Raw genomic sequence first — 48,820 nt, 5'->3', positions numbered from 1 at the left:
GGCGGGATGTCGGGACGCCGGGCGCCGGGCACGCCGAGCGCCGGGGACGCCCGGACGCCGACGCGCGGGCTACTCGGCGTCGGGCCAGAGCGGCTCGTCGTCGGGTGCCGGCTCGCCGAGCGGCACGACGAGGATCGGCCGCGGCTGGCGGTGCGCGAGGCGCGCGGCGACCGACCCCGTGAAGAACTCGCGGATGGACTCGCCGAAGCCGCGCCGCCGCGTGCCGATGACGATGAGGCGCGCGTCGGACTGCTCCGCGAGGTGCTTGATGGCCATGGCGGGATCGCCGACCAGCTGCCGCACCGACCACTCGAGCCCGCTCGCGGCCAGGTGCTCCTCCGCCGTCTTGCGCACCTGGGCGAGCTGGGCCTCGCCGGAGGCGATGTCGAGGTCGATGGGGGCGGAGTGCACGTACCCGTCCGGGTCCTCGTACGTGACGAAGCGGGTCACGTCGACGTGGACGACGATGAGCGGTGCGCCGAAGAGCTTGGCGTAGCGGGCCCCCTCCTTCAGGACCCGCGAGGGCTGGTCGGGGATGACTCCCACGATCACCGCACGGGCGGGCACCGGCGTGGCCGCCCCGGCATCCGTCGTCGTGTCCTCAGCCATGTCCGCACCGACCTCTCTCGTCCACCCGAGCCACGATCGCCCACAGGCGCCGTGGTATCCTGAATGCTATTCTGACCGGCCTCGAGCCGGATTGTGAACGCGACGGGCCTGCCGCATAGCCCGCGACTCGGAAATGAGGGGGTCTCGCATGGGGCGTGGCCGTCAAAAGGCGAAGCACACCAAGATTGCTCGCGAACTCAAGTACGACACCTTCAACGTGAATCTTTCCGCGCTGGAGAAGGAACTCGGCCACCCCGACGACGAGCAGTACGTCGACAAGTGGGCCGACGAGTACGAGGACGAGAAGGCCTGAGGCCGTCCCCTCGACCGCGCCGCCGTTCGGCGGCGGTCATTGCCATGCGCCGTGGCGGCGCTCCCACTCGTCCTCGATCGTCCGCGGCCGGACGGCGCTGATCGCGGCCGGGATCACGGCCGCGACGACGACCGCCAGCAGGATGAGCGACCCCGTCCAGTCACCGGTGGCATCGTGCAGGATGCCGACGGCGAGCGGCACCGTCGCCGCGATGGCGTAGCCGACGCTCTGGACGAAGCCGCTCAGCGCGACGGTCCCCTCGTGCGTCCGCGTGCGCAGGCTGATCATGACGAGCGACAGCGGGAAGAGCAGAGGCGCGACCCCGAGCAGGGCGGCCCACGCCCACGGGGCGGCGGCCGGCGCGAAGAGCAGGCCCGCGAGCCCGCCGAGGCCGGCCAGCACCGCGATCGTGAACAGCGCCGGCAGCGCGCGGTAACGGGTGACGAGCACCGGCACGAGGAGGGAGGCCGGCAACCCCATGACAGCGAACAGCGACAGCATCCCTCCGGCTTCCGCCGGCGTCACCCCGGCGAGATCGATGAGCATCGTCGGCAGCCACGCGAAGCTCGTGTAGGCCACGCACGAGGACACCAGGAAGATGACGGTCAGCGCCCACGCCAGCGGCAGCCGCCACAGACGCCGGAAGACGCCCGGCGCGGCCGACGCGAGGTCCGGCGCCGCCGAACCCCCGCGGTCCCGCAGGAGCATCGTCATCCAGGGGATGATCGCGAGGAGGGCGAACACGCTCCACAGCGCGAGCGAGAAGCGCCACCCCGCCGCGTCTGCCACCGGCACGGCGAACAGCGGCGGCAGGAACGTCGAGAACGACATCGTGGTCGTGTACACCGTCGTCATGAGCCCGATGCGGTCGGGGAAGTGCTTGTTCACGAGCGGCGGCAGCAGGATGTTGCCCATCCCGACGCCGGCGAAGATCAGCGCCGTGCTGAGCACGAGTGCCGTGGCGTCACCGGCGAGGCCGCGCGCGACCAGGCCGATCGTCACGACGGCGAGCGCGAGCACGCTCGTCCGCTCCAGCCCCCAGCGCCGCTCGATCTGGGGGGTGAGGATGCCGAAGAGCGCGAAGCAGACCGGCGGCGCCGTGCCGATGAGCCCGATCGCCCAGGCCGGAACGGAGATGTCGGCCTGGATCTGGTCGACCACCGGCGAGAGCGAGGCGACCGCCGAGCGCAGCGAGAACGCGAACAGCGCGATGCCGAGGAGCGCCAGCGTTCGGCCCTGCCAGACGGGACGGGTCGTCATCGTGTCGGTCACCGGTCAAGCCTAGGTGCGTCCGGGCGACTCACCATCCGTCGCCGTAGAGGTCAGGACTCCTGCGATCCCTCGACCCAGGCGAGGTACTCGTCGCTCACGGTGCCCGTGACATAGCGGCCGTCGAAGCAGCTCATGTCGAGGTCTTCGACGTCCGGCGAGCCCTCCAGGATGGCCGCCTTCAGGTCGTCGATCTCCTGGTAGACGAGGTAGTCGCAGCCGAGCTCCTCGGCGATCTCCGGGATCGTCCGGTCGTGCGCGACGAGCTCCTGGCGCGAGGGCATGTTGATGCCGTAGACGTGCGGGTAGCGGACCGGCGGGGCGGCGGAGGCGAACGTCACCGACTTCGCACCGGCATCCCGCGCCATCTGGATGATCTCCTTCGACGTCGTGCCGCGCACGATGGAATCGTCGATGAGCAGCACGTTCTTGCCCTTGAACTCGCTCGACATGGCGTTCAGCTTCTGCCGCACGCTCTTCTTCCGCACCGCCTGGCCGGGCATGATGAACGTCCGCCCGATGTAGCGGTTCTTGTAGAAGCCCTCGCGGTACTCCAGTCCGAGCTTGCGCGCCACCTGCATCGCGGCGGGGCGGGACGAGTCGGGGATCGGCATGACGACGTCGATGGCGCCCTTCGGCGTGTACTTCGCGATCGTGTCGGCCAGGCGCTCACCCATCCGCAGCCGCGCCTCGTACACCGAGATGCCGTTCATCTCGCTGTCCGGCCGGGCGAGGTACACGTACTCGAACGAGCACGGCGCCAGGCGCGGGTTCGCGGCGCACTGCTGAGTGTGCAGGCGCCCCTCAAGGTCGATGAAGACCGCTTCGCCGGGGGCGACGTCGCGGACGACCTCGAAGCCGCCGTTCTCCAGCACGAGCGACTCGGATGCCACGATCCACTCGTAGCGGCCGTTCGCGGCCTTGCGGGTGCCGAGGATGAGCGGCCGGATGCCGAACGGATCGCGGAAGGCGAGGAGCCCGTACCCGGCGATGAGGGCGATGGACGCGTACGATCCCTCGACCCGCTCGTGTACGCGACCGACGGCACGGAAGATCTGCTCGGGGTCGAGCTCGAGACCCGAGATCGAGGACTGCAGCTCGTTGGCGAGGACGTTGACGAGCAGTTCGGTGTCGGAGCTCGTGTTGAGGTGCCGCCGGTCGTTGCGGAACAGCTCGTCGGTCAGCTCGCGCGTGTTGGTGAGGTTGCCGTTGTGCACGAGAACGATGCCGTACGGGGCGTTGACGTAGAAGGGCTGCGCCTCCTCCTCGCTGGATGCCGTCCCCTTCGTGGCGTACCGCACGTGGCCGAGGCCGATCGTGCCGAGGAGGGAACGCATGTCGCGGGTGCGGAAGGCCTCCCGGACCATTCCCCGCGCCTTGGCGAGGTGGAACACGCCGCTCGGCTCGGCCGTCGCGATGCCCGTGGAGTCCTGCCCACGGTGCTGGAGGAGCAGCAGGGAGTCGTAGACATCCTGGTTGACGTGTCCCTGGCCGACGACACCGACGATTCCGCACATATTGCTACTTGGCCATTCCGTGTTGCTCAGTCTGATTCTGAATAGCTGCCGACGAGGCGCACGGCACCGCCGTCGACACCCTTCGCCCCCTGCTCGTACTCGCCGTCGGGTCGCGTCGCGGTCGAGACCTCGCCGACCTGCCACGCGGCGATGCCGTCGGCGGACAGCGCCGCGACCGCGGCCTCCGCCTGATCGGCGGCGACGACCGCGAGGAACCCGACGCCGAGATTCCAGGTGCCTTCGGTCTGCTCCAGCGACAGGTCGCCGAGATCGGCGAGCACGCGGAAGACGGGCGAGGGGGACCAGGTCGACCGGTCCACGTCGACCCAGGCCTCCTGCGGCAGCACGCGCGCGAGGTTGGCCGCGATGCCGCCGCCGGTGACGTGGCTGAGCGAGTGGATGCCGCCGCCGAGCGCGTCGATCGCGCGGAGCAGGGGCGCCGTGTACAGGCGCGTGGGCTCGAGGAGCTGCTCGCCCCACGTGCGGCCGAAGTCGGCGGCGTTGTCGCCGTAGCCGATGCCGGCCCGGGCGACGATGTGGCGCACGAGCGAGTAGCCGTTGGAGTGCAGACCGCTGGAGGCCAGGGCCAGCACGACGTCGCCGTGCTGCACGTGCTCGGCGCCGAGCACCCGGTCGGCCTCGACGATGCCGGTCGCCGCGCCGGCCACGTCGTAGTCGTTGATGCCCAGGAGGCCGGGGTGCTCCGCCGTCTCCCCGCCGACGAGCGCGGTGCCGGTCGCGGCGCAGCCGTCGGCGATGCCGCGCACGATGTCGGCGATGCGCTGCGGGAACACCTTCCCGCAGGCGATGTAGTCGGTCATGAAGAGGGGCTTGGCGCCCACCACGACGATGTCGTCGACGACCATGCCGACGAGGTCCTGGCCGATCGTGTCGTGCTTGTCGATGGCCTGCGCGATCGCGACCTTCGTGCCGACGCCGTCGGTGCTCGTCGCCAGCAGCGGGCGACGGTAGCCGGTGAGCGCGGAGGCGTCGAAGAGACCGGCGAAGCCACCCACTCCGCCGAGGACTTCGGGCCCGTGGGTGCGCCGGACAGCCGACTTCATCAGCTCGACGGCGAGGTCTCCCGCCGCGGTGTCGACGCCGGCTTCGGTATAGGGATTGTGGGGAGTGGAGGCCACGCGTTCAGCCTACCGGCCCCCCGGCCGCCGCCGCGCCGTCGGCCCGGTCCGCACCGGCCCCGCCGCCATAGGATGTGGGCATGAACGCCGGAGGGCCGGAGTGGGTCGTGCGCGAGGAAGCCGGGCTGCCCGTCCTCGTGATGCTCTACCTGCGCCAGGTGCTCGGCATCCGCTCACCGGAGGAGCTGCCGCACCTGCGCGGCATCCCGAGCGGCCTGCCGCGGACGGAGGAGGCGCAGGCCGTCCTCGAGCGCCAGTGGCGGGCCGTCTGGGCGATGACGGTGGAGCCGCAGGCGCACCCGTCGCCCGTGCCCCTCGATCTGGTCGACGGGTTCGACATGCTCATCGCGCTGCCCACGCAGGGGTATGACGAGCTGCGATCGGCCATCGCGCCCTTCGGTGAGGATGCCGTCGACTACGCGCGGCACGCGCACGACCGGTACCGCGCGACGGCGCATGTCGGGACGGGGACGTCGTACCGCGCCTACGCGAGCGCCATCGCCCAGCACGAGCGGCACGTGGGCCGCCGGGCGCACTCGTTCGAGCTGAACGTGCAGGTGCTGCCCCTGGCTCAGCGCGGCGTGTGGTGGATCGGGTCGCTGACGATCGCGGTGACCGACAGTCTGCGCGGGGATGTCGTCGCGTTCGACGCGGCGATCGGCCCCGTCATCGCCGACATCGCGTAGCCGTCACTCCTCGTCGAGGACGTGCTGGTGGTCGATCAGCACGTCGCGGGTGCGTCGACTGAGCCGCCGGTCCAGGATGAGCGCGACGGTGATGCCGACCGCCATCCCGATGGGGATGCACGCGAGCGCGACGAAGCCGAACACCTGTCCGGTCGAGTAGGTGACGCCCGCGTCGCTCGTGTCGGCCGTGCCGTCGAACGCGAAGGTGAGGATGAGGGCCAGGAGCAGGCCGAGAGCGGCGCCCACGGCGAGGAAGACCCCGTACCGGGGGCTGCGGCGCAGCCGCGCCGTCTCGATATGCTCCGGGGCGGGATCGGTCATGGCATCCATTGTCCCACCGTGCGGGCGGGCGGGCGCGCGGGTGCCCCGCGCCGGCGGCGACGCGGGGCGACCCTCGAGGCGGCCGGAGCTCAGACGGTGCCGTCGGGTTCGGCGCCGGCCGCGCGACGACGCCGGGCGACGACGACGGCGACGACCGCGACCAGCAGGACCAGGCCACCGAGCGTCCACGGCCACACCGGTGCCGCGCTCTCGTCGGCGTCGGCCTGCGCGGGGGCAGCCGCCGCCGCGGCCGCGCCGCCGTCGTCGGTCGCGGGCACGGCCGCGACCGTGCAGTCGGCGGGGACCGGGATCCGGGCGGTGATCGGGTCGAGCTCTTCGCCCGCGCCGTAGGTGCCGAACGCGGCGGCGCCGGCCTCGGTGAGGGTGGCGGGCACGCCGCTCAAAGCCAGCACCCCCTCTTCGACGGTGAGCTCGCCCAGGGGGAACTCCGCGAAGCGGACGTCCTTCTCGGAGGCCTCCACGCCGGACTGGGTCGCGCCGGAGACGTCGACGACGAGGTAGCCCACGTCTCCCGCGAGCTCGAGGCGGACGTCGCTCAGCAGGGTGTCGAGCACACCCTCGTGGCCGGTGAACTCGATTCCGCCGCCGTAGCTCACGAGGCCCGTGCGCGCGTCGAGGTCGAGCGTGCCGGAGCCGCTGGTCCAGACGAAGTCGGGGTACTCGTAGGCGACGTCGGTCAGCTGCCAGCCGCCACCGGCGATGCCCTCCAGGTAGGTGCGGAACGACTCCTCGAAGCCCCAGTTCAGCGACGCGCCCTCGGCGAGGGAGGCCCCGAGCGTGGTCGCCTGCACCGCCCGGTCGAGCGTGAAGACGATGCCCCGGTCGATCGAGCCCTGGAAGGTGAGGGTGTGCGTGCCGGCCTCGAGGGTCGCGGGAAGGCTGCCGGCCCACGTGGCGACGCCGTCGGCATCCGCCGTCACGGTGCCGAGGAGGATCGGTGTGGAGTAGACCACGATGGCGATGCCGGTCTCGTTCGGCCGGAAGCCGGGCACGCGGATCGTGACCTGGCCGCCCGCCTGGAGCGCGTCGAGGGTCTCATCGTCGACGTCGATGCCGGTCGTGGCCGGAGGCGTCGCGGGCAGCGCGGCAGGCTTCGCGGCGGATGCCGTCGCGATCGTGCCGGTCGACCCGCCCGGCGCGGAGGCCGGCGCGCCGATCGTGAAAGTCACGGGGTTGAGCGACGTGGCGTATCCGCTGAGCACCTGCGAGAGTCCCGCGCCGGTCAGCGCCGCCGGCGCCGCCGTGTAGGTGACGGCGCCGCCGTCGACGGTCTTCGCGGCCGCACGCAGGTCGAGGGTCGCGAACGCGACCTGGGAGCCGCCGGCGGTGACGTAGAGCGTCGCGGCGGTGGCGGAGGTGACGCGGATCTGGGGTTCGCGATCGTCACGTCGAGCACGCCGTGGTGCCCCGTGAAGCGCACGGCTCCCGCATAGGAGACGGTCCCGAGGCCCGTCTTCGCGTCGTACGTGCTCCCGGCCGCCTGACCGAACTGGAACTGGCCGCCGGAGCGGGTCGACCCACCCGAGACGGTGATGGCGCCGCCGGCGATCGGGCCGGTCACGTATTCGGCGAACGAGGACGAGATCGCCCAGCGGAGGGATCCGCCGCGCACCGTCGCTGCCGGGGCCTCGGCGGTCGCACCGAGGTGGTGACCCTGCTCCTGACCGGCATCGCGATCAACGCCATCGGCGGCGCAGGGCTCGCCTTCTTCACCTTCCTCGGCACCAACGCGACGCGCGAGCAGATCGTCTTCTGGCAGCTCGGATCGCTCAACGGCGCGCTGTGGCCGAGCCTCGGCCTGGTCGCGCCCCTCGTCGCGATCGGTATCGTCGTCGCCCTCGTCGTCGCGCGTTCGCTCGACCTCTTCGCGCTCGGCGAGCGCACGGCGCGGCACCTCGGGGTGCGCGTCGAGCGGCTCCGCATCGTCGTCATCGTCACCGTCGCCCTCCTCGTGTGCGCGGCGGTCGCCTTCGCCGGCATCATCGCGTTCGTCGGGCTCGTCATCCCGCACCTGCTGCGGATGACGATCGGGCCCGCGCACCTGCCCCTCGTCATCTCCTCCGCCCTCGGCGGCGCCCTGCTCATCGCGGTCGCCGACCTCATCGCGCGGACGGCGGTGCCGCTGGCCGACATGCCGATCGGCATGATCACCTCGCTCGTCGGCGGGCCGTTCTTCCTCTGGCTGCTCGCGCACGCGGTGCCGGTCGGGGGGCTGGGCGTGACGGCGCGGCTCGTGGCGACAGGCGTCACCGTGCGCCCCGAACCGGGCGGTCCGGCGATCCTGCAGGACGCGTCGATCCAGGTGCGCGCCGGCGAGGTCCACGCCCTGATCGGGCCGAACGGCGCCGGGAAGTCCACGCTGTTCGCCGTGCTGGCCGGCGACGTGGTGCCCGAGTCGGGCACCATCACCCTCGACGGGGCGGCACTGCGCGGCATCCCGCCCCGCGAACTCGCCCGCCGGCGAGCGGTCCTGCTGCAGCAGAACGCGGTGTCGTTCCCGTTCACGGTCGAGCAGGTGGTGCGGATGGGCCGTGCGCCCTGGGCGCGCACCCCCGCGGAGGACGATGACGACGCCGCCGTCGCCGCCGCGATGGCAGCGACCGAGGTGACGCCGCTCGCGGCACGGTCGGTGTCGTTCCTCTCCGGCGGCGAGCGTGCACGCGTCGCGCTGGCGCGGGTGCTCGCGCAGGGCGTCGACGTGCTGCTGCTCGACGAGCCGACCGCCGCGCTGGACCTCAAGCACCAGGAGGACGTGCTGCGCCTCGCGCGCGACCGGGCACGGGAGGGCGCGGCTGTGGCGATCGTGCTGCACGATCTCGGCGCCGCCCTCGCGTATGCCGACACCGCGACGCTGCTCTCCCGCGGACGGGTCGTCGCGAGCGGAGCCCCGTCCGACGTGCTCACCCCGGCCTCGATCGAGGAGGTCTACGGGCAGGCGGTGGACGTGTTCCCGCACCCCGTGACCGGAGTGCCGCTCGTCGTCGCGCGGCGCTGACCCGCCCGGCCGGCTAGGGCCGGAGCGGAAGCAGCCCGGCGAGGTCGGCCCGCGTGCCGGACGCGCGGATCCGGCCGGCCGCGACGGCATCCCCCCACGACTCGGTTCCGGTGGCGAGGGCGATCCACGTCGCGGGGTCGGTCTCGACGACGTTGGGCGGGGTGCCGCGGGTATGACGCGGACCCTCGACGGCCTGCACGGCCCCGAACGGCGGAACCCGCACCTCGACGGAGTTGCCCGGCGCCTTCTCCGCGAGCAGCTGCAGGAGGTAGCGGACGGCCGTCGCGAGGTCGGTGCGGGCGGGCGACGCGGCCGCGGCGACCGCGGCGAGCGCGGAGCGGCCGTCGTCGGTGGAGATCCGGCGGGGCATGCCGACCACGGTACCCGTGCCGCGCCGCACCGGCCTCGGTAGGGTGGCATGGTGAGAATCCTGGTCCTCGGTTCGGGCGCGCGCGAGCACGCCATCATCCTGGCGCTGCGCGCCGAGGACGCGGGACACGAGGTGTTCGCGGCCCCCGCCAACGCCGGCATCGCCGCCGACGCAGCACTCGTGCCCGCCCTCGACATCACCGCCCCCGGCGCCGTGACGGAGTACGCGGACGAGGAGCGCATCGACCTCGTCATCGTCGGCCCCGAGGCGCCGCTCGTCGCGGGCGTCGCCGACGCGCTGCGGCAGCGCGGCATCCCGGTGTTCGGGCCCGGCAAGGCCGCCGCGCAGCTGGAGGGCTCGAAGGCCTTCGCGAAGCGGATCATGGAAGCAGCGGGCGTCCCGACCGGCCGCGCGGTCCGCGCGCACACCCGCGCCGAGGTCGAAGCGGCACTGGACGAGTACGGCGCCCCGCACGTCGTGAAGGCCGACGGCCTCGCCGCCGGCAAGGGTGTCGTCGTCACGGACGACCGCGCCGCGGCGCTCGCGCACGCCGATGCGTACCTCCCGAGCGGCCCGATCCTCATCGAGGAGTTCCTCTCCGGCCCCGAGGTCTCGCTCTTCTTCGTCTCCGACGGCGACACGGTGCGGGCGCTCAGCCCCGCGCAGGACTTCAAGCGCGCGTACGACGGCGACGCCGGCCCCAACACCGGCGGCATGGGCGCCTACTCGCCGCTGCCGTGGCTCGCCGGGGCTTTCGGCGGCGAGGAGGAGTTCGTCGCGGAGGTCACCCGCACCGTCGCGGAGCCCGTCATCCGCCAGCTGGATGCCGAAGGCACGCCGTTCATCGGGCTGCTCTACGCGGGGCTCATCCTCACCGAGCACGGCATCAAGGTCATCGAGTTCAACGCCCGCTTCGGCGACCCGGAGACGCAGGTCGTGCTGGCCCGCCTCGCGACGCCCCTGTCGAGCCTGCTCATGGCTGCAGCCAGCGGCCACCTCGAGGACGAGCCGGCACCGCAGTTCGCCGAGGCCGCCGCGGTCACCGTCGTCCTCGCGAGCGAGGGGTACCCGGAGGCGCCTGTCACGGGGCGTCCGCTGCACGGGCTGGAGGCCGCCGCGGCCGTGGAGGGCGTCCACCTCGCACACGCCGCGACCGCCGAGGAGGACGGCAGGCTGGTCGCGACCGGCGGGCGGGTGCTCAACGTCGTCGCGCTCGGCAACACCTTCTTCGAGGCGCGGGACCGCGCCTACCGCGCACTGGCGGAGATCACCCTCGAAGGGTCGCACCACCGCACCGACATCGCAGCGCAGGTCGCGGAGTAGCTCCCGCCCGCCGCCCGCAGCGCTCCCGGCGCCGCCCCAAATGTGAACCATCGGCAACCGGCGCGTGCGGAACCGGTGGGCGGTATCCGTTGCCGCCGGGTGCGACCTCGGGGCATGCTGGACGAACCCGTCCGGCGACCCCGTCCGCCGCGTCCGGCACGGCGGCGTGCGCGTGCAGACCGAGACGCATCAGGACCGCGGCGGTGAGGAGCAACTGATGGGCGATCGGGTCGGGATCATCGGCGGCGGCATCGTCGGCATCGCCCTCGCCCGGGCGCTCGGCGCCCGCGGCGCCGAGGTGACCGTCCTCGAGAAGGAGGGGCGGCTCGCGGCCCACCAGACGGGACACAACTCCGGCGTCGTGCATGCCGGCCTGTATTACAAGCCGGGTTCGCTCAAGGCCATCCTGTGCGCGTCGGGACGGGCCTCCATGCGGGAGTTCTGCCAGGAGAAGGGGCTCCCCTTCCGCGACATCGGCAAGCTCGTCGTCGCGGTCGACGAGTCGGAGATCCCGGCGCTGAACGAGATCGAGCGCCGCTCGATCGAGAACACCGTCCCGGGCCTGCGCCGCATCGACGACGTCGCCGAGCTCCGCGAGATCGAGCCGCACGTCGCCGGCGTCGCCGCCGTGCACTCCCCGAAGACCGCCGTCGTCGACTACGCCTCCATCACGGATGCCATGGCGCAGGACGTCCGCGCCACCGGCGGCGACATCCGCCTCGGCCACGAGGTCACCGGCATGAAGCTCGAGAACGGAAAGGTCCGCGTGACCACGCCGATCTCTGAGCACGTCTTCGACCGGGTCATCGTGTGCGCGGGCCTGCAGTCCGACGTCGTCGCGAGGTTCATCGGCGCCGACCCGTCGCCGAAGATCCTGCCGTTCCGCGGGGAGTACTGGGAGCTCGCACCGGAGCGGACCGACCTCGTGAAGGGCATGATCTATCCCGTGCCCGACCCGCGGTTCCCGTTCCTCGGGGTGCACTTCACGCGCGGCGTCTACGACAACGTGCACGTCGGCCCGAACGCCGTCCCCGCGCTCGCCCGCGAGGGGTACAACTGGCTGCAGATCTCTGTGAAGGACACGTTCCAGTCCCTCGCGTGGCCGGGCGCCTGGCCACTCGCCAAAGAGCATTGGAAGATGGGCGTCGACGAGATCTCGTCCTCCCTCATCAAGCCCCTCTGGTACCGCAAGGCGAAGCGGTTCGTCCCCGAGCTGAAGATGAGCGACCTCACCCACAAGCACGGCGCGGGCGTCCGGGCGCAGGCCTGGGGTCGCGCCGGTGAGCTGCTCGACGACTTCGCCGTCGACCGCGTCGGCCCCGTCACGCTCCTCCGGAACGCCCCGTCGCCGGCGGCCACGAGCTCGATCGCCATCGCGGACTACGTCCTGGAGCATTACTTCGACACGACTCCCACGTCCTGAGGCTCGTCGCCGCGCGCGGACGGAGGTTCAGGTTACGGACCGTGCACAGCGCTGCGCGCGTCCGTGGTCGTGGGGTGGTTTGCTTGGGGTGGGGTTTCTGCCCGCCCCACCCCCGAACAAGGAGCCCCCATGACGGATGCCGCCCCCGCACGCCGACCGCAGCGACCGGCCGAGGACCCGGCCTCCCCGTTCTACCGGGCAGGCGGGCGCAATCGGTTCACCGCACGCGACGCCGTCGTCACGGCGGTGTCCCGGCCGGTCGACGAGTTCGTGCGGGTGACGCTGTCCGGGCCTGATTTCCACGACTTCACCAGTTCCGGCCCGAGCGACCACGTCCGGGTCTTCTTCCCCGATCCGGTCTCGGGCGAGCTCGTCGCGCCCACTGCTGTCGGTCGGGACGAGGACGGCATCGTCCGGCCCGATCGCCCCGTCATCTCCCGGGACTTCACGCCGCTGCATCCGCGGGAGGACTCCTCCGGCGCGCGTTTCGTCGACATCGATCTGCTGCTGCACGCCGACCCGGGGCCGGCCGCGGCGTGGGCGGAGCGCGCGCAGGTCGGTGACCGCCTCGTCGTCGTCGGTCCGCGCGGCTCGAAAGCGGCACCGCAGGCCGCACCCCGCGTCCTCTGCGTCGTGGACGGCACGGCGCTGCCTGCCGCCGGGCGCTTCCTCGCCGAGGTGCCGGCCGAGACCGAGGTCGAGATCATCGCCGACATCGCCGGGGACCTGGAGTGGGTGCGCGCCTATCTCGCGCAGGAGGGCGGCCGCACGGCATCCGTCACGGCGGCAGGAGACGACCTCGTCGCCGCCGTGCAGGAGGCCGGGATCGACGCCGGGACCTATCTGTTCGCCGCCGCCGAGGCGGGGCGCCTCGTGCCGCTGCGTCGATACCTTCGCCGGGAGCTCGCGCTCCCGCGCGCGCAGTACGCACTCAGCGGGTACTGGAAGGCCGGGCTCGCGGGCTTCGACCACCACGCGCCCATCGACCCGGACGACCCGGAGGACTGAGCGGGACGACCGGCGGGGGTGTAGCCGCCGGGCGGGCCCGGTTCAGCGGGTCAGGTGGGCCGGGCGGCGGAGGAAGACCACCGCGACGGCGCCGACGAGGAGCGCGGCGGCCGGCAGCAGGGTCGCCTGCGCCATCGCCGTGGAGAAGCCGTCCGCGACGAAGTCCGGCAGCGTGCCGGAGCCGAAGCCGATCTCCGCGTCGCCCGCGCCCGGGAGGTTCGCCTCGAGGCGCCCCTGCATGAGCGCCGCGATGGACGCCGATCCGAGCACGGAGCCGACCGTGCGCATCGTGTTGTAGACGCCGGATGCCGCCCCCGCCTGCCGGGGGTCGAGGTTGCGGGTCGCAGTGGTCGCCAGCGGACCCCAGATGCCCGCCTGCCCGGCGCCCAGCAGGAACGACGGCAGCAGGAACATCCAGATCTCGGTCTCGGTGTTCATCAGCAGCGCGTACCAGACCAGGGCGGCCGCGGCGAGGAGGAGACCGGGCAGGAGGATGAGGCGCGGGTCGACGCGGTCGAGGACCCGCCCGGCCAGGGGGGAGAGGACGCCCGCGGCGACCGCCATCGGCACGAGCAGAAGCGCGGCATCCGTCGGCGTCAACCCGCGGGCGAGCTGCAGGAAGAACATCAGCGGCAGCGCCATGCCGGATGCCATGAAGCCCACCGTCACGATGCCGATGCCGGAGACCGAGAAGTTGCGCTCCCGGAAGAGCGACATCGGCACGAGCGGCTCGCTGCGGGTGCGGAACTGCTGCCAGACGAACCCGCCGAGCACGACGACACCGCCCAGGATGAGCGACCACACCCAGGGCGCCCAGTCGTAGTGCTCCCCCTCCTGCAGGCCGAAGACGATGAGGAAGAGCGCGACGGCGCTCAGGATGACGCCCACGATGTCGAAGCGGTGCGCGTGGGTCTCGAGCTCGGGCACGAGGATCCAGGCGAGGACGAAGCCGACGATGCCGACCGGGATGTTGACGAAGAAGATCCACTCCCAGCCGAGGCCGTCGACGAGGAAGCCGCCGGCCAGCGGGCCCACGAGCATCGCGACGCCGGAGGTCGCTCCCCACAGGCCCATCGCCGCGCCGCGGCGCTCGGGCGGGAACGTGCGCGTGATGACGGCCATCGTCTGCGGCGTCATCATGGCGGCGCCGAGGCCCTGCACGGCGCGCATGCCGATCAGCATCCCGAGCGACGTGGACAGGCCGCAGCCGAGCGAGGCGAGCGTGAAGACGGCGAGACCCACGAGGTAGACGCGGCGCGGGCCGAAGCGATCGCCGAGCCGGCCGGTGATCAGGAGCGGCACGGCGTAGGCGAGGAGGTAGGCCGAGGTCACCCACACGACGTTGTCGAGGTTGCCGGTGTCGGGGTCGAGCGCCGCCTTGATCGCGGGGTTCGCCACCGACACGATCGTCGTGTCGACGAGGATCATGAAGAACCCGATGACGAGCGCCCACAGGGCGGGCCAGGGGTTGCGGGTGGCTGCGGCCGGTGTCGCGACCGTGGGGCGGCGGGTGTCTGCGTCGGTCATGCGAGCACGCTTTCTCGGTAGGCGGTGAGGCGTTCCCGCGTGGTGGGGGGAAGTTCGTGGATTCCCCAGGCGGTGCCGGGGTCGGCGAGACGGGTGAGGAGCGTGTCGAGCCACGCGAGGTCGGCGTCGAGGAGGGCGGTCTCGCGCTCGAGCTCGACGAGGAACTGGAAGGGGACGCCGCGGTCTTCCGCGGCGGTCACGCCGCTACGCAGGTCCTGCCGGTGGGCGGCGAGTGCGTCCCGCCGGAGGGTCAGGAGCCGCGCGACCTCCTCGCGGGGCAGGACGTGGGCCTCGGCGAGCGCGACGCGGTGCTCCATGAGGTTGTCGATGCGCGGCAGCTCACGGCGGAGCCAGGTCGTCTCCGCGCTGCGTCCGGTATCCGTGAGCGAGTAGGTCGTGCGCTCGGGGCGGCCGCCCTGCCGGTCGACGCCGACCGGGACGATGAGGCCGTCCCGCTCAAGACGACCGACCACGTGGTAGAACGTGCCGTTGGCGATGCTGACGAGCCGGTCGTCGCGCCGCTCGCGGATCAGACGCCGCATCTCGTACGGGTGCATGTCGCCTTCGCGCAGCAGGCCCAGGATGACGACGGCCAGCGGTGTGAGCGTCACTGTCGGCCCTCCCGCCTCGCTTAGTCCAGATGGACTATACCGCCTGTCTGCGACGGGGCTATCGTGCGGGCATGACGGATGCCGTGGCGCGTGCCCTCTTCGATCCGATCGCGGACGCGTACCTGGCGCGCGACGGGTCGACATCGGGCCCATGTTCGGCAGCGAGGGGCTGCGGATCCGGGGCAAGGTGTTCGCCTTCGTCGGGCATCGCGGGGACCTCATCGCCAAGCTGCCGGAGGAACGCGTGACCGAACTGGAGGCGTCGGGGCAGGCGGAGCGCATGGTCATGCGCGAGCGGATGCTGCGCGAGTGGGTGATCGTCGGCGTGGAGCGCGGGGAGCTGTGGTGGCCGATCGTCGACGAGGCGTTCGCGTTCGTGGACGCGATCACGCCGTAGGGGGTCTTCCCCAACACCCACGGCCCAGCATCTCTCCACAGGTCGGCGATCGCATCCTCTGAGTGTCGTAGGTATGTTCTACTCTCGGAGACATGGAAGACACTCTCACCGGCATCGCGGAGGCGCTCGCGGCGCTGGCCGCTGCGGGCGGGGGTCGCGCGCCGGAGGTGCTCACGCCGGGCGAGCTGATCGCCGTCAACGACGCCTTCGGAGCGCTCAAACGCCATGTCGATGCGGCGTTCGCGCCCGTCGCCGCCGAGATCGCGCGCCAGTCTCGCGCCGAGCTGGGGCGCGACTCGCTGGCCCGCGTCCAGGGCTTCCGCACTCCGGCGACGCTCATCGCGGCGACGACGGGGACGACGGTGGGTGATGCCATCCGGATCGTGCAGGTCGGCGAGGCCACGGCGCCCCGTCGCGCGCTGACCGGCGAGGCGCTCCCGGCCAAGCACCCGCACGTCGCCGCCGCGCTGCACGCCGGCGTCATCGGCGTCCCCGCATCATCGGCCATCGTGACGCTGCTCGACCGCGTCGCCGTCCGCGCCGATGCCGACGCGCTGGCCGAGATGGAGGAGCGACTGGTCGCCGCAGCGCCGGGTCTGCGACCCGACCAGCTGCAGAAGCTCCTGGTGCGCGCCGAGGCGATCCTCGATCCCGACGGCGTCGAACCGCGCGAAGCCGAAGTGCGTGCCGACCGGTCGCTGCTCATCCAAGAGCGGGACGGCATGGTGCTCCTGACCGCCCGCCTCGACCCGGAGACGGCGGCACCGGTCAAGGCCGCCATCGAGGGGCTCGTGACCGCGGCCATCCGCCGCAACGAGCAGGCCGACGATGCGGAGGCCGACCAGCGATCCGTGCGTCAGATGCAGGCCGACGCGCTCGGCGACCTCTGCCGGCACGCGCTCGGCTGCACGCAGCTGCCGACGCTGCCCACGACGACGGTCGTCGTGCGGATGAATCTTGAGACACTCCTCGATGGCGTGGGAACGGCCACCGTCGACGGCATCGACCAGCCCCTCTCGGCGGCGGCCGTGCGGCGGATGGCGGCCGATTCCGAAGTCATCCCGTGCGTCCTCGGCGCTGACGGTGAGATCCTCGACTGGGGACGCGCCAAGCGCCTCTTCACCCCGGCGCAGAAACTGGCCCTCGGCGAGCGCGACGGCGGCTGCGCGTCGTGCGGCGCTCCCCCGGCCCGCTGCATCGTGCACCACATCCGGTGGTGGGCCCGAGACCGCGGGCCCACCGATCTCCGCAACGGCATCCTGCTCTGCACCGCGTGCCACCACCGCATCCACGACGACGGGTGGGAGATCCGGGTCGACGGCACGGGCGTCGCGGCGCGGGTGTGGTTCGTCCCGCCGCCGTGGCTGGATCCCGCCCGACGGCCACGGCTCGGCGGTCGGGCGCGGTACGACCTCGTCAGCTGAGGCGCGGGGGGGAGAGCTCTGTCCGGGGACCGTGTCGGAGCCGGGGCGCTGGCTCAGGGATGCGGGCCGCCCGGTCCGCCGCCGGGCGCGCCGCCCGCCGTCGGGGCGGTGCGGGTGTCGACGCGGACGGACAGCGCCGCCGTGTAGCCGGCGCGGGGGTCGCCCGCGACGGTCGCCAGCTGCAGGGCGGCGGAATCCTCGCCGAAGACGTTGTCGGACGCCAGGGAGATCCCACTGAGGTTGCGCGCGGAGCCGGCGTAGCCGCTGCCGGCGTAGACGGCGTCGAGCATCTCCTGCGGGAACGCGAGCTGCGAGGTCGCGAGGGCGCTCGTCGAGTCGGTGATCGAGGCGACGTCCGGATAGACCTCGAAGTGGATGTGCGTCCAGCGGCCGGTGTAGCAGCCCGGCACGATCGAGCGGAAGGTGACCGTGCCGTCCGCCCCGGCCACCTGCACGCCCCGGAGGTACGTCTCGTCCTGCACCCCGTCGGAGTACATCGAGTACCGGCCCTCCGCGTCGCAGTGCCACGCGTACACCGCCACCCCCGCGAAGGGCCGGTCGCCGTTCGCGGTGTCGGTGATCGCGAGGGTGAAGCTGAGCGGCACGCCTGCGGCCGTGGCCCCTCCGCCCAGGCTCGAGGTGATGTCGCTGCGGACGATGCCGGTGCGCTCGAGCACATCCGGTCCGTTCGAGCCGTCGCCCGGGTACGGGCCGGCCGTCTCGTCGGGGATCTCCCCCGCGGGTAGCGCGGCGTCAGGCTCCGCGGTGGCGGACGGGGTCGCGGACGGGGCCTCGGAGGGCGTCGCCGCGGGTGTGCGGGTCGCCGCCGGTCCGGCGCCGGTCGCAGACGGGGCGCAGGCGGCGAGGGTCACCGCACCGAGCCCGATCCCGACGAGACTCAGGATGCCGCGTCGACTCACGAGCGTGCCGAGATCGAATGCCGCGCCCTGGTCCACGACCTCCTCGTCGGCGCGGTGCAGGAGACGGCCCTCGAAAGCGGGGCCGTCCGGGGTCTGGTCGGGTTCCGGGATCATGATCCGAGTCTTCTCCGCGCGATCATCGGCATCCTTTCCCTCGGCTATGAATCGGCCATGACTCGAGGGGGTCTCGGCACAGTCGATAATGGGCAGGTGACCGATGCCGCCCTCCCCCTGCCCGGTTGGACCCATGCGTACTCCGGGAAGGTCCGCGACCTCTACCGGCCGGAGGACGGCAGCGAGGACCGCATGCTCGTCGTCGCGAGCGATCGCGTCAGCGCGTTCGACGTCGTCCTCGAACCCGGCATCCCCGGCAAGGGCACGTTGCTGACGACCCTCAGCCTGTGGTGGTTCGACCAGCTCTCCGGCGCCGACGGCGGCATCCGCATCCCCAACCACCTCGCCGCCTCCCACGAGCTCACCCTCGGCGCCGACGGCATCGCGAACACCGCGGACGACGTACAGCGCCTCATCCCGGACGCCGTCGCGGGCCGTGCCATGGTCGTCAAGGCGCTCGCGATGCAGCCCGTCGAGTGCGTCGTCCGCGGCTACCTCACCGGCTCCGGCTGGGCGGAGTACCAGGAGAGCGGCACCGTGTGCGGCATCCCGCTGCCGGAGGGGCTCGCCAACGGCGACCGCCTGCCGGAGCCGATCTTCACGCCCGCCTACAAGGCGCCGATGGGCCAGCACGACGAGAACATCTCGTACGAGCAGACCGCCGAGCTGGTCGGCGCCGACCTCGCCGCGCAGCTGCGCGACGCATCGCTGGAGATCTACGCGCGGGCCGCGGCGATCGCCGAGGCCCGCGGGCTCATCCTCGCGGACACGAAGTTCGAGTTCGGCCTCGACGCCGAGGGCGTCCTCACGCTCGCCGACGAAGTGCTGACGAGCGACTCCTCGCGCTACTGGGATGCCGAGACCTGGCGCAGCGGTGCGACGCCCGCCGACCGGATGGCCAGCTTCGACAAGCAGATCGTCCGGGACTGGCTCGCCGCGAACTGGGACAAGACCGGCACCGCCCCCACCCTTCCGGCCGAGATCGTCGAGCAGACGAGCGCCAAGTACCGCGAACTCCTCGCGCGCCTCACCGCCGCCTGATCCGGCCCGCACGCCGCCCCGCACGATGTGGCGGCTCCCAGGGAACTCCCAGAGTAGGGTGACAGCAGCATCCCCCACCCGATTCCGAGGAGCACCCCCATGCCCATCTGGACCCTTCACGGCGACGGCACGCACGTCGCCCCCGGCGCCGTCGTCAAGCCCGGCGAGCGTCTGAGCTGGCCCGGCACCATCGCCGTCGGCGCGCAGCACGTCGTCGCCATGTTCGGCGCGACCTTCCTCGTGCCGCTGCTGACCGGCTTTCCCGTCTCGACGACCCTGCTGTTCTCGGGAGTCGGCACGCTCCTGTTCCTCCTCATCACGCAGAACCGCCTGCCCAGCTACCTGGGATCGTCGTTCGCGTTCATCGCCCCCATCACGGCGCTCAACGACGGCTCGCCACTGGAGACGCCGGAGCAGATCGGGCAGGCGCTCGTCGGCGTCGTCATCGCCGGCGTCCTGCTGGCCGTCGTCGGCTTCGTCGTGCAGGCGTTCGGCACCGGCTGGATCGAGAAGCTCATGCCGCCGGTCGTCGCCGGCGCCATCGTCGCCCTCATCGGCTTCAACCTCGCGCCCGCCGCGTGGAACAACTTCCAGACGCAGCCGCTGCTCGGCACGATCACGCTCGCGGCGACCATCCTCTTCAGCGTCCTCTTCCGCGGCTTCCTCGGGCGCATCTCGATCTTCCTCGGCGTCGTCGTCGGCTACATCGTGGCGCTCTTCCTCGGCGAGGTCGATTTCACCGCGGTGAACGAGGCCGCCTGGCTGGGCTTGCCGCAGTTCCACCTCCCGGCCTTCGGCGACGGCGTCGCGTGGGGCCTCGTCCCGATGTTCCTCCCGGTCGTGCTGGTGCTCGTGGCGGAGAACGTCGGACACGTCCGCGGTGTCGCGACCATGGCGGCCGACCCGTCGGTCAACAAGCAGACCGGGCGCGCGCTCATCGCCGACGGACTCGCGACGACCCTCGCGGGCGGCTTCGGCGGTTCGGCGACCACGACCTACGGCGAGAACATCGGCGTCATGGCCGCGACCCGCATCTACTCGACCGCCGTCTACTGGGTCGCCGGTGCCATCGCGATCGTCCTGGCGTTCTCGCCGAAGATCGGTGCGGTCCTCTTCACCGTCCCCGGCGGCGTCATCGGCGGCGTCACGACGGCGCTGTACGGCCTCATCGGCGTCATCGGCATCAAGATCTGGGTCGACAATCAGGTCGACTTCTCCCGCCCGGTGAACCAGTACACCGTCGCGGTGTCCTTCGTGCTCGCGATCGCGGGCTACTCGATGAACTGGGGCGCGCTGACCTTCGGCGGCATCGTCCTCGGCACCGTCGCGGCGCTCGTCATCTACCACGTCGGCAACGCGATCGCGCGGGCGCGCAAGACCGGCGCCGACGACGGCGGACCCATCGTCCCCATCGGCCAGCTCGGCGGCGACCCGCAGTAGCCCGCGCACACCCGGATGCCGGGGGCCGTCGTTCACACGAGCGCGGCCCCCGGCATCCCGTCGTTCACCGCCGCAAGCGCAGCAAACTGCAGGATGCCGTGTGACGGATGGGGCGCATGAGCCTCCCCCGCCCCACGGGTCACACCCGGTCCTGCCGTTTGCGCGGCAAGCGGGTCCCGACGACGGGCCGCGACGGGCGCCGGACCGAGCGTCAGGCCGAGTCGCGGACGACGAGCTCGGTCTCGAGGATCGTGACGTGCGGCGGGGTGCCGCCGGCCAGGAGCGACAGCAGGACGTCGGCCATCCGCTCGCCCTGTGCGTGCGAGGGCTGGCGCATCGTCGTGAGGTTCGGGCGCACGCTCGTCGCGACCGGGGAGTCGTCGAAGCCGATGATCGCCACGTCGTCCGGCACACGCCGTCCCGCGCGGGCGAGCGAGGCGAGCGCCCCGCGGGCCATGAGGTCGCTCGCGATGAACAGCGCGTCGAACTCCGCGCCGGAGGCGAGGATCCGCTGCATCGCCGCGCCGCCCCCGTCGGCCGTGAAGTTGCCGTCCTCCACGGCGACCTCTTCGAGCCCGGCGTCGCCGAGCGCCTCCCGGAACCCCGCGAGGCGGTCGATGCCGGCGGGCATCGTGAGGGGACCCGTGATCGTCGCGATCTTCCGATGGCCCTTGGCGATCAGGTACTCCGTCGCGGCGCGCGCGCCGGCGAGGTTGTCGACGTCGACGTAGTAGTCGCGCTCCCGCTCGCGCACCGGCCGGCCGCCGTAGACGACCGGGACGGCCGCGGCGATCCGGTCGATGAAGGTGTCGCTCGTATGATGCGACACCACGATCGCGCCGTCGACGGCGCCGCTGCGCACGTACGCCGTCGTCTTGTCGCGCGGATCGTCGCTCGCGATGATGAGGTTGAGGACGTAGTCCGACCGGCTCAACCGGGTGTTGATCCCCGACACGATGGCGGCGAAGAACGGGTCCCCGAAGAAACGGGTGGTGTCCTCGGGCACGACGAGGGCCAGGGCCATCGTCGCGCGACTCGCGAGCGAGCGCGCCGCGCGGTTGGGCACGTAGTTCAGCTCGGCGATGGCCCGCTGCACGGCCGCGAGCGCGGCGGGGCTCACGGCGGTCGACCCGTTGACCACGCGCGACACCGTCGACCGGGAGACGCCGGCGACGGCGGCGACTTCCTCGATGGTGGCGGCTGCGCGCGAGGTCTCGATGGTCACGGCGCTTCTCTACCTCAGTACGGGGACGTCGATCGCCCGGGCGGCGATGACCCGACGATACTCCAGCGCGCTGTCCTTGAGGGTGCGCTCCTGGGTGTCGTAGTCGACACGGATGATGCCGAAGCGCTTCTCGTACCCCCACGCCCACTCGTAGTTGTCGAGCAGCGACCAGTAGAAGTAGCCGCGGACGTCCACGCCGGCGGCGGCGGCATCCGCCACGGCACCGAGGTGTCCGCGCAGGAAGGCGACGCGGTCGGCATCGTGCACACGACGCTCGCCGTCCTCCGTCACGAGCTCGTCGTCGTAGGCGGCGCCGTTCTCGGTGACGTACAGCGCGGTCCCGGCCGGCGCGGCGTACTCCGTCGACACCCGCTGCAGCAGCTCGGTGAGCCCGGCGGGCTGCACCTCCCAGTTCATCGACGTGCGCGGGAGGCCCCGCTCGTGCCAGTGGATGCCCTCGTGCGAGGGGAACGGCGACTCGGCGCGACGGTCGGTGGGCGCATCGCCGGGCGCCGGCGGGTTCGGGTCGGGCCGGCCGCCGACGAATTCGCCGTGGTAGTAGTTGACGCCCAGCGCGTCGAGCGGCTGCGCGATCGTGGCGAGGTCGCCGTCCCGCGTCGCCGCGTCCAGCGCGTCGATGGCGCCGGCATCCACCCCGCGGATGTCCTCGACGGTGTCGGCCGGGTACGCCCCGCGGAAGATCGGGTCGAGGAACCAGCGGTTGAACTGGCCGTCGATGCGGCGGGCGGCGTCGAGGTCGGCGGCATCCTGCGGGTTCGCCGGCTCGGCGACCGTGAGGTTCAGCGTGATGCCGAGGCTCAGCGACGCATCGCGCGCGCGCAGCTCGCGCACGGCCTGACCATGGCCGAGCAGCAGGTGATGCGCGGCGAGCACGCCGTCGGTCACGCTGTAGCGGCCGGGCGCGTGGATGCCGGCGGTGTAGCTGAGGAACGACGAGCACCAGGGCTCGTTGAGCGTCGTCCAGTTCGCCACGCGGTCACCCAGTGCATCGTGCACGTCGAGCGCGTATTCGGTGAACCGGTCGGCCGTCTCGCGCACGGTCCAGCCGCCGCGTGCTTCGAGCGCCTGCGGGAGGTCCCAGTGGTACAGGGTCAGCCACGGCAAGATGTCGGCGTCCCGCAGCTCGTCCACGAGGCGCTTGTAGAAGTCGAGTCCCTTCGGGTTGAGCGCGCCGCCATCGGGGCGCACCCGCGCCCACGACACGCTGAACCGGTAGGTGTCCAGGCCCAGATCCTTCATGATCGCGACATCGCCCGGGTACCGGTGATAGTGGTCGCAGGCGACATCGCCGTTGTCGCCGTTGATGACGGCGCCGGGGATGCGGCTGAACTCATCCCAGATCGAGGCGCGCCGGCCGTCCTCGAACGCGGCACCCTCGATCTGGTACGCGGCGGTTGCCGCGCCGAAGAGGAAGCCCGCCGGGAACGCGCGCGAAGTATCGGTCATGTGTGTGGTGCCTTTCGTGAGCGGTCGGGGCGTCAGCCCTTGACCGCGCCTTGCATGATGCCGCTGACGAGCTGCTTGCCCGCGAAGATGAACAACAGCAGGAGGGGGATCGTCGCGAGGACGACGCCCGCCAGCACGACGGAGTAGTCGACGAAGTAGTTCGACTGCAGCAGCGACAGCGCGACGGGCAGCGTGGGGTTCTGCCGGTCGAGCACGATGAACGGCCAGAAGAAATTGTTCCACGACCCGACGAAGGTGAAGAGGAACAGCATGGCCGCCGCGGGACGGGCGGCGGTGACACCGACGGTCCAGAACGTGCGGATCATGGATGCGCCGTCGACGCGGGCCGCCTCGATGAGCTCATCCGGCACGGACTGGCGCAGGTACTGCGTCATCCAGAACACCCCGAACGCGCTCGTGAGCGCCGGGATGATGATCGCGCCGATCTGGCCCGTCCAGCCCAGCTCGCTGAAGAGGATGTACAGCGGCACGACGCCGAGCTGCTGCGGCACCGCCATCGTGGCGACGACGAAGACGAGCAGTGCGGGGCCGCCGTGGAACCGGAGCTTCGCGAACGCCCAGCCGGCCAGGGTCGAGGTGATGACGACGGCGGCGGCGATGAGGAACGAGCTGTAGATCGAGTTCCACAGCGCCGGCCAGAAGTTCACGGCCGGGTTGTTCATGACCGCCGCGGCGTTCTCGAAGAAATTGCCACCCGGAATCCACGGGAAGGGCTTGCGCAGCGTCGTGGCGTCGCCTGAGCCGATGATGAACGACCAGTACAGCGGGAAGATCGCCGAGAGGAAGACGACGGCGAGCGTCGCGTACGCCCAGAAGCCGGGGCGCGACCCGCGGATGCGGATGCCCTTGCCGGCGCGGCGGGCCTTCTTCGCGTTCGGGATGTTCTCCTCGACGACCGCGAGGGAGGCGGGGGTGGTGCCGATGGTGCTCATCGCTGGGCCTCCTTGACCTTCTTCTTCGCCTCGCGGGCGGACTTCTTCTGCTGCGCCTTGCTGATCCCGCCGCGGAGCCCCTCGTCACGCACGAGCGAGCGGGTGATGAGCAGGTTGATGAGGCCGATGCCGAGGATGATGATGAACAGGATCCACGCCATGGCGGCGGCCCGGCCGAAGTTCCACTGTCCCCAGCCGATGTCGTAGAGGTACAGCGTGATGGTGAGCCACTGCTGCGCGGCTCCGCCCCGACCGAACTGGTCGAACACGCGGGGCTCGTCGAAGATCTGCAGGCCGCCGATCGTCGAGGTGATGATCACGAAGATGAGGGTCGGCTTGAGCGAGGGCATCGTGATGCTGAAGAACTGGCGGATCGGACCTGCGCCGTCGACGGTCGCGGCCTCGTAGAAGTCGCGGTTCACCGCCTGCATGGCCGCCAGAAGGATGAGGGCGTTGTAGCCCATCCAGCGGTAGTTGACCATCGTCGCGATCGCGACGTGGCTCCAGAACGGGTCCTTGTGCCACGGGATGGCGGGGATGCCGATCGTCTGCAGCCAGCTGTTGATGAGGCCGGACTGGTCGGCGAACATCGCGTTGAAGATGAGGCCGACGGCGACCGGTGCCACGACGAACGGCACGAGGACGCTCATCCGCCAGAACGTCTTGGCGCGGATGTTGCGGTCCAGCACGGCCGCGACGAAGATCGCGAGGATCAGCTGCGGGACGCTGGAGAGCAGGAAGATGCTGAACGTGTTGCGCAGCGCCGTCCAGAAGTGGGGCTGGCTCAGGATCCAGATGTACTGGTCGAAGCCGATGAACTCACCGGAGTTGCGGACGAGGTCCCAGTCCATGAAGGAGATGACCGCCGTGTACGCGATCGGGAAGAGCCCGACGACCGCGAACATGATGAAGAACGGCGAGATGTAGAGGTACGGCGAGAACTTCAGGTCCCACTTGCTGAGCTTCTGCGAGAACGAGATCACGCGCGGCTGGCGCGGGGGTGTGGGTGCGGCCTCGGCGCGCGTCGCCGGTCGCGAATCGGTAGCGGTCACGATCGCCCTTCGGGTTCGGGTGGGATGCCCGGGGGTGCGGGCCTGACGGCCCGCACCCCCGGAGGGAGAGGGGGAGCTCAGAAGGCTCCGACCTCGTTCACCCAGGTGTCCCAGCTGGTCTCCTTGTCCTCGAGGCCGTCGAAGACACGGGTGACCGCGTTCTGCAGGGCGTCGTGGAACTGGAAGTACTTCTCGCCCTTGTAGGTGGCGACCTTGACCGCGTTGGCGCGGTTGATGCCGATCTCACCGGTGGGGGCGTCGTTGAAGTACGGGTTGGTGAAGCCGGTCAGCTCGGCGCTCTCCTGCGCTTCGATCTGGCTGGGGAACGTACCCGCGTTGACGAAGGCCTTCGCCTGGGTCTCGGGAGCCGTCAGCCAGTCGGCCAGCTTCTGCGCCGCGGCGACGTTCTCGCCGTTGGCCGGGACGACGAGGTACGAGCCGCCCCAGTTGCCGCCGCCCTCGGGGAAGACGTCGGCGACGTCCCAGCCGGTGATGTCGGGGGCCTCACCGGAGATGATGCCGTGCATCCACGGCGGGCACAGCATCGCGGCGAAGTCGCCGTTGGCCATGGCGGCGTACCAGTCGTCGCTCCACTGTCCGGCGTACGCCGAGATCGGGATGGCCTTGTCCACGACGGTGTCGTAGGCGGCGCGGATGTCGTCGTTCTCGGTCGCGACAATGGTGCCGTCGGGCTCCTCGTACGCGATCTCGAGCTGGTTCACGAGGCCCTGCAGCGCGGAGTTGGCCGAGTCGATGAACGGCTTGCCGGTCTTCTCGACGTAGTCGGCGCCGACCTCGAAGAAGTCGTCCCACGTGGTGAACAGGCCGGCGACCTCTTCACGGTCGGTGGGCAGACCGGCCGCACCGAACAGGTCGGAGCGGTAGCAGATGGCCTGCGGCCCCACGTCGGTGCCGTACGCCACGAGGTTGCCGTCGGCGTCGGTCGCGGCGGCTTCCTTCCAGTCCAGCCAGCGGCCCTTGAGGTCGTCGGGAACCGGAGCGACGAGGTCCGAGTACTGCATCATCTCGGTGAACCAGTCGACCTCGACGGCCTCGACGTCGGCGAGGCCGCTCTTGCCGAGCTTCTGGAAGAAGTTCGCGCGGGCGTCGTTGGAGGTCGCCGCCTTGTTGTGGACGACCTTGATGCCGGTCTCCTCCTCGAACTCCGCCAGGAGCTCGGGTGTGTAGCCGAAGTCGTTGAAGGTGGCGAGCGTGAGCTCGACCCCTTCGAAGTCGCCGTCGCTGCCGCTGGTCGGGGCGGGGGTGCTGCCGCCGCCGGCGCAGCCCGCGAGGACGATCGCCGACGTGGTCGCGAAGCCGGCCACGAGGCCGATGCGTCGCAGTGCGCGTGATTTCACGTGTCACTCCTTTGTGGATGTGGGTGATGCTGGGTGCGTCGGGTCGCATTCCCGTCCCAGGATGGGAGCGCTCTCACCGATTGATGGACACGTTATGGGATCGCTCCCACGCTCGTCAAGGGAGCGCTCCCACACTCAGGTCACGGTTCGGTCACAAGCCGACGGGGCTCGCCGCACGAGCGGCCCCGTAGACTGGACGGCGCACCCCATCCCGCGACTCCTGGAGCCTCGAATGCCCACCATCGTCGTCGACGTCATGCCCAAGGCCGAGCTGCTGGACCCGCAGGGGAAGGCCGTCGCCGGCGCACTGGCGCGGCTGGGGGTCGACGGCTTCTCCGGTGTCCGCATCGGCAAGCGGTTCGAGCTGACCGTCGAGCGCGCCGATGACGCGACGCTCGAGACGGTCAAGAAGCTCGCGGACGAGATCCTCTCCAACGCCGTCATCGAGGACGTCGTGGGCATCGAGGTCGTCGAGTGACCGCACGCATCGGGGTCATCACGTTCCCCGGCTCCCTCGACGACGGCGACGCGCAGCGCGCCATCCGTCTCGCCGGCGCCGAGCCCGTCGCCCTGTGGCACGGCTCGCACGACCTCGAGGGCGTCGACGCCCTCGTCCTCCCCGGCGGCTTCAGCTACGGCGACTACCTGCGCGCCGGCGCGATCGCCGCGCTCGCGCCGATCATGGCCGAGGTGAAGGATGCCGCCGCCGCCGGCATGCCGATCCTCGGCATCTGCAACGGCTTCCAGATGCTCGTCGAGGCTCACCTGCTGCCGGGCGGGCTCATCCGCAACGCGCATCAGCAGTTCATCCGTCGCGACCAGCGCCTGCGCGTCGAGAACGCCTCGACGGCCTGGACGTCGCAGTTCGAGGTCGGGCAGGAGATCACCATTCCGCTGAAGAACGCCGACGGCGGCTACATCTGCTCCGCGGAGACGCTCGCCCGGATCGAGGGCGAGGGGCTCGTGGCGTTCCGCTACGTCGGGGTCAACCCGAACGGCTCGCTCGACGACATCGCCGGCCTGACCAACCCCCGCGGCAACGTGGTCGGCCTCATGCCGCACCCCGAGCACGCCGTGGAGCCGGGCTTCGGCCCCGACACCGCCGCCGCGATGCGTTCCGGCGTCGACGGTCTCGCGTTCTTCACCTCGGCGGTTGCGGCCGTCGTGGGCGCCGCGGCCTGACCCGCGCCGCGCGATACACGCACGGATGCCGCGCGCCGCGGCATCGGCCGGTCAGACGGTGCCCGCGGGTGGCCACACGCCGATGATCACCGACATCACCAGCACGAGCACCAGCTCGTAGGAGATGTTGAGGATCGTCAGCTGCGAGGGGCGCCCGGCGAAGACGTCGTGCGTGATGAAGCGACCGGCCGTGAAGCCGGCCCACAGCGTCAGCCCGGTCACGATCGCGGAGCCGAAGTAGGTGCCGCCGTAGAAGTGCCAGGCGATGGCGACCGACCCGGCGAGCACCCACGCGAGCAGGAACGCGAGGACGATCGAGACCAGGATCGGCAGCCACGACTGCGCCGAGGTCTCGGGATCGGCGACCTGCCCCCACTTCTTCCACCGGTCGCCGAACACGCGAGGCGTGTACCAGACCGACCCGATGACGATGGCGGCCACCGTCGCCAGCAGCACCGCCCAGTAGTTGATCTCCGGAATCATGCGCACCTCCTGGGGCGAGGATACTGGGCGCGCCCGTCGCACGGGCGGGTAGCGTCGAGGTCATGAGTCTCGTCGTCTCCGTCCCCCGCCCCGAACTCGCCCGCGACCTCGAGCCGCTCCCGGACGGCGTCGAGGTGATCGTATGGGCGATGGATGCCGCAGCCCCGCGCGACCGCATCGACCTGGTCGTACCGCCCTACATGTCCGGCGGCAACGGGCTGTCGCTGCTGGCGGGGGTGACGACCCGACTCGTGCAGGGCCAGTCCATCGGCTACGAGGGCACCGCGGAGAAGCTCCCGCCCGGGATCGTCTTCGCCAACGCCGCGACTGTGCACGAGACCTCCACCGCCGAGCTGGCGGTGGGGCTGACCCTCGCCGCGCAGCGGCACCTCGACGCGTTCGCCGTCGACACCCGCGCGGGGGTGTGGCATCCTCGCTACGCCCAGAGCCTCGCGGACCGGCGGGTGCTGCTGCTCGGCTACGGCGGCGTCGGCAAGGCGGTCGCCGCACGGCTGGCGCCCTTCGAGGTGGACCTCGTGCCGGTGGCGTCGCGGGCGCGCGGCGAGGACGGCATCCGCGTGCACGGCATCGACGAGCTGCCGGAACTGCTGCCGACGGCGGAGATCGTCGTGCTGACCCTTCCCGGCGGAGATGCGACGCGGCACATCATCGGAGACGCCGAGCTCGCCGCCCTCCCCGACGGCGCGCTGATCGTCAACGTCGGGCGCGGACCGCTCGTGGACACCGACGCGCTCGTGCGGCACGTGCGGGAGGGGCGCATCCGCGCGGCGCTCGATGTCACCGACCCCGAACCGCTGCCGGAGGGGCACCCGCTCTGGGGGCTTCCGGGCGTGCTCATCGCGCCGCACGTCGGCGGAGCCTCCAGCGCCATGCACCCGCGCATCGCGGCGCTTGTGAAGCGCCAGATCGCGCACCTGCTCGCCGACGAGGAGCCGGAGAACATCGTCATCCGCACCTGAGGCCCGCGCGGGCGCGGTGCTCGGGAGAGAGCGGGGTGCGCGGTGCGCGGGAGCGAGCGGGCACAATTCAGTCTGCTCTGGTGCTCGTGGCGCCCCAGCGGGCTCAGACCAGCCGGATCCGGCGCGAGGAGACTGAGTTGGGGACCAGGCCGCCCGCGCACCGGCCCGCGCGACCCGCCTGTGGTCCCGGCCGGAGCGGGGCTACAGGCGCTCGGCAATGGCGGCGGCGGCGGTCAGCCACGCGTCGCGGGTGTCTCCCGACAGCGCATCGAAGTCGATCGGCCCGCCGTCGACGAGCGCCGCGTCGAACGGCACGTGCACCACGGCGGAGGTCACCTGCGCGAAGTGGCGCTCCAGGCGCTCGGCGAGCTTGCGGTCGGGCTTCGCCGACGGCGCGGCGAGGATCGTGACCGCGTCGTCGATCTTCGCGTCGAAGCCCTTCTCGCGCAGCCCGTCGAGCAGCCACGCGGCGCTCGCGGCGGTGTCCTCGCGCACGGTCGAGACGATGACGAGCTGGTCGGCCGCCGCGACCGCGGCCACCCAGTTCGACGCGCGCATGTTGTTGCCGGTGTCGATGATCAGCAAACGGTAGTAGCGCGAGAGCACACCGTGCAACCGGTCGAAGGCGGCGGCGTCGACGGTGGAGGATGCCGCGGCATCCTCAATAGTCGATCTCGGGAATCATCGTCGCCTCCTGGATGCGTCGGGTCTTGGTGGTGGCGCTACACGGCGGCGGGCTCATCCGGCCGCCCGTGCCGCTATGGGCGCGCGGATGCGGCGGGAAGGGACGGATGCCGCGGGGTCGGCGCGCCGCGCGCGGGGCTCATCCGGCCGTTGGCGCCGCTACGGGCGCGCGAATGCGGCGGGAAGGGACGGATGCCGCGGGGGCGGCGCGTCGACGTCGCGGCCGTGCCACAGGTCGCCGCACTCGACGAGGGCGGCACCGTGCGCGCGCAGGTATCCGCCCGCGCCGCGGTCGCCGGCCAGCTCGGCGGCGAGCGCGCTCCAGTGCGCCCGCCCGATGAGCGCGGGGTGGCCCACCTCGCCGCCGTAGGCCGCCTGCCGCAGCGTCTCGGCGGATGCATCCGCCGAGACGCGGATGCACGCGGATGCCGGCAGCTCGGGCACATCCACGGGGACCACGAGTGCGGCCGTCGCGGCGGTCTCCGCCGCGACGGCGAGTCCCGCCCGCACCGAGGCCGACAACCCGTCGGACCAGTCCACCGCGACGACGATCGTCGCGGCGGCGGGGACGAGCGCGGTCGCCTCGTCGTGTCGGGCGCCGAGCACGACGAGCACGGGCGCGCATCCGGCATCCGTCAGCGTCTCGACGGCAGAAGCGATCCACCCTCGCCCGTCGGCATCCGTCGCGAGCGCCTTCGGGTGGCCGTACCGCGTGCCCGCGCCGGCGGCGAGCACGATGCCGACGACGCTCATGAGCGGGCGGGGACGTCGGGCATCCAGGCGCACTCGATCGAGGGCACCGACGAAGGCACCGCGGCAGGAACCTGGGTAGCCGCATCAGAACCCGAACCCGCCCCCGGCCCGACCGCAGCGTGCACAGGCCCGGACAGCCCCGACAACCGGGCCCCCGTGCCACCGTGCCGGTCGGCGACGATCTCCGCGAGGATCGACAGGGCCGTCTCCTCGGGGCTGCGTCCGCCCAGATCCAGTCCGATCGGCGAGCGCACGCGCATCCGCGCGGCCAGCGGCACCTCGGCGTCACCGAGGCGCCGCATGCGGTCGTCGTGGGTCCGGCGACTGCCCATCGCCCCGATGTATCCGGCCGGCGACGCGAGCGCCGCGCGCAGCGCGGGGACATCGATCTTGGGGTCGTGCGTCAAGACGCAGACGGCGGTTCCGGCATCCAGCCGCTCCCCCGCGAGGTACCGGTCGGGCCAGTCGACGACGACTTCGGCACCCGGGAATCGGGCCTCGGTCGCGAACACCTCGCGCGGATCGACGACGGTCACCCGCATCCCCATCGCGGCGCCCAGCCGCGCGAGCGCGACGGCGAACTCGACCGCGCCGACGACGATCAACCGCGCCGGAACCCCGACCCGCAGCGAGACGACACCCGGCACCGCCGCGGGCGCTGCGGCGTCCGACGACACGACTCGCCCGACGCCGAGTTCCGGCCCCGCGGTCACGAGCGCGAACCCCGTCGGGATCGCGGCGGCCTCGCGCGCCGCGAGCAGCTGCAGATCGGCCGCGGCGGCACTCCCCGGGGGCACGGCCCGCACGAGGACATCGATCGTCCCGCCGCATGTCAGCCCGACGGCGAACGCGTCGGCGTCGCTGTACGCGAACCGGTCGACGTGAGGTGCGGCACCGGCCAGTACCTCGAGGCAGCGCTCGTAGACGGCGCCCTCGACGCATCCGCCGGACACCGTGCCGAACACCTCGCCGCTCGCCGAGACGACCATGCTCGCGCCGATCTCGCGCGGCGCACTGCCGCCGACGCCGACAACCGTCGCGATCGCGAACGCCTGCTCCGCACCCGCCCAACGGGCGGCGACAGGCAGGATCTCACGCATGCCATTCACGGTATGCGCCCCGGATTGCGGCCGTGTTGCGGCCATGAAACACCCGCGAAACGGGGGCCTGCTTCACTCGATCGGGCGCGACAGCGAGCTAGGGCCGCGATCCGGAGAGCAGGGCAACATGGACATCACGTCGGTGCAGGCGTACCGCGTCGCCCGTTCTCGGGAGGATCTGCAGCTTGCCCCCGGCGAGGCTCTCCTCGCCGGGGGCACCTGGATCATGAGCGAGCCGCAGCCCGCCACGACCGGCCTCGTCGATCTCACCGGGCTCGCCTGGCCCGACCTCGAGGAGACCCCCGAGGGCCTGCGCGTCGCAGCGACGTGCACGATCGCGAACCTCGTCGCGTGGGCCGCGACAGCTCCCGCGCACTGGCCCGCCGCGCAGCTCGTGCCGGCGGCCGCGAACGCCCTGTTGGCATCGTTCAAGATCTGGAACACCGCGACCGTGGGCGGCAACATCTGCCGCGCGTTCGCCGCGGGAGCGATGGTGTCGCTGAGCGTCGCACTCGACGCCGTCGCTGTCATCTGGACAAAAGACGACGAACGGCGGATGCCCGTGGCCGATCTCGTGACGGGCAACGGCACCACGAACCTCGGCCGAGGCGACGTGCTGCGCGCCGTTGAGATCCCCACGCACGCGCTCGCCTCGCGCGCCCTGCTGCGCAAGATCGCCCTCGCCGAGCACGGCCGCTCCGGCGCTGTCGTGACGGGCCGCGTCGACCCCGACGGCACGACCGTCTTCACCGTGACCGCTGCCACGGCGACGCCGACGGTGCTGCGATTCGCGCTGCTGCCGACCGAGACGGAACTGGCGGATGCCGTGGCATCCGCTCCCGGCTATTACACCGACCCCCTGGGTGCCGCCGACTGGCGGCGGGCGGTCAGCGTCGAGCTCGCGTCACGCATCCGGGCGGAGCTCGCATGATCTTCGACGTCGACGGCGAGCCGGTCGAGGCCGACCCACGCGCGGGCCAGTGCCTGCGGACCCTCCTGCGCGAGACGGGCCACACCGAGGTGAAGAAGGGCTGCGACGCGGGCGACTGCGGCGCGTGCTCGGTGCTGCTCGACGGGGTGCCCGTGCACTCGTGCCTGATCCCCGCCGTGCGCGTCGAGGGCCACGCCGTCACGACCGCCGCGGGCCTCGCGCCCGCCGATGAGCTGCATCCCGTGCAGGAGGCGATCGCCGACGGCTTCGGCTTCCAGTGCGGATTCTGCACGCCCGGCATGACCGTGACCGCCTCGACGCTGTGCGGCGATGATCTCGACGACCTCGACCGCCGCATGAAGGGCAACCTCTGCCGCTGCACGGGCTACCGCCCCATCCGCGAGGCGATCCGCGCGTCGGTGCTCGGCGAGGTGCGCGAGACGGGGCCGCGAGCCGAATCCGCGACGACGGCACCGGCCACGGCGGCCCTGCAGCACGTCGGCACCTCCGCCCGCCCCGAGGCCGCGCGCCGCATCGTGCAGGGCCGCGAGCCGTTCACGTTCGATCTGCCGCCGGATCACCCCGCGACGGATGCGCTCGTGCTGCGCGTCGTCGCGAGCCCGCACGCGCACGCGCGCGTCACCGCGATCGACACCACCGCCGCGCGCGCCGTTGCCGGCGTCGTCGCCGTCTTCACGCACGAGGACGTCCCGCAGGTGCGCTACTCGTCGGGTCGCCACGAGCACCGCACCGACGACCCCGACGACACCCGCATGCTCGACGACGTCGTGCGCTACATCGGCCAGCGCGTCGTCGCGGTCGTCGCCGAGACGGCCGAAGCGGCGGATGCCGCGTGCCGCCTCGTCGACATCACCTACGACGTGCTCCCGGCCGTCTTCGACCCCGACGAGGCGCGGATGCCCGGCGCGCCGCTCATCCACCCCGATCGCACGCCGGACGACCGCGTCGACGAGGCGCACCGCAACGTCATCGCGAGCGTGCACGCGGGGCCCGACGTGGCATCCGCCCTCGCCGCAAGCGCCGTGACCGTCACCGGCACGTGGCAGACCTCGCGCGTGACGCACGCGCAGCTCGAGACGCACGGCTCGGTCGGCTGGCTCGACGACGAGGGGCGCCTGGTCATCCGCTCGTCGACGCAGGTACCGTTCCTTGCGCGCGACGAGATCGCGCGACTGTTCGACCTCGAGCGCGACCGCGTGCGTGTACATGCGGCCAGGCTCGGCGGCGGTTTCGGCGGCAAGCAGGAGATCTTCACGGAAGACCTCGTCGCCCTCGCGGTGCTGCGCACCCGGCGCCCTGTCGCGTACGAGTTCACCCGCACCGACGAGTTCTTGCGTGCCGCGGTGCGGCACCCGATGCGCGTCACGGTGACGCTCGGGGCGGATGCGGATGGCACGCTCACCGCGATGCAGATCGACCTGCTGAGCGACACCGGCGCCTACGGCAACCACTCGCGCGGCGTCATGTTCCACTCGCTCGCCGAGTCGACGACGATCTACCGGGTGCCGCTGAAGCGCGTCGACGCCGAGGTCGTCTACACGAACAACATCCCGTCCGGTGCGTTCCGCGGGTACGGCCTCGGGCAGGTTGTGCTCGGCGTCGAATCGGCGATGGACATGCTCGCTGAGCGGCTCGGGATCGACCCGTTCGACCTGCGGCGGATCAATGCGATCCGGTCGGGTGACGACCCCGGGCACGACGACCTCGTGTGGGGCAGCTACGGGTTCGACCAGTGCCTCGACCTCGCGCAGGACGCCCTGGCGCGCGGCAACGGCGCGACCGCCCCCGACGGCTGGCTCGTCGGCGAGGGGATGGCGGCCGCGATGATCGCGACGATGGCCCCGTTCGGCCACATCGCGCACACGACCGCGACCCTGCGCGCCGACGGCACGTACCTGCTGCGGGCCGGCACGGCCGAGTTCGGCAACGGCACGACGACGGTCCTGCGTCAGATCGGGGCGACCGATCTCGCCGCCGACTTCGACCGCATCGAGCTGTGGCACGCCGACACGGATGCCGTCGCGCACGACACCGGCGCGTTCGCGTCGGCCGGCATCACGGTCGCGGGCAAGGCCCTGCATGCCGCGTGCCTGACGCTCGCGCGGCGGATGCGCGCGCGCGCAGCGGCGCTGACCGGCACCGACGCGGCATCCGCTTCGCTCACCTCGACGGGAGTCGAGACGATCGCCGGGCTCGTCGGCTTCGCCGAGCTGTGCGCCGACGGTGAGCTCACCGCCGACGGCAGCGAGCTCGGCGAGCAGCGCTCGCTCGCGTTCAACGTGCACGCCGTGCGCGTCGCCGTCGACCCGACGACCGGCACGGTGCGCATCCTGCAGTCGATCCAGTCGGCGGATGCCGGGTTCGTCATGAACCCCGCGCAGTGCCGCGGCCAGATCGAGGGCGGCGTCGCGCAGGGCATCGGCAGCGCGCTGTACGAAGAGGTCATGGTCTCGCCCGAGGGCAAGGTCACGACGCCCGTCTTCCGCACGTATCGCGTGCCGCAGTTCGCCGACGTGCCCGAGACCGAGGTGTACTTCGCCGACACGAGCGACGACCTGGGCCCGTTCGGCGCGAAGTCGATGAGCGAGTCGCCGTACAACCCCGTGGCACCCGCGATCGGCAACGCGATCGCGCGCGCCCTGGGCATCCGGCCCTTCGCGCAGCCCTTCAGCCGCGACCGGGTGTGGCGTCTCGCACACTCGTCACATCCCGGAAACACCACCGAACGGACGCCCGAAACGTAAGCGACCTAGGGTCACGAGAGCACCAACAGCACTCAAGGAGACCCGATGCCCGCATCTCACACCATCCGCCGCCGCGGCGGAATCGTCCTCGCGCTGGCGGCCGCCGCCGCGCTCGCCCTGTCCGCCTGCTCGTCGACGGCCGCCCCCTCGGCGTCCTCCTCGGGCGACGCGGGCGCTTCCGCCGACTTCGGCGAGATCAGCGTGCAGTACTCGTGGATCAAGAACGAGGAGTTCGCCGGCGAGTTCTACGCCTATGACAACGGCTACTACGACGAGGCCGGCTTCTCGAACGTCGTCGGCGTCGCCGGCCCCGACACCGGCGTGGCGAAGCTGCTCTCCGGCTCGGTCCAGTTCGCCCTCACCGACGCTGCCTCGGTCGGCGCTGCGGTGGCCGAGCAGGATGCCCCGCTGAAGATCATCGCGACGACGTTCCAGAAGAACCCGTTCACGATCCTGTCGCTGAAGGACGGCGCGAACATCGCGACGCCCGAGGACCTCATCGGCAAGAAGATCGGCGTGCAGGACTCGAACGCCTCGGTCTTCAAGGCCCTGCTCGCCGCCAACGGCATCACCGAGGACCAGCTCACGATCGTCCCGGTCGACTTCGACCCGACTCCGCTGATGAACGGCGACGTCGACGGCTTCATGGCATACCTGACCAATGAGGCCATCACGGTCGAGATGGCCGGTTATGAGGTCACGAACCTCGCCTACGCCGAGAACGGCCTGCCCTACGTGGCGGAGTCGTACGCCGTGACCGACGACTACCTCGCGAACAACAAGGACCTCATCAAGGCGTTCCTGATCGCCGAGATCAAGGGCTGGACGGACACCTTCACACAGCCCATCGACGACACCGTCGCGCTCGTGACGAAGTACTACAACGAGTCGGCCTCTGCCGGTGACCTCACCTTCGGAGACCTCGACCCCGACAAGGTCGCGGCCGGCGTCGAGGCCCAGGCGAAGCTGATCTCGACGGACGAGACCGAGGCGAACGGTCTGTTCACGATCTCGGACGACCTGAAGACGCAGACCCTCGCGTCGCTCGCCGCCTCGGGCTGGGACCTCACGGCCGACCAGTTGTTCGACACGACGATCATCGACGAGATCTACGCCGAGAACCCCGACCTGAAGTCGTACCTCCCGTAACAACATGACCATGGCAGAAACCCTGGATGCCGGTGCTCTCGCGGGCACCGGCATCCAGATCTCCGGAGTATCGAAGTCGTTCACCTTGCGCGGGGGCAGGTCGCTGCAGGCGCTGCAGAACACCGACCTGCACACCGAGAAGGGGTCATTCCTGGCCCTGCTCGGGCCGTCCGGGTGCGGCAAATCCACGATCCTGCGCATCCTCGCAGCTCTCGACCACCCGTCCGACGGCATGGCGCTCGTCGACGGCGAGACGCCCGACCAGCTTCGCGCGAAGAGCGAGCTGGGCATCGCCTTCCAAGACCACGCGCTGCTGCCCTGGCGCAGCATCCGCAAGAACATCGAGCTGCCGTTCGAGGTCGCCGGTCGCCCCGTCGACAAGGCCTACGTCGACGAGCTCATCGACCTCGTGGGCCTGCGTGATTTCGCGAACGCGAAGCCCGCGCAGCTGTCGGGCGGCATGCGCCAGCGCGCCTCGATCGCGCGCGCCCTCGTGCTCAAGCCCTCTGTGCTCCTTCTCGACGAGCCGTTCGGCGCGCTCGACGACATGACCCGCCAGAACCTCAACCTTGAGTTGCTGCGCATCTGGACCGAGAAGCCCGCGACGACGCTGCTGGTCACCCACGGCATCAGCGAAGCCATCTTCCTCGCCGACCGCGTCGCCGTCATGTCGCCGCGTCCCGGGCGGGTCAAGGAGATCATCGAGGTCGACCTGCCGCGCCCACGAACCCCCGAGATGATGCGCACGCCCGAGTTCCACGCGCTCGTGGACCGGGCATCCGAACTGCTGTTCGGTGCGGACGGGCACGCCGAAGCGGAGGCGTGAGGTGACCAAGGCTCACATACCCGGCTGGCTCGCCGCGACGCTCGGAGGCGTCGGGCTGGTCCTCGCGTGGTGGCTGTTCTCGCTGCTCGCGTTCCAGCAGCAGGAGGGCACGACCTTCACGCCCGTTCCCTCGCCGTACGCCGTGTTCGAATGGCTGTTCATCCAGGGCAACATCGCCGGCGCGTGGAGCGTTTTCCAGCCGACGATCACGGCCGCCGCGATCGGGTATCTGTGGGGCAACGGCATCGCACTCGTGCTCGCGACATCCGTGCTCGTCTTCCCCCGCACCGAGACCGTCATCACCCAGATCGCGGTCGTCACCTACTGCCTGCCGGTCGTCGCGGTCGGCGGCATCTCGGTCGTCGTGCTCGGCGGCGCGAAGAACCCCGGCGACCCATCGGCGACGGCGATCTTCCTCGCCGCGCTCGTGTGCGTGTTCACGACGGTCGTCGGCGCGATCCTCGGCTTCAAGTCCGCCGACAAGGCATCCCTCGACGTCGTCCGCGTCTACGGCGGCGGCGCCTGGACGCAGTTGCGCAAGGTGCGGCTGATCGCGGCGCTGCCCGCGATCCTCAACGCCCTGCAGATCGCCGTGCCGACCGCGTTCCTCGGCGCCGTGCTGGGCGAATACCTCGGCTCAATCACCGCAGGAGTCGGGCCCACACTCATCCGCCTGCAGGGGCAACTCGACTCGGCCGGCGTGTGGTCGGTGTTCCTGCTGTGCGCCGTGTTCGCCCTCGCCGCGTACGGCCTGTTCGGCCTCGTGATCAAGCTCGTCACTCCCTGGGTCGCAGGCGCCGCGGGTGTGGCTGGGAAGGCGGCCTGATGTCTCCGCGTGCAACTCTCGATCCGGTCACCGCCGGAGGAGCCACCGTCCAGCTGGCCGTGGCAGCGGATGCCGCGGCGCAGGCGCGCCTGCGCGCCGAGCGCCGGCGCGCACTGCGCAAGACGGTGCTGCGCTCGCTCGGTAACGCCGGGATCACGATCATCGTGCTGCTTCTGCTGTGGCAGGCGGTCGTCAGTCTCACCGGCATCTCGCCGTACATCGCGAAGGGTCCGCTGGACGTGTGGGAGTTCCTCTTCACGTCGCCGAATGCCGAGGCGAACCGCGCACAGCTGTTCCCGCTCGTCGGGCAGACGCTCGTGGACTCGTCGCTCGGGTTCGTCGTCGGCATGATCGTCGCGATCGTGCTGGCGGTGGCGTTCAGCCTGTCGAAGGCGGTCGAGGCGGGCGTCATGCCGCTCGTGCTGCTGCTGCGGACGATCCCCCTCGTGTCGATCGCGCCGGTGATCATCCTCATGACGGGGCGCGGCACCACGGCATCCGTCGCCGTCATCGGCACCATCGTCGTGCTCTTCCCCGCTCTCGCCAACGTGCTCTTCGGGCTGAGCCGGGCGAGCCGGCAGAGTCTCGACGTCGTGCACGTGTTCGGCGGCGGACGCCTCACGGCGCTGCGCAAGGTCAACCTGCCCGGGGCGCTGCCGTCGATCTTCGCGGCGGCGCGCGTGTCGGTGCCGGGGGCGGTGACCGGTGCTCTGCTGGCCGAGTGGCTGTCGACGGGCGCCGGCATCGGCGGGTCGATCCTTAAGTTCAACGCGCAGGCTCAGTTCGCGCAGCTGTGGTCGTCGATCGCGCTCATCACGCTCATCACGCTGTTGCTCTACAACCTCGTGCAGATCGTCGAGAACATCGTCCTGACCCGCATGGGCATGTCCCGCTGACCGCCTGACGGTCGCAGACCATGTCCCACTTATCGCAGACCATGTCCCAAAAGAGGTTGGGTTTGGCGCGCTGAACCAGCGATTTTTGGGACATGGTTCTGCGGGCGGATGCTGCGGGGCGGGGCTGGAAGCCGCGCGGCGGACGGATGCCGCGCCGCGGGCCACTCAGTGGGGGTGGCCGCGCAGCGGGATGACGGATGCCGGCAGCTCGTGCACCTTCGCCGACGCCTCGGCGGCCAGCGGGTTGGTCGACACCCCATTCTCGCTCACGAGGCGGCCGCCGACGTAGACGGCCTTGAGGTTGCGGGGACTCATCGCGAGCACGTACGAGCGGACGGGATGCCACAGCGGCCCGACATCCGGCATCCGCGGGTCGACGACGACGAAGTCGGCGAACTTGCCCACCTCGAGCGATCCGACGCGGTCGTCGACGCCCATGATCTCGGCTCCGCCGAGAGTGTGCAGGCGCAGCATGAGCTCGGGCATCATCGACAAAGGATCCTTCGTGCGTGCCCGCTGCATGTAGATGCCCATGCGCATGTTCTGCCACGGGTCACTCACGTCGGTGCACGCCTGATCATCGAGCCCGACACCTACCTTCATGCCCATCTCGAGCATTTCGGGTACCAGCGCGACGCCCGATGCGAGGCGACCGTTGGATGCCGGCTGCCACGACATCGACGCACCGCCTGAGACCGACTCGGCGATGATCTCGGGGGTCGTCTGGATGAAATGGCCGAACATGAGCCCGAGGCCGAGGGCCCCGGCATCCCGATACAGCGCGAACTTGGACTGCTGGTGCTCGACCGCCTCGGGCGACTCGAGGAAGTGCGCCTGGTTCGTCACGCCGTAGCGACGCATCGCCTCGACCTCGAACTCGGCGGCCTCAGGATGCGGCGACCACTGCACCTGGCCCATGATCGACGAGCCGAGGGCGAAGTCGGCGTCCATCGCTCGGGTGTGCGCGACCTCGGCGGCGAAGCGGTCGAAAACCTCGTCGGAGCTGCCGACCGTGACGTCCATGCCCGAGGCATCCACGAAGCGGATGCCCGCATCGAGCGTCCCGTCAGCCTGCCGGTAGTGGTACTCGAGTCCGCGGATGCCCGCGGTGCCCGTGCGCTTGCCGTCGACCATCGACTCCCACGCCTGCAGCGGGTCGGTGAAGTTGTACGCCGTCGTGACGCCGTTGGACAGGAAGTCGAGCGACCCGTGCAGCGTCGACCAGTACAGCTGCTCGGGCGTCATGTGCGCGGTCGTGCCGAGCATCGCGTCGCACCAGCCGTAGAGCGTGTCGGCGACGCCGAGGCCGCGCAGGCCGCTCGTGAACAGGTGCGAATGGCTCGAGACGAAGCCGGGCGCGACGAAGGCGCCCGCGACGTCGAGGGTCTCGTCGGCCGCGGCATCCGGCGTCCCCGACCCGATCGCGGCGATGCGGCCGTCTTCGATCAGCATCCAGCCGTCTTCGATGTACCCGGGGTCGGCGGTGCCGGCGGGGATCGTGATGAGACGCGCGTGGGTGACCAGAAGAGACATGCTCGTCACGGTATCCGGGCGATGTTTCCGCGCTGTCACGGCCTGGAAACACGCAGGCACGCCCCGGAAACACGCGGGTTCTAGCGTCTATCCATGGAACGGTTCACAGTCACGGTCTTCTGCGGATCCTCGCCGGGGTTCGACCCGATCTACGTCGACGCCGCCCGCGCGGTCGGCACCGCGATCGGTCGCGCCGGCATGAACCTCGTCTACGGCGGCGGACACGTCGGGCTCATGGGCACGGTGGCGGATGCCGCGGTGGCAGCCGGCGCGCACGTCACGGGCGTCATCCCGCGCGCACTGCAGGCGCGCGAGGCCGTCAACCACAACATCGCCGAGCTCGTCATCGTCGACACGATGCACGAGCGCAAGATGATGATGGCCGACCGGGCCGACGCGTTCCTGGCGCTGCCCGGCGGGCCGGGCACGCTCGAGGAGCTCACCGAGCAGTGGACGTGGGCGCAGCTGGGCATCCACACCAAGCCCGTCGGCCTGCTCAACATCGACGGCTACTTCGATCCGCTGCTCGCGTTCGTCGCGAACATGCGCGACCGCGGCTTCACCCACCCGCGCTACACCGACATGCTCGTCGTGGCGACCGAGGCCGACGAGGCCCTCGCGCGGTTGCGCGACTACGTACCGCCGGCGCACAGCGAGGCATCCCCCGGCGCCGAGATGACCGGCGCGCTGTCGCTGCCCGTGCGGCCCTGACACGGCGGCGCGGCGCGGAGGGTCAGCGCGGCGCGGAGCGGTGGGTCAGCGCAGCGCGGAGGGTCAGCGCGGCTCGGCGGCGAGGTGCAGGATCGACTCGGCGAGGGCGCGGATGCCGTAAGCCACATCGCCCGCCGACACGAATTCGTCGGGGTGATGGCTGATGCCGTCGGGATTGCGCAGGAACAGCATCCCCACGTCGGTGATCGCACCGAGCGCCATGCCGTCGTGGCCGGCCGGGCTGAACAGCACGGGCGCCGCGTCGGAGCGCACGGGCAGGGTTGCACGGATGCCGGCGGCCACGACATCCTGCAGCAGGGGCGCGCAGAACACCGCCGGGGCGCTGTGCACCTCGCGGGCTGACCAGCGCAGTCCGCGGCGGCCCATGATCTCGTCGAGGTCGCGCGAGAGCACGTCCCACACGCGGTCGCGTTCGCCGTCGAACTCGCCGCGCAGATCGAGCGAGAACCGCACCTCGCCGGGGATCACGTTGACGGCGCCGGGAAAGGCCTCGAACCGGCCCACCGTGCCGATGATGTGGTGCTCCGCCGCGCAGACGCGCTCGACGGCGAGTGCCGCTTCGCTTGCGCCCAGCAGGGCATCGCGGCGCATGTCGTAGGGGGTGCCGCCGGCGTGCCGCGCCTCACCCTCGACGACGAGCTGGAACCGGCGTGCCGACGCGATCGATGACACGACTGCGAGGGGTTCGCCGGCGCGGTCGAGCGCGGGGCCCTGCTCGATGTGGGCCTCGAGGTACGCGACGAGCTCATCGGGGCGGCGGGCCGCCTCTCCGATCCGCGCGGGGTCGAGACCGAACTCGAGGAACGCCTGCCGCAGGCTCACGCCGTCGGCATCCGTCAGCGTCCACCACGCGTCGTTCCACGAACCGGCGACAGCCGACGAACCCAGCAGCGCCTTGCCGAACCGGGTGCCCTCTTCGTCCGAGAAGGCGACGACCTCGATCGGGAACGGCAGCGGCACGGCCCAGCCGGTGTCGGTCGGAACCCGCAGCAGCCGCACGACCTCAAGCGCGATGAGCACGCCCGCGATGCCGTCGAACCGGCCCGCGTCGATGACGGTGTCGAGGTGCGATCCGAGCAGCAGTGCGGGGGTGTCGGATGGTCTCGATACACCGTCGCTGCGCGACGGCACTCGACCACCGGCCGCCTCGATCCGCCCGACCTGGTTGCCGGCGGCATCCTGCCACGTGCGCATGCCGACCTCGCGCATCCACTCGGCGGCGAGACGGTTGACGCGGGCGTGCTCGGGCGAGAGGTAGACGCGCTCGATGCGCCCGGGCGTCGCGGTGACGCGGGCGAGCTCGTCGCAGCGCGCCATGACGCGGCGCGCTGCTGCCGCGACGGCATCCGGCGACGCGGTGAGCAGGCGAGGCGCAGCGCTCACGCGGCCCCCGCGTAGACGTCAGCGGCGGCCTCGACACCGCCGCCCGCGGGCACGGATGCCCCGAACCGCCGCAACACGGCCTCGAGCGCCGCGAGCGTCGTGAGCACGGCGTCCTTGCGGGCGTTGTAGCCCATCGTCCCGACGCGCCAGACGCGTCCGTGCAGGGGTCCGAACGAGGTGCCGATCTCGATGCCGAAGTCCTCCAGCAGGGCCGAACGCGCGGCATCCCCCGGCACGCCCTCGGGGATCTCGACGGCGACGACGTTGTTCATCTTGTGCGCGACGTCGCCGAAGACGCCGAGGCCGAGGCCCCGCACGCCCGCGAGCATCGCGCGGCCGGCGAGCTCGTGCCGGGCGATGACGTCGTCACGCCCCTCGAGCAGCAGCACGCGCGCGCACTCGCGCGCCGCGTACAGCATGCTCGTCGCCTCGGTGTGGTGGTTGAGCCGCCGCGGCCCCCAGTAGTCGAGGATCATGCCGAGGTCGAAGTAGTTCGAGAGCACGAAGTCGGATGCCGCGACGTCGCCCGCCTCGCGGATGCCCGCTTCGACACGCCCGCGCGAGCGGATGACGTCGACGGCGCGCTCAGACAGCGTGATCGGCGACGAGCCCGACGGCCCACCGAGACACTTCTGCAGGCCGGCGGTCGCGGCATCCAGTCCCCACGCATCCGCATCGAACGCGTTGCCGCCGAGCGACGCGGTCGCGTCGGAGTAGAACAGGACCCCATGGCGGGCGCAGATCGAGCCGATGTCCTCGAGCGGCTGGTTCATCGTGGTCGAGGTGTCGCCCTGCACGAGGGCGAGCAGCGTCGGCTTCACGCGGATGATCGCCTCTTCGATGACGGATGCCGGGAACACCTGCCCCCATTCAGTCTCGATCGTGTGCACCTCGGCCTGCGCGCGCTCGGCGATCTCGGCGAGCAGGTGCCCGAACCGCCCGAAAACGGGCACGAGCACACGATCGCCGGGTCGCACGAGCGAGACGATGGCGGCCTCGATGCCGGCGCGGCTCGTTCCGTCGATGAGCAGGGTCGCGTCGTTCGCGGTGTTCCAGACGCGTCGGTAGAGTTCCTGCGTCTCGGCCATCGCGGTCGTCATGAACGGGTCGTACTGCCCGACGAGCGGTGCCGACATCGCGCGCAGGACGCTGGGGTAGGCCGAGATGGGGCCAGGGCCCATCAGCAGGCGTGCGGGCGGGTCCACCGGGCCGGGGATCGCAGGGCCGGGGATAGCGGGGCCGGGGATGACGGTGGTCATGGTGCTTCCGTTCCGGTGGTGAGGGCGTGCAGGGCGAGGCCCTGGCGCACGAGGGCGATGTCAGTTCCGGCGCGCGCGACGAGGCAGACGCCGACGGGTGCGGGGCCGAGGGGCGAGGCGACCGTGAGCAGCGGCACCGACAGGGCGGGCAACCCGGCGACGGCGGCGGGGGTCGTGAGCCGCAGCGTCGCCTGGCGCACGGCGTCGATGCCCGCGCCGCCGGCCGTGCGCGCGGGGGCAGGGCCGGGCGCGGTCGGCAGGATCAGGACGGCATCCGTCACGAGGTCGATCAGCCGCGCGCGCAACGGGGCGATGGCGGTGCGGGCTGCGGCCTCGTCGGCGGCCGTGACGGCGGCGGCCGCACGGAACCGCTCGGCGACGGCCGGTCCCGTGGCGCCCGGGTGCGCGCGCAGCCAGTCGCCGTTGTTGCGCCAGGCCTCCGCGCCCTGCACCGTGCGGAACGGCACGAGGTAGTCGTCGAGGTCGCCGATCGAGGCGGTCTCGACCGGCAGAGCGGATGCCGCGACGAAGGCCTCGAACGCGGCGCGCGTGGCGGCATCTGCGGCATCCAGCGCCTCGGCCGGGATGACGAAGCGCCACGGCAGGTCGGCGCCGGACTCACCGAAGACCGACTCGGTCGAGTCCGACCCGTCGTAGCTGAGGCACCAGTCCGCGACGCGCTGCAGGGTCGCGCCGTCGCGCGTGAGCCAGCCGACGGTGTCGAAGCTCTGCGCGAGCGGGAGTAGGCCCTGCCGCGGCACGAGGCCGTGCGTCGTGCGCAGACCCCACAGCCTCTGGTACGACGCGGGCACGCGCACGGATCCGGCGGTGTCGGTCGCGAGGCCGATGTCGGCCTGGCCCGTCGCGACGGCGGTCGCCGGTCCGCTCGACGAGCCGCCGGGCAGGGCCCCCGGGAGGGCTCCGTTGGGCGGGGTGCCGTAGTGCGCGTTGTCGCCCGCGATCGAGTACGCGAACTCGTCGGTGCGGGCGATGCCGCGCAGCGACGCGCCGCCGCGGAGCAGGTCGGCGACGGCGGGAGCCGTCGTCGTCTCGGCGCGCGCCGAGTCGAGGTAGGTGGGGTTGCCCGCGCCGATGCGGTAGCCCTTGATCGCGAAGAGGTCCTTGACGGCGACGGTGAGGCCTTCGAGCGGGCCCTCCCACGCGCCCTGGAACAGCGGGTCACCGACCGATCGCCAGACCGACCGGTCGAGCGCCTGCGCGCGCGGCGTGACGTGGGCGGCCGTGATGAGCCAGCGCCCGTCGAGGCGCTCCCAGACCTGCGTCTGCAGTCCCGTGCCACCACCGCGGAAGCGCGAGACCGACACGAGCAGCGCGACGTCGTCTGCCAGCGGGCGGTACTCGATGCGCTCGATCGTCCGGGGCGGAACCCCGCCGCGCACGCCGCGGAACGCGCTGATCGTGTCGTGCCCGACGAGCAGGCCCGCACCGTCGCCGCGCATCGTTTCGGCGCCGGGCGCGAACGCGGCATCCAGCGCATCGATGTCGTTCGCGAGGATCGCGGCCTCGTACGCGTCGAAAGCCGCGCGCAGGTCGGCGGGGATCTCGGTCATGCGTCACCCCTCTCCGCCGACGCGGGCGCACAACTCAGGCAGAACCCCGCCCGCGGACGTCGAAACCCCGGCTTGAGCCCCGAACAGCCTGAGTTATGCGCCGCGCTCACGCGTCACCCGCCGTCTCGACGCCGGCGAAGTCGGCCTCGCGGATGCGGGCGTGCACGCCGCACACGATGTCGACGACCTGCGAGATGTCGAAGTCGGTGGCCGCCGACAGGTACGCGTAGGCGAGGTGCTCGGCCATGCCGTACCGGCCCGCGAGCAGGTCGAGCGCCGCGCGCACGGCCTTGCGCATCGCCTCGTTGAGGTCGGGGTCGAGGCCCGTCGGCACGAGGTACTCGCCCGTCCGCACGAGGGGGCCGGTGATCTCGCCGAAGGCGGCGAGCGCCTCGGCGCGCGGCACGACCTCGAAGCGCAGCGTCGCGCGCAGGGATGCCTCGAGCGCCGTCAGGGCTACTTCGCCGTCGCCCTGCGCGAAGTGCGGGTCGCCGACGTAGGCGAGGGCGCCCGGCACCTGCACGGGCAGGTACAGGACCGTGCCCTCCACGAGAAGGTTGATGTCGATGTTGCCGCCGTGCGACCCGGGGGGCACCGAGTGCGGGCGCTCCGGACCCGCTACGGCGACGCCCATCGTGCCGAGGAACGGCGCGAGCGGAAAGCCCACGACGCGCTCGCCACCCTCGACGAGCGGCAGGCGTCCCGCGCCGCCGGCCACCGGCGTGAAGACGCTGACGTTCTCGGGGCCGCGCGGCAGCGTGCCGGGCAGGGCCCCCTTGCCGTGCCGGTTCGAGATGACGCCGTACGGCACGCGCGGTGCGAGATCGACGACCGTGATCTTGAGCAGGTCGCCGGGCTCGGCTCCCTCAACGAAGACGGGACCCGTGACGACGTGCGGCCCGTCCGCGGCGGCGTCGCGGGGGACGGATGCCGCGATCTCGATCGCGTCGGTGAGCACGGCCTCGGGCGCGACCCCGTGTCCCGTGAAGTAGGCGAACGGATCCTGCCCCTGATCAGGCAGGATGCCTTCGTGGCTGACGGTGTCGAACGTGACGGTCGCCCCGGCCGGAACGGCCAGCACCGGGGCATCCGTCTCGCACGGCAACCTCCCCCACAGCACCGTCTGCGGCGACGCGGCGACGTAGTGGTCGCCGGGGATGGGCCCGACTCCGGGCTGCAGGATCTCGCTCACGCCGTTCCTCTCGACAGGAGGCGGCCCGCCGGTGAGCGCCTCAGCCACGGCGCCTCGCCGGCGCCGCCTTCGCTCGCGTCGTACACACTCTGCCCGCGCAGCCACGTGCGGCGCACGCGTCCGGTGAGGACCTTGCCGTCGTAGGCCGAGATGGGGTTGCGGTGCTGCAGGGCGCGCGCCTCGATGCGCAGGGTGTCGTCGAGGCCGAACACCGCGAGGTGCGCGGGCGCGCCGACGACGATCTCGCCGACGCCCGTCAGCCCCGCGACGCGCGCGGGACCGGTCGTGAACAGCGGCAGGAGGGTGTCGAGCGGGATGCCGCGGCGGCGCGCCTCGGTCCAGACGGCCGAGAGCCCCACCTGCAGGCCGGCGATGCCGCCCCACGCGAGACCGAAGTCGCCGTTCCCCGAGCGCTTGAGGTCGACGGTGGAGGGCGAGTGGTCGCTCACGATCGCGTCGATCGTTCCGTGGAGGATGCCCTGCCACAACAGGTCCTGATTGCCTGCTTCGCGGATCGGCGGGCAGCACTTGAACTCGCTCGCGCCGTCGGGGATCTCCTCGGCGGTGATCGTCAGGTAGTGCGGGCAGGTCTCGACGGTGAGGTCGACCCCGTCGGCCTTCGCCGCGGCGATCGCGGGCAGAGCCCGGGCGTCGCTCAAGTGCAGGATGTGGGCGCGTGCGCCGTGACGCCGCGCGGCGGCGATGACGGCGTCGATCGCGGCCTCCTCGCTCGCCGGCGGGCGCGACGCGAGGAAGGCGGCGTAGCCGCGCCCGAGCGACCCGTCACCGGAAAGGAGGTCGGGGTCTTCCGCATGGACGATCAGGCGCGAGCCGATCGACGCGACCTCGGCCATCGCCCGGTCGAGCTGGGCGCGATCGAGGTGGCCGAACTCGTCGACGCCGCTCGGTGCGAGGAAGCACTTGAACCCGTACACCCCGGCGTCGTGGACCGGCCCGAGCGCACCGAGGTTCTCGGGGACGGCGCCGCCCCAGAACCCGATGTCGACATAGGCGGATGCCGCGGCCGCCGCCCGCTTGATCTCGAGGGCCTCGGTCGTCGTCGTCGGCGGGATCGAGTTGAGCGGCATGTCGACGAGGGTCGTGACGCCGCCCGCGGCCGCGGCGAGGGTCGCCGACCGGAAGCCCTCCCATTCGGTGCGGCCGGGTTCGTTGACGTGCACGTGCGAGTCGACGAGACCGGGGACGAGGGCCGCGTCCTCGGGCACTTCGACGGCGCCGCGCGGGGCACCGTGGGGCACCCGGACGTCCGCGATGACGCCGCCGCGCACGACGACCTCGGCCGGGCGGAACGCACCGTCGATCCACGCGCGCTCCGCACGGATCACGAGCTCCGCGGCATCCACCTGCACTTCACCGGTCTTCACGCTTCTAAAGCTATTGCTTAACGTGACGCGAGCGATTACCCCCACGTAACGGGCGTGTGAAACGCCGCGGGGTTCAGACGCCGCACGCCGGGAGGATCGTCAGCCAGATCGCCGAGGCCACCTCCGCCGTCTGATTGACGACGCGGTGCGGCCGCGACGCGGCGAACGAGAGCGACCCCCCTGCGCCGAGCCGCACGGCGCCTTCCGTGAACTCGAACGTGAGCTCGCCCGAGCGCACGTAGCCCGACTCGAGGCCGTCATGCACGAGCATCGCACCGTCGGCGCTCGACGCGGAGCCAGGCGGGTAGATCGACTCGAAGAAGTCCACGCCGGGAAGAGGCGCCGGCGACAGCCGCCGGTAGACGACGCCCTGGTCCAGCTGTGCGGGGGCAGCCTCGCCCGGTTGCGTGACGAGGACCCCCGGGACGGGCTCGGCGACGTCACCTGCGGCGTGATCGAGGTCGGGTGCGAACAGATCGAGATCATCGAAGATCGCCGACACGGGAGCGCCCAGCACGGCGACGAGCTCGACGAGCCGGTTGACCGAGGGACGCATCGTGCCCGTCTCGATCTGCGACAGCGCGCTCGACGAGATGCCGAGCTGCTGTGCGACCGACGCGAGGGAGCGGCCCGAGGCCGTCCGCAGCCGACGCAGTCGCGCACCGAT

At 71.6% G+C, this 48,820-nt stretch carries 47 protein-coding genes and 1 pseudogene (1 of these 48 cut by a window edge); 21 read left to right on the top strand and 27 right to left on the bottom strand.

Annotated features, from left to right (window positions below):
* Positions 1 to 69: 69 nt before the first annotated feature.
* The gene (locus tag MSA03_RS05675) at positions 70 to 609 is read right to left on the bottom strand and encodes a universal stress protein (protein WP_028497187.1); all 540 of its coding nucleotides are present in this window, start codon (positions 607 to 609) and stop codon (positions 70 to 72) included.
* 148 nt (positions 610 to 757) lie between these two features.
* Between MSA03_RS05675 and MSA03_RS05670 the strand changes: the two genes are divergently transcribed.
* Positions 758 to 922 (top strand): DUF3073 family protein, encoded by a 165-nt coding sequence (locus MSA03_RS05670; protein WP_081782822.1) that lies wholly within the window; start codon positions 758 to 760, stop codon positions 920 to 922.
* Positions 923 to 958: 36 nt separating this feature from the next.
* On the opposite strand, the gene MSA03_RS05665 is transcribed toward MSA03_RS05670, so the two are convergent.
* The 3 genes from MSA03_RS05665 to purM all read right to left on the bottom strand — a co-directional run bounded on the left by MSA03_RS05665 (position 959) and on the right by purM (position 4,847).
* Positions 959 to 2,182 carry an MFS transporter gene (locus MSA03_RS05665; protein WP_147049972.1) on the bottom strand — a complete coding sequence of 408 codons (1,224 nt, stop codon included), beginning with the start codon at positions 2,180 to 2,182 and terminating at the stop codon, positions 959 to 961.
* A 62-nt stretch (positions 2,183 to 2,244) separates the two neighbouring features.
* Complete coding sequence (purF, locus tag MSA03_RS05660; protein WP_028497185.1) at positions 2,245 to 3,708, bottom strand: amidophosphoribosyltransferase; 1,464 nt, start codon at positions 3,706 to 3,708, stop codon at positions 2,245 to 2,247.
* A gap of 26 nt (positions 3,709 to 3,734) precedes the next feature.
* On the bottom strand, positions 3,735 to 4,847 hold the full coding sequence (purM, locus tag MSA03_RS05655) for a phosphoribosylformylglycinamidine cyclo-ligase (protein ID WP_028497184.1): 1,113 nt from the start codon (positions 4,845 to 4,847) through the stop codon (positions 3,735 to 3,737).
* Between the two features lie 80 nt (positions 4,848 to 4,927).
* Between purM and MSA03_RS05650 the strand changes: the two genes are divergently transcribed.
* Entirely contained in the window at positions 4,928 to 5,533 is a 606-nt protein-coding gene (locus tag MSA03_RS05650) for a zinc-binding alcohol dehydrogenase (RefSeq protein WP_147049946.1), read from the top strand.
* Between the two features lie 3 nt (positions 5,534 to 5,536).
* Here MSA03_RS05650 and MSA03_RS05645 read toward each other — a convergent pair whose 3' ends face one another.
* The 3 genes from MSA03_RS05645 to MSA03_RS14675 all read right to left on the bottom strand — a co-directional run bounded on the left by MSA03_RS05645 (position 5,537) and on the right by MSA03_RS14675 (position 7,487).
* The gene (locus MSA03_RS05645) at positions 5,537 to 5,854 is read right to left on the bottom strand and encodes a potassium transporter Trk (RefSeq protein WP_147049945.1); all 318 of its coding nucleotides are present in this window, start codon (positions 5,852 to 5,854) and stop codon (positions 5,537 to 5,539) included.
* An 89-nt stretch (positions 5,855 to 5,943) separates the two neighbouring features.
* Positions 5,944 to 7,044: an HtaA domain-containing protein gene (locus MSA03_RS05640; protein WP_170245456.1), complete on the bottom strand. Its 1,101-nt coding sequence runs from the start codon at positions 7,042 to 7,044 to the stop codon at positions 5,944 to 5,946.
* A gap of 53 nt (positions 7,045 to 7,097) precedes the next feature.
* Positions 7,098 to 7,487: an HtaA domain-containing protein gene (locus MSA03_RS14675; RefSeq protein WP_170245455.1), complete on the bottom strand. Its 390-nt coding sequence runs from the start codon at positions 7,485 to 7,487 to the stop codon at positions 7,098 to 7,100.
* 21 nt (positions 7,488 to 7,508) lie between these two features.
* Between MSA03_RS14675 and MSA03_RS14475 the strand changes: the two are divergent.
* A pseudogene (locus tag MSA03_RS14475) lies at positions 7,509 to 8,097 on the top strand (FecCD family ABC transporter permease); the annotation flags it as partial.
* Positions 8,073 to 8,870, top strand: a complete 798-nt coding sequence (locus MSA03_RS05630) for a heme ABC transporter ATP-binding protein (protein WP_244946332.1) — start codon at positions 8,073 to 8,075, stop codon at positions 8,868 to 8,870. The pseudogene MSA03_RS14475 and the gene MSA03_RS05630, both read left to right, overlap by 25 nt.
* A 13-nt stretch (positions 8,871 to 8,883) precedes the next feature.
* On the opposite strand, the gene MSA03_RS05625 is transcribed toward MSA03_RS05630, so the two are convergent.
* Complete coding sequence (locus tag MSA03_RS05625; RefSeq protein ID WP_028497177.1) at positions 8,884 to 9,240, bottom strand: sterol carrier family protein; 357 nt, start codon at positions 9,238 to 9,240, stop codon at positions 8,884 to 8,886.
* A gap of 51 nt (positions 9,241 to 9,291) precedes the next feature.
* Between MSA03_RS05625 and purD the strand changes: the two genes are divergently transcribed.
* From purD to MSA03_RS05610, 3 genes are all read left to right on the top strand, one after another.
* On the top strand, positions 9,292 to 10,563 hold the full coding sequence (gene purD, locus MSA03_RS05620; RefSeq protein WP_147049969.1) for a phosphoribosylamine--glycine ligase: 1,272 nt from the start codon (positions 9,292 to 9,294) through the stop codon (positions 10,561 to 10,563).
* A 217-nt stretch (positions 10,564 to 10,780) separates the two neighbouring features.
* Entirely contained in the window at positions 10,781 to 11,986 is a 1,206-nt protein-coding gene (lhgD, locus tag MSA03_RS05615) for an L-2-hydroxyglutarate dehydrogenase (protein ID WP_147049943.1), read from the top strand.
* Positions 11,987 to 12,115: 129 nt separating this feature from the next.
* Positions 12,116 to 12,994: a siderophore-interacting protein gene (locus MSA03_RS05610; RefSeq protein ID WP_147049942.1), complete on the top strand. Its 879-nt coding sequence runs from the start codon at positions 12,116 to 12,118 to the stop codon at positions 12,992 to 12,994.
* Between the two features lie 42 nt (positions 12,995 to 13,036).
* On the opposite strand, the gene MSA03_RS05605 is transcribed toward MSA03_RS05610, so the two are convergent.
* Positions 13,037 to 14,521 carry a DHA2 family efflux MFS transporter permease subunit gene (locus MSA03_RS05605; protein ID WP_147049941.1) on the bottom strand — a complete coding sequence of 495 codons (1,485 nt, stop codon included), beginning with the start codon at positions 14,519 to 14,521 and terminating at the stop codon, positions 13,037 to 13,039.
* Positions 14,518 to 15,132 carry a PadR family transcriptional regulator gene (locus MSA03_RS05600; RefSeq protein WP_244946331.1) on the bottom strand — a complete coding sequence of 205 codons (615 nt, stop codon included), beginning with the start codon at positions 15,130 to 15,132 and terminating at the stop codon, positions 14,518 to 14,520. The genes MSA03_RS05605 and MSA03_RS05600 overlap by 4 nt, the downstream gene beginning before the upstream one ends.
* Before the next feature lie 151 nt (positions 15,133 to 15,283).
* On the opposite strand from MSA03_RS05600, the gene MSA03_RS05595 reads away from it, so the two are divergent.
* Complete coding sequence (locus MSA03_RS05595; RefSeq protein ID WP_244946330.1) at positions 15,284 to 15,529, top strand: TfoX/Sxy family protein; 246 nt, start codon at positions 15,284 to 15,286, stop codon at positions 15,527 to 15,529.
* A gap of 92 nt (positions 15,530 to 15,621) precedes the next feature.
* The gene (locus MSA03_RS05590) at positions 15,622 to 16,953 is read left to right on the top strand and encodes an HNH endonuclease (protein ID WP_147049940.1); all 1,332 of its coding nucleotides are present in this window, start codon (positions 15,622 to 15,624) and stop codon (positions 16,951 to 16,953) included.
* A gap of 53 nt (positions 16,954 to 17,006) precedes the next feature.
* Here MSA03_RS05590 and MSA03_RS05585 read toward each other — a convergent pair whose 3' ends face one another.
* Positions 17,007 to 17,987 carry an intradiol ring-cleavage dioxygenase gene (locus tag MSA03_RS05585; protein ID WP_147049939.1) on the bottom strand — a complete coding sequence of 327 codons (981 nt, stop codon included), beginning with the start codon at positions 17,985 to 17,987 and terminating at the stop codon, positions 17,007 to 17,009.
* Positions 17,988 to 18,044: 57 nt separating this feature from the next.
* Here MSA03_RS05585 and MSA03_RS05580 point away from each other — a divergent pair, with 57 nt between their 5' ends.
* Both MSA03_RS05580 and MSA03_RS05575 read left to right on the top strand, forming a co-directional pair.
* A complete protein-coding gene (locus tag MSA03_RS05580) occupies positions 18,045 to 19,028 on the top strand; it encodes a phosphoribosylaminoimidazolesuccinocarboxamide synthase (RefSeq protein WP_147049938.1) in 984 nt (327 codons plus the stop codon).
* A gap of 99 nt (positions 19,029 to 19,127) precedes the next feature.
* Complete coding sequence (locus tag MSA03_RS05575) at positions 19,128 to 20,468, top strand: uracil-xanthine permease family protein (protein WP_028497169.1); 1,341 nt, start codon at positions 19,128 to 19,130, stop codon at positions 20,466 to 20,468.
* 211 nt (positions 20,469 to 20,679) lie between these two features.
* Here the strand turns inward: MSA03_RS05575 and MSA03_RS05570 are convergent, their stop codons facing one another.
* From MSA03_RS05570 to MSA03_RS05550, 5 genes are all read right to left on the bottom strand, one after another.
* Positions 20,680 to 21,693: a LacI family DNA-binding transcriptional regulator gene (locus MSA03_RS05570; RefSeq protein WP_147049937.1), complete on the bottom strand. Its 1,014-nt coding sequence runs from the start codon at positions 21,691 to 21,693 to the stop codon at positions 20,680 to 20,682.
* Between the two features lie 9 nt (positions 21,694 to 21,702).
* Positions 21,703 to 23,160 (bottom strand): GH1 family beta-glucosidase, encoded by a 1,458-nt coding sequence (locus MSA03_RS05565; protein WP_147049936.1) that lies wholly within the window; start codon positions 23,158 to 23,160, stop codon positions 21,703 to 21,705.
* Positions 23,161 to 23,192: 32 nt separating this feature from the next.
* The gene (locus MSA03_RS05560) at positions 23,193 to 24,113 is read right to left on the bottom strand and encodes a carbohydrate ABC transporter permease (protein ID WP_028497166.1); all 921 of its coding nucleotides are present in this window, start codon (positions 24,111 to 24,113) and stop codon (positions 23,193 to 23,195) included.
* Positions 24,110 to 25,165, bottom strand: coding sequence for a carbohydrate ABC transporter permease (locus MSA03_RS05555; RefSeq protein ID WP_371863074.1), 1,056 nt, complete (start codon positions 25,163 to 25,165; stop codon positions 24,110 to 24,112). The genes MSA03_RS05560 and MSA03_RS05555 overlap by 4 nt, the downstream gene beginning before the upstream one ends.
* A gap of 77 nt (positions 25,166 to 25,242) precedes the next feature.
* Entirely contained in the window at positions 25,243 to 26,523 is a 1,281-nt protein-coding gene (locus tag MSA03_RS05550) for an ABC transporter substrate-binding protein (protein WP_028497164.1), read from the bottom strand.
* Between the two features lie 232 nt (positions 26,524 to 26,755).
* On the opposite strand from MSA03_RS05550, the gene purS reads away from it, so the two are divergent.
* Both purS and purQ read left to right on the top strand, forming a co-directional pair.
* Positions 26,756 to 27,001: a phosphoribosylformylglycinamidine synthase subunit PurS gene (gene purS, locus MSA03_RS05545; RefSeq protein ID WP_028497163.1), complete on the top strand. Its 246-nt coding sequence runs from the start codon at positions 26,756 to 26,758 to the stop codon at positions 26,999 to 27,001.
* Positions 26,998 to 27,705 (top strand): phosphoribosylformylglycinamidine synthase subunit PurQ, encoded by a 708-nt coding sequence (purQ, locus tag MSA03_RS05540; RefSeq protein ID WP_028497162.1) that lies wholly within the window; start codon positions 26,998 to 27,000, stop codon positions 27,703 to 27,705. The genes purS and purQ overlap by 4 nt, the downstream gene beginning before the upstream one ends.
* 51 nt (positions 27,706 to 27,756) lie before the next feature.
* On the opposite strand, the gene MSA03_RS05535 is transcribed toward purQ, so the two are convergent.
* The gene (locus MSA03_RS05535; protein ID WP_147049935.1) at positions 27,757 to 28,188 is read right to left on the bottom strand and encodes a DUF1761 domain-containing protein; all 432 of its coding nucleotides are present in this window, start codon (positions 28,186 to 28,188) and stop codon (positions 27,757 to 27,759) included.
* Positions 28,189 to 28,250: 62 nt separating this feature from the next.
* Between MSA03_RS05535 and MSA03_RS05530 the strand changes: the two genes are divergently transcribed.
* A complete protein-coding gene (locus MSA03_RS05530; RefSeq protein WP_028497160.1) occupies positions 28,251 to 29,168 on the top strand; it encodes a 2-hydroxyacid dehydrogenase in 918 nt (305 codons plus the stop codon).
* A 201-nt stretch (positions 29,169 to 29,369) separates the two neighbouring features.
* Here MSA03_RS05530 and MSA03_RS05525 read toward each other — a convergent pair whose 3' ends face one another.
* From MSA03_RS05525 to MSA03_RS05515, 3 genes are all read right to left on the bottom strand, one after another.
* Entirely contained in the window at positions 29,370 to 29,753 is a 384-nt protein-coding gene (locus MSA03_RS05525) for a MinD/ParA family ATP-binding protein (protein ID WP_231565523.1), read from the bottom strand.
* A gap of 258 nt (positions 29,754 to 30,011) precedes the next feature.
* The gene (locus MSA03_RS05520; RefSeq protein ID WP_051526403.1) at positions 30,012 to 30,605 is read right to left on the bottom strand and encodes a nucleotidyltransferase family protein; all 594 of its coding nucleotides are present in this window, start codon (positions 30,603 to 30,605) and stop codon (positions 30,012 to 30,014) included.
* Complete coding sequence (locus MSA03_RS05515; RefSeq protein ID WP_051526402.1) at positions 30,602 to 31,705, bottom strand: XdhC family protein; 1,104 nt, start codon at positions 31,703 to 31,705, stop codon at positions 30,602 to 30,604. The genes MSA03_RS05520 and MSA03_RS05515 overlap by 4 nt, the downstream gene beginning before the upstream one ends.
* Before the next feature lie 127 nt (positions 31,706 to 31,832).
* On the opposite strand from MSA03_RS05515, the gene MSA03_RS05510 reads away from it, so the two are divergent.
* Genes MSA03_RS05510 through MSA03_RS05485 form a run of 6 tightly spaced genes read left to right on the top strand, consistent with a single transcriptional unit; the run spans position 31,833 to position 39,098 of the window.
* The gene (locus tag MSA03_RS05510; protein WP_028497159.1) at positions 31,833 to 32,636 is read left to right on the top strand and encodes an FAD binding domain-containing protein; all 804 of its coding nucleotides are present in this window, start codon (positions 31,833 to 31,835) and stop codon (positions 32,634 to 32,636) included.
* On the top strand, positions 32,633 to 35,401 hold the full coding sequence (locus MSA03_RS05505; RefSeq protein WP_028497158.1) for a molybdopterin-dependent oxidoreductase: 2,769 nt from the start codon (positions 32,633 to 32,635) through the stop codon (positions 35,399 to 35,401). Before MSA03_RS05510 ends, MSA03_RS05505 begins: the two co-directional genes overlap by 4 nt.
* A gap of 45 nt (positions 35,402 to 35,446) precedes the next feature.
* The gene (locus tag MSA03_RS05500; RefSeq protein ID WP_028497157.1) at positions 35,447 to 36,550 is read left to right on the top strand and encodes an ABC transporter substrate-binding protein; all 1,104 of its coding nucleotides are present in this window, start codon (positions 35,447 to 35,449) and stop codon (positions 36,548 to 36,550) included.
* A gap of 4 nt (positions 36,551 to 36,554) precedes the next feature.
* Positions 36,555 to 37,376 (top strand): ABC transporter ATP-binding protein, encoded by an 822-nt coding sequence (locus MSA03_RS05495; RefSeq protein WP_174799848.1) that lies wholly within the window; start codon positions 36,555 to 36,557, stop codon positions 37,374 to 37,376.
* Position 37,377: 1 nt separating this feature from the next.
* A complete protein-coding gene (locus tag MSA03_RS05490) occupies positions 37,378 to 38,202 on the top strand; it encodes an ABC transporter permease (protein WP_028497155.1) in 825 nt (274 codons plus the stop codon).
* Positions 38,202 to 39,098, top strand: coding sequence for an ABC transporter permease (locus MSA03_RS05485; protein ID WP_036273146.1), 897 nt, complete (start codon positions 38,202 to 38,204; stop codon positions 39,096 to 39,098). Before MSA03_RS05490 ends, MSA03_RS05485 begins: the two co-directional genes overlap by 1 nt.
* 165 nt (positions 39,099 to 39,263) lie before the next feature.
* On the opposite strand, the gene MSA03_RS05480 is transcribed toward MSA03_RS05485, so the two are convergent.
* Positions 39,264 to 40,631 carry an amidohydrolase family protein gene (locus MSA03_RS05480; protein ID WP_028497153.1) on the bottom strand — a complete coding sequence of 456 codons (1,368 nt, stop codon included), beginning with the start codon at positions 40,629 to 40,631 and terminating at the stop codon, positions 39,264 to 39,266.
* Positions 40,632 to 40,724: 93 nt separating this feature from the next.
* On the opposite strand from MSA03_RS05480, the gene MSA03_RS05475 reads away from it, so the two are divergent.
* Positions 40,725 to 41,342: an LOG family protein gene (locus MSA03_RS05475; RefSeq protein ID WP_028497152.1), complete on the top strand. Its 618-nt coding sequence runs from the start codon at positions 40,725 to 40,727 to the stop codon at positions 41,340 to 41,342.
* 63 nt (positions 41,343 to 41,405) lie between these two features.
* Here the strand turns inward: MSA03_RS05475 and MSA03_RS05470 are convergent, their stop codons facing one another.
* From MSA03_RS05470 to MSA03_RS05445, 6 genes are all read right to left on the bottom strand, one after another.
* Positions 41,406 to 42,746, bottom strand: coding sequence for a Zn-dependent hydrolase (locus MSA03_RS05470; protein WP_028497151.1), 1,341 nt, complete (start codon positions 42,744 to 42,746; stop codon positions 41,406 to 41,408).
* Positions 42,743 to 44,005, bottom strand: coding sequence for a pyridoxal-phosphate-dependent aminotransferase family protein (locus MSA03_RS05465; RefSeq protein WP_051526401.1), 1,263 nt, complete (start codon positions 44,003 to 44,005; stop codon positions 42,743 to 42,745). The genes MSA03_RS05470 and MSA03_RS05465 overlap by 4 nt, the downstream gene beginning before the upstream one ends.
* Positions 44,002 to 45,576 carry an AtzH-like domain-containing protein gene (locus MSA03_RS05460; RefSeq protein WP_147049934.1) on the bottom strand — a complete coding sequence of 525 codons (1,575 nt, stop codon included), beginning with the start codon at positions 45,574 to 45,576 and terminating at the stop codon, positions 44,002 to 44,004. The genes MSA03_RS05465 and MSA03_RS05460 overlap by 4 nt, the downstream gene beginning before the upstream one ends.
* 106 nt (positions 45,577 to 45,682) lie before the next feature.
* The gene (locus MSA03_RS05455) at positions 45,683 to 46,768 is read right to left on the bottom strand and encodes an acetamidase/formamidase family protein (protein ID WP_028497148.1); all 1,086 of its coding nucleotides are present in this window, start codon (positions 46,766 to 46,768) and stop codon (positions 45,683 to 45,685) included.
* Entirely contained in the window at positions 46,765 to 48,138 is a 1,374-nt protein-coding gene (gene allB, locus MSA03_RS05450) for an allantoinase AllB (protein ID WP_197018636.1), read from the bottom strand. Before allB ends, MSA03_RS05455 begins: the two co-directional genes overlap by 4 nt.
* Positions 48,139 to 48,226: 88 nt before the next feature.
* A protein-coding gene (locus tag MSA03_RS05445) for a helix-turn-helix domain-containing protein (protein WP_036273144.1) crosses the window boundary here: on the bottom strand, positions 48,227 to 48,820 show its 3' portion. 27 nt of this gene lie beyond the right edge of the window; only the last 594 of its 621 coding nucleotides appear in the window; its start codon lies off the right edge, out of view; it ends in the stop codon at positions 48,227 to 48,229.

The sequence above is a fragment of the Microbacterium saccharophilum genome, from assembly GCF_007992455.1.
GTDB classification, from domain to species: Bacteria; Actinomycetota; Actinomycetes; order Actinomycetales; family Microbacteriaceae; genus Microbacterium; species Microbacterium saccharophilum.
The sequence above is the reverse complement of the archived record's forward strand: the minus strand, read 5'-3'. Positions and strand labels throughout refer to the sequence as shown.

What these genes read in the sequence shown, in the direction of transcription:
- MSA03_RS05530 (WP_028497160.1), top strand. Translation starts at nt 28,251, where the DNA reads ATGAGTCTCGTCGTCTCCGTCCCCCGCCCCGAACTCGCCCGCGACCTC.
- MSA03_RS05460 (WP_147049934.1), bottom strand. Translation starts at nt 45,576, where the DNA reads ATGACCGAGATCCCCGCCGACCTGCGCGCGGCTTTCGACGCGTACGAG.
- MSA03_RS05535 (WP_147049935.1), bottom strand. Translation starts at nt 28,188, where the DNA reads ATGATTCCGGAGATCAACTACTGGGCGGTGCTGCTGGCGACGGTGGCC.
- MSA03_RS05580 (WP_147049938.1), top strand. Translation starts at nt 18,045, where the DNA reads ATGACTCGAGGGGGTCTCGGCACAGTCGATAATGGGCAGGTGACCGAT.
- MSA03_RS05650 (WP_147049946.1), top strand. Translation starts at nt 4,928, where the DNA reads ATGAACGCCGGAGGGCCGGAGTGGGTCGTGCGCGAGGAAGCCGGGCTG.
- MSA03_RS05625 (WP_028497177.1), bottom strand. Translation starts at nt 9,240, where the DNA reads ATGCCCCGCCGGATCTCCACCGACGACGGCCGCTCCGCGCTCGCCGCG.
- MSA03_RS05675 (WP_028497187.1), bottom strand. Translation starts at nt 609, where the DNA reads ATGGCTGAGGACACGACGACGGATGCCGGGGCGGCCACGCCGGTGCCC.
- MSA03_RS05670 (WP_081782822.1), top strand. Translation starts at nt 758, where the DNA reads ATGGGGCGTGGCCGTCAAAAGGCGAAGCACACCAAGATTGCTCGCGAA.
- MSA03_RS05610 (WP_147049942.1), top strand. Translation starts at nt 12,116, where the DNA reads ATGACGGATGCCGCCCCCGCACGCCGACCGCAGCGACCGGCCGAGGAC.
- purS (WP_028497163.1), top strand. Translation starts at nt 26,756, where the DNA reads ATGCCCACCATCGTCGTCGACGTCATGCCCAAGGCCGAGCTGCTGGAC.
- MSA03_RS05575 (WP_028497169.1), top strand. Translation starts at nt 19,128, where the DNA reads ATGCCCATCTGGACCCTTCACGGCGACGGCACGCACGTCGCCCCCGGC.
- MSA03_RS05520 (WP_051526403.1), bottom strand. Translation starts at nt 30,605, where the DNA reads ATGAGCGTCGTCGGCATCGTGCTCGCCGCCGGCGCGGGCACGCGGTAC.
- MSA03_RS05605 (WP_147049941.1), bottom strand. Translation starts at nt 14,521, where the DNA reads ATGACCGACGCAGACACCCGCCGCCCCACGGTCGCGACACCGGCCGCA.
- MSA03_RS05590 (WP_147049940.1), top strand. Translation starts at nt 15,622, where the DNA reads ATGGAAGACACTCTCACCGGCATCGCGGAGGCGCTCGCGGCGCTGGCC.
- MSA03_RS05505 (WP_028497158.1), top strand. Translation starts at nt 32,633, where the DNA reads ATGATCTTCGACGTCGACGGCGAGCCGGTCGAGGCCGACCCACGCGCG.
- MSA03_RS05645 (WP_147049945.1), bottom strand. Translation starts at nt 5,854, where the DNA reads ATGACCGATCCCGCCCCGGAGCATATCGAGACGGCGCGGCTGCGCCGC.
- MSA03_RS05560 (WP_028497166.1), bottom strand. Translation starts at nt 24,113, where the DNA reads ATGAGCACCATCGGCACCACCCCCGCCTCCCTCGCGGTCGTCGAGGAG.
- MSA03_RS05465 (WP_051526401.1), bottom strand. Translation starts at nt 44,005, where the DNA reads ATGACCACCGTCATCCCCGGCCCCGCTATCCCCGGCCCTGCGATCCCC.
- MSA03_RS05500 (WP_028497157.1), top strand. Translation starts at nt 35,447, where the DNA reads ATGCCCGCATCTCACACCATCCGCCGCCGCGGCGGAATCGTCCTCGCG.
- MSA03_RS05585 (WP_147049939.1), bottom strand. Translation starts at nt 17,987, where the DNA reads ATGATCCCGGAACCCGACCAGACCCCGGACGGCCCCGCTTTCGAGGGC.
- MSA03_RS05595 (WP_244946330.1), top strand. Translation starts at nt 15,284, where the DNA reads ATGTTCGGCAGCGAGGGGCTGCGGATCCGGGGCAAGGTGTTCGCCTTC.
- purF (WP_028497185.1), bottom strand. Translation starts at nt 3,708, where the DNA reads ATGTGCGGAATCGTCGGTGTCGTCGGCCAGGGACACGTCAACCAGGAT.
- MSA03_RS05665 (WP_147049972.1), bottom strand. Translation starts at nt 2,182, where the DNA reads ATGACGACCCGTCCCGTCTGGCAGGGCCGAACGCTGGCGCTCCTCGGC.
- MSA03_RS05495 (WP_174799848.1), top strand. Translation starts at nt 36,555, where the DNA reads ATGACCATGGCAGAAACCCTGGATGCCGGTGCTCTCGCGGGCACCGGC.
- MSA03_RS05485 (WP_036273146.1), top strand. Translation starts at nt 38,202, where the DNA reads ATGTCTCCGCGTGCAACTCTCGATCCGGTCACCGCCGGAGGAGCCACC.
- MSA03_RS05480 (WP_028497153.1), bottom strand. Translation starts at nt 40,631, where the DNA reads ATGTCTCTTCTGGTCACCCACGCGCGTCTCATCACGATCCCCGCCGGC.
- MSA03_RS05510 (WP_028497159.1), top strand. Translation starts at nt 31,833, where the DNA reads ATGGACATCACGTCGGTGCAGGCGTACCGCGTCGCCCGTTCTCGGGAG.
- MSA03_RS05565 (WP_147049936.1), bottom strand. Translation starts at nt 23,160, where the DNA reads ATGACCGATACTTCGCGCGCGTTCCCGGCGGGCTTCCTCTTCGGCGCG.
- MSA03_RS05475 (WP_028497152.1), top strand. Translation starts at nt 40,725, where the DNA reads ATGGAACGGTTCACAGTCACGGTCTTCTGCGGATCCTCGCCGGGGTTC.
- MSA03_RS05515 (WP_051526402.1), bottom strand. Translation starts at nt 31,705, where the DNA reads ATGCGTGAGATCCTGCCTGTCGCCGCCCGTTGGGCGGGTGCGGAGCAG.
- lhgD (WP_147049943.1), top strand. Translation starts at nt 10,781, where the DNA reads ATGGGCGATCGGGTCGGGATCATCGGCGGCGGCATCGTCGGCATCGCC.